Here is a 57,671-nt window from a genome sequence, read left to right on the forward strand (position 1 = left end):
GTTCACGAACTCCCCGCCCCCCACTTTCAACTAAAACCTGTCACAAGACATGTAGCGAAGTATTAGCGCTGAAAATCAGCCGCCTGCTCACCGCTGAATGCCCGCACAATAGTCCGAGTGAATCGGTCATTCATCTGCGGGACCTGATCCCCCGGTACGAACATCGCTTGGGTGTTCTCACCATCTGCGGGGAAGGGATCTCCGCTGAGCCATTCACACGCAAAGGCTACGTCCAGGTAAGTCGTCTGATCGCCATTTTCATAGGTAACCGGGCCAACGACTTCAACGCTCAGCAAGCGCATGGCTCGTACCTGACATGCAGTCTCTTCGAGGATTTCTCGGCACGCGGCCTGAGCCGGCTCTTCACCCGGATCGATAATTCCCGTCACCGGTGTCCACGCGTGATTATCGGCGCGTTGAACAACAAGTACCTCAACCGAGGAGGGGTCGATGGGAGAGCACCAATTAATCGCGGCTCCATCACGGCCTCGTAAGACGACAGCGGTGCAACCTGAAAGCCACAGCATGGAATGCCCCACGTGCCGACGTAATTCCAGAACAAAATCCGGTGTTGCCATGAGTTACTCCTTAGCTCACAGTGTCCAGATAAATGGAACCAAGAAAATTTTGACGATGATCGCGAAGGCGAACAATGTCGCGTAAGCGGCCTCGATACGCTCATCAGCAACACGAGCATCTGCCGCTTGCAATACCGCCGGCTGCCCCAAGAAACCTGCAACAGCCCCCGCGGTTCGCGGCGCAGACAATCCCAGATATCGGCCGGCAATCGCCTGAGCGGCGCAGCACACCGCTACGATGATCGTCGCTAGTATCGCAGCCTTCCAGCCCTCCGGACGCAGCAAAAGATCAACAAGTGCGGGCCCCGCATTTAAGCCCAAAGCAGCCAGGAACAGCATCAGTCCTACGGAGCGAATCGTGATATTCGCTGAGGCGGGAAGCGTCCACACCAGAGGTCCGGTTCGGCGGAGTGCCCCCAGCAGCATTCCGACAATCAGAGGTCCGGCCGCAGATCCCAGCTGGAAGGTTGCCCCACCAAACATTGGGAAGGGGATCGCCCCCAAGGCCATACCCAGAACCATGCCGATACCGAAGGCCATTCCATCAACTTCACTGACCCGACGCTCCGAGTCACCCAAGAAGCTCTGGACGTTATCAAGCTCCTCCTGCGGAACAACGACTGCCGCATGATCACCCAGATTGAGCTTGAGATCATCACGTGCCAACAGGTCAAGATCACCACGACGGACTCGGGTAATGGTCGCACCGAAACGAGTCGCTAGATTGAGCTCAACAATTGCTCGTCCCGCGACGTCAGGACTCGACACAACAATTCGTTCAAAAGCAACATCGGAGCGGTCATCAGCCAAGTGATCGGAAACCTGCGTTCCCAACTGCTCAACGACCTCGGCAATAGCAGAGGTTCCACCGACTAGAACAACAAGATCGCCGGCGCGAAGTTCTTCACCGGGAATCAAGACACGAGTGTGACCTTCGCGTTGAAGGTAGGACATACGTACGCGTCCTTCGCGCCAAGCGAGAATCTTTCGCGTCAAGATCGGACGGTCCACCCGAACAGTAACGGCGTCGAGGCCAGCGCCCGCGAGCGATGGAGTGTCCTTCTCCCCCAGCCACTTTCGCGTCACCGTCATGGTGACAACAACGATTCCGACAATCACACCGATGGGGTAACCAAAGGCATAGCCAACTGCTGCCTGAGGATCGCCACTGACTCGCGTCGCTGCGTCTAGCGCCGGCGCAGCGGTCAGCGCACCTGTGTAGAGCCCGGTTACGAGGCCTTTGCCCAGTCCCAGGAAATGTCCTCCGATCGTGGCGACGACCGCACCGACAACACAGATGATTGTGGCCGACCCCAAAAGCGAGGTCTGTTTGCGAAGGTCGGAGAAGAAGGTGGAACCGGCCGCGATACCAACCGTGTAGACGAAGAATGCTAGACCGATCTGTTGGATGATCGCGGTCCCCTGACCGGCTTGGGGTGAATAAGCAGAGACAAGTAGGCCCACAAACAGTGCACCGGCTGCACCGAAACGCAGCGGCCCAAAGCGGATCGCGCCTAGAAAAGCACCCAGTCCGACAACCAGGAAAATCGTCAAAAGATGGTTCTGTGCGAGGAATTGGGCCATAGGTCTAAGGGTAGTGGCCAAATGGCTAAAAAAGGGACGCAAGATGGGCGTGGAGTGTGAATACACCCACGCATCCAATCGCATTGCACCCAGAATTCTTACAGATACCGTCCAGCATGTTACCGTTCAATAAAAGGACAAATACGGAAGGATCCCTCCATGACAAATCCCCAAGCGGGTTGGTACAGCGATCCCTCAAATCCCTCACAATTGCGGTGGTGGGATGGGACGCAGTGGACGAATAACACTCAGGCAGCACAGGGTGCCGCACAGGCATCAGCTCCCCAGCGTCCAGTAACGACAACCTCATCCTCGTACAGTGCTGTTCCCCAAAGTCCTCTTGCAGCAAATAGCGGCTCTGCTCAGGCGCACTACCAGGCACAACAGGGTGGTTATCCCCCCGCTCAGGGAGGAATTCCAGGCACATATCCAAGCCAGCAACCCGTGCAAGGTGCGCCTCTCGCCGCGGGAGGGTTCCCCCCACGTCCTGCAAGTTACACGGGCACTCCGGCGACGGCATCAACCATCCCCGGCTCTCCCCTGGCTCCCGCAAAGCCGAAGAAGCCTAAGGCTCCGAAGAAACCCCGCAATAAGCAAAAGACTTGGGCCATTATCTTCACTGTGCTGAGCGTTCTTTTCATCGTTCTTGGCTTCCTTTTCCTTGGCGCAGCATCACGTAATAATGCGCGAGCCAACACGGTCAATGTAGAACTTCAGCCAGCACGTCAGTCCATCAGCGAATTGCAAAAGCAAGTCGATACGTTGAATAAGCAGCTCGGGGAGGCAGGCAAGTGAGCACGAACGGACCCCAGATTCCGAATCAGGGACAGGCAGCAAACGCAACCCAAGCTCAAGCCGCGACAGAGGCAAGCCATGCTGAAGCAGCACAGCAGAAGGCAGCTGCGCCCAAGACCGCTTCATCGAAGCGCTTATTCCTGATTACTTCGATTATCTGCGCTGTGTCATTGGTCTTTGCGCTGGTGACTTTCACGCAGAATATGGTCGCTCTGAACAGGTACCACTCGTTGGAGAATGAATCTGCGCAGTTGGAACAGCAGGCGCAGACCCTTCAGGAACAGCTCGACGAGGCACAGACGAAGCTCGCAGAGAAGCAGGTGAAACCCTGGTGCGATTCGGTGAACGCTGACTCAACAGGCACTCGAGAGAAGATTGACCAGCTTCTTAAGCAGCTCAAGATGATCGATCCCAGCGAGAAGACAGTCCGCAACGTCTGCGGCGATAAGTACTCGGCGCTGACCGCCTCTCTGGATTACTCACGCGTGAGCGCACGCACCGAAAACGGGACGATCAAGTGCGAAACGGATGGCAACCACGTTCGTCTCAGCGGCACGATCGATCAATTCAAGGGACCTGAATTTGCTCAAAAGACAAAGACGAAGGCCGATCTCACTTTGACGATCACCTACACCCTCGAGGGCACAACAGATACTGCAACCAGCATTGTCAAGGTCCCCGATGTCACTCCGGGTGGTTCGAAAGACTGGAAGAGTGAGGCAGACCTTCCCGGTCGGGCACTGACCTGTCGAGTCACAAACCTGCAGTGGTGGCCAAGCGATCTCAAGTAGAACGCTTGATGCTTCGGCAGCTATAGCTTGAGGGGGTACGCACTGTGGCGTACCCCCTCAACACGTATTTCAGCTATTTGCGAGTGTTACCTCAGCTATGTGCAAGTGCCTGACGGACCAAGGGGATCAGCTTTTCACGCGAAGGATCCACGGCCTCGGCAAGGAACTGCTCACGGTCGGTACCTTCGAGCCCCTGAGCGACTGGTTCTTCGCTGTCCTTGGGAACTGAGAATCCAAAGACGATCACATCAACGATCTTTCGAATGGGCATCTGATTGGCTTCGGCGGAGTCATTCACGCTACCTAGAGCCTCGAGGTAGAAGATCGAGAGGATCTCTCCCATGATGTTGGTGGGCAATAGTGCGCGCCGCCCCATGCGTTCCAAAGCGGATTCGAGCATCTGGGTCACAAAATCAGCAAGCTGGTTGCGCTGATTTCCAGGAATTCCATCTGCATCGGGGTGACGCATTTGGTACAGGCGATATTCCATCAGGAGGATATACGCCGTGCGCCCCTGCGCGGAAAGACTGTCGAGGGTATCAACAATGCGTTCTAGGGTGAGCGGCCCTTCGATTGAATCAAAGGCCTGCGTCATTTCTGTTAATAGCCGCGTTGAGTATGCAATAAATGCATCTTCCAACAGCTCATCCATATTCGAATAATTCGAATAGAAAGCACCGCGGGTGAATCCGGCACAGGCCACGACCTCGTCGATCTTGGTCCCTGCGAAACCTCGCTCCACCAGAATTTCAATGGCGGCGTCAACCAGGCGTGAACGCGTATTCGCACGCGCCCTGCTTTCGCCTTCTGCACGCTTCTTAACCACAGCCACCTCCGCGGTATATCTAACTACGTCGAAAAGTCTAACGAGATTTTCCTGCTGTCACACGCGGAAAATAAGGGATTTTCACGCTTTAAGACCCAAATCTGAAGCTGCGAAAGTCGCAGCGCCACCACGGGGGCATATCATGTGTTTCAGGGCATAATTTTTTGGCATTTTATACGTTTTTGTATCGGAGTTTTCTATGGGTCAGTCAATTGCATTCCTGCCTTTGAATTCGGGAGCCTCTATTCCTCAATTTGGCTTTGGGACCTACAAACTGACCGGTCAAGACGCATATGACGGCGTTCGTGATGCGCTCGAGTTGGGATACCGACATATCGATACAGCACAGATGTACGGGAACGAGGCCGAGGTTGGCCGCGCCTTGGCCGACACTTCTCTCGCACGCGAGGAGATCTTCGTCACTTCTAAGCTGAATAACCCCAATCACGAGCCTGATATTGCCCGCGAGAGCCTTCAGCGCTCATTGGAGGACTTGCAGCTGGACTACTTGGACCTGTTCTTGATCCACTGGCCGCTTCCGATGTTCTACGGGGGCGACATCATGCCGACTTGGCGCGCAATGGAAAGCTTTGTGGATGAGGGCCTGGTGCGCTCTATCGGAGTCTCTAATTTCGAGGCCCATCACCTTGCCCCGATTCTTGAGCAGGGGCGCATCATGCCCGCTGTTAACCAAATCGAATCCCATCCCTACTTCACAAACCGCGAGCTTCACCGTTTTAACGCTGAGCATGGAATTATTACCGAGGCCTGGGCTCCCCTGGCTCGAGGAGCTGTCCTGAGCGAACCAAGCATCATCGAGATTGCCCGCGAGGTCGGCGCACGCGAATCTCAGGTAGTTTTGCGTTGGGCACTTCAACGGGGAGACGTTGTCTTCCCCAAGGCCTCGTCACATGAACGCCGAGCAGAAAACCTTGATGTTTCGGGCTTTGAGCTGACTGCGGAGCAGATAGCTCGAATCGATGCATTGGACCGTGGAGAAGCGGGACGCACCGGTAAGCACCCAGATGTCATGGACCGGATGTAAAACTTTCGCTTCAGGCGCAACTTATATCGTTTTTCGATGTGAGACAGGGCCGTATTTTGTGGGTACCGCTGGGCTATCGTGAAGCTATGACACATGCATCTTCGACCGATCTTGATCGCGTTCTTGCTTCTCTTGATCCCACGCCCAGCGGTACTTACGCATTCTCTTTGGTTAACGAAATCCCCCAGAATGTCGACATTTTTGCGCTGATCCGCGACGAGGATTCCTACACTGTGGTTGTCGAGGAAGAAGCCGCGCGCGAAGCAGGAATCAACCCCGATGAGCTGTACACACGAATTGACCTGGGTTCTTCGACCGAGCTGGCCGCGATCGGAATCACGGCATCTATCGCTCAGATCCTTGCTGCGCGTTCAATTACTGCGAATTTCATTGCCAGCCGCCGCCACGATCACCTCTTTGTTCAGCCTGATCGCGCTCAGGAGGCAACGGCTCTTCTTGAAGATCTGGGAAGGCGCGCAAAGGGCTGGCTTCCCGCCTGAAATTTTCCTGTTCATCAGACGCGGAAAGGCGTTCGGAATAAAGTAGAAGCATGGCTGTACTACCTACGGGAAGCGATGAGGCAATCCTCCGTCTAGCCGACGGCACGGTGAAACAGCGAAATCTTCTGACCGGAACTGAAGTGTGGACAGTTCCCGGTCGAGCTCATCGTCCCCTGACTCGTCCCGGTTCCACGCCACCCCTGATCGATCATGATGCTGATGGGCATCATTGCGCATTCTGCTCGGCGCGCTATCTTGAGACTCCGCCAGAGAAAGCCCGCGTGATCCGCACACACGCAGGGGAATGGGAAACTCTCCACGGCCTCGGCGCTGAGGAACTTGGAGATACCGTTGCAGAATTTCGGCGGATTCCCAACCTTTTCGAGATCGTTTCGTATAACTATTGGCACCTCAATCACGACCATGTTCCTTCCGAGGCCGAGCGGCGCAGGATGGCGGAGTACCTTGCCTCGCCCCAGGGTTACGACCACGTGATGCACGTGGTGCGCGCACGCTTCATGGCCTCCGGCGGGAGCGAAGAAGAGTTCGCCGCTCTTTCGGATTCTGAGAAGCTCAGTCAGGCAAATGGTTTCTTTTCGGGCGGGCATGATCTGATCGTTGGTCGTCGGCACTATGTTGATGGGGCGAAGGATACGTCCCAGTTGGCATCGGCCGGGACGCTGACTCCCGAGGAACACTTCCAGTACATGTCGATGACTGTGCGGGCGATGCGGGACCTGTACGACTTGGATCCAGCCGTGAAGTATGTTGTGGCTTTCCAGAACTGGCTTAAGCCCGCGGGCGCGTCTTTTGATCACCTGCATAAGCAGCTTGTGGCGATTGATGAGTTCTCGACTCAGACGCATGACGAGATTGAGCGCGTACGGACCTATCCGGGAATCTATGACGAGCTCTTGAAGATCGCGGCGACGCGTGGGCTAATTTTGGCGCAAAACGATCATGCTGTGGCGATGGCTGGGTTTGGGCATCGCTATCCCTCCTTGGCGATTTGGCCACTTCACGCGCCGGCTGAACCCTGGGAGTACTCCCCTGAGCAATTACGAGGCATCAGCGACCTTGTGCACGCAATGCACGCGGCGACGGGCGCGGAGGTGCCGTGTAACGAGGAGTGGTACTACCGGCCCCCGAGTTCATCAATTCCTATGCGCATGAGGATTTTGATCAAGTGGAGGATCTCCACAATCGCCGGTTTTGAGGGCGGGACAAGGATTTACCTCAATACGATCGATCCATGGTCCGTGCACCAGCGGATGCTGGAACGCCTGGTTGTTATGCGGGATGAATGTTCGATCGCGCCGATGAAGCTGGGCGAAGAATGCAAGGTCACGCCGCTGCTGCTGAGGTGAGGGTTTTAGGCGGATTGCCGTCGTTCGTTTGTTGTTTGCGCGCGGTCAAGATGATCGCTTTCCCGGTTTATCGGGCATAGTAAAGGCGAGAGACCCGAGGCCTGCCCGGGGTAACTGGTGGGCTGGCTGGCTTCCCTCGCCTTATACAAATGTTGGGCCTTCGGCCCCCGCGTTGAACCGTGCTGTTATTTCAAGCCTGGCGGAGGGTACCAACCCGACAGGTCAAGCGTAACAGGGATTTATCAGGAAAGCCAGGCTTGGCTTGCGCTGCATGCACACCAAGAAACCGCGTGGAAATTGTTTGGGCGGCAAGTAGCAGTGAGACAACATTGATTTGTAGCCCCGCGCGTGCGGGGAAAATGAAGAGAGGGAATTAGGCGTGCTGCCTGTCGTACAGGCAGTCCTCCCAGTACTCCCGGATCAGTTCTTCGTTGTACCCCCTTACAAGGCCGTCGATTAGTTTTTCCGGGATGTCTACTCCGTAAATAGTGAGGTCTCCGATGATTTTCATCGTGAGCGATTCGTCCTCGGCTATTTCAAGAAGGAACTTACTCTTCTCATCTTCGAGAACGGGAATAGGAAGGATACTGTCTGCATATTTGATGAGGTCTTCGACCGTATACATTGCCTCAGTCATGATCACTCCCTCACTCAACTGGTGTCAATTTACCATTTGATGCGCGAAGTACACCTACGCCTCCAATGGGATGTGTAGTAATTGTTGCGCCCTTTGTCGCGTGTTTGCCTCTCACGCTTATCTGCGCACTCCATTAACTGTGCTGTATGCGTAAATTCGGCACCCTTGTTGCGTAATCCTAAGAGACGTCGGATTGGTAATTGTTAGAAACGCGGCCCTGATAATGTCGGTGTTGCTCCAGGTTCTTGGGAAGGCGATTTGTCCTGGCCTCATTTCGCGTTCTGCTTGCCTGTATGAGTGTCCGCCCGTGCGCTTCCCATTTGCCTTTGTTGTCCCGTAAAGAATGTGATCAATCACTGCCTGCGTTGGGCTCATCCCCGCGTGTGCGGGGAAAACAAGAAGCGACACAAGTGCCACGTGTGCTCAGAGAATTCGCCCAAGATGACATTGCGGCTAGTGCATCTCGCGCCATCACAACCTCCTGCATTCGAAATACAGTCGATCCTGCTCAACGATTCAGCATCACTGCGATTCATTGAACATCAGGCCCTTCAACCTGACAGAAGCCAGGATAAAGACCGGTACCTTCATTTGCGTCCAGTTTGGAGAAAGAAAACGAAGGAGTTTTTCAGAGGGTTTCAGACACTACCTCACGCTTTATCACGCGCTTCAACCAGACCTACTTGACTGGCCGGCTGAAAGTAGCCGAAACATCCTGACGTTGACCCAATCCAAAAGAATCGAATGATCTTCGGGTTATAGGACAAAACGTGTTGGTCGGGGGTTAGTCCCAGGTGTTGTGGTAGGGGGTGGGGTGGTGGAGTTCGTTGAAGCAGATTGCGTCGCCCCAGCCGGGGATGGTTCCGGTGGGTTTGTGTGGCTTGTTGCCAGGCATTTTCGAGGGCGCGTCGGTGGGCATGGTGGCCAGGATTATCGCTGCCGGTTCAGGGTGAGCAGAGTGGGTGTAGCACCACCAAAACACGGCTTTCATGCGTCGGGTCAGGCGCAAGCCTCTCCGTGGCTGCTTCCAGGTCCTCCGCGCACAAGAGTTGTTGTCCAAGAGCGTATAAGCCTCGCGAGGCCTCCAGTTTGGGGCACGTCGTGGTGGCTTGGCGAATACGGCAATCGGTGCGTCATGGGGTGACAAAAAACGGCGGGGATCACCTCCACCTTGCCACTAATCTCGTGCGTTTTGATGGGCCGCATACCAAGGTACGGCGCAATTATCAGAAGGCTCAAGCTACCGCTAATATGCTTGAGTACAAGTACGGGTTGGAGATTCTTGATTCGCGCGGGCATGGTCGTGACAGTAACGGTATTCAACCGACTGAGCAAGCTCGCGCGTTGCGTGGAAGGAAAAACTTAACTGACCGTGAAGCGTCGGAATTTCGCGTGCGAGCAGCGCTTGTTGTTGCAACGGCCGAAGCAGAGTTTTTGCGAGAGTTGCGTGGACAAGATGTTATCTTCCGTCCCCGTTACGCGCGTGGCGATACCAACGTCGTGGTGGGAGATTCGGTCGCGTTACGCCCCAGACCTGGCAGTCAACCGCACTGGTATGGTGGGTCGAGTCTTGCTTACGATTTGACGTTACCTCACATGAGGCAGAACTGGTTTGACTATTCTCATACTCGCCGTGAGGCGCTGGAATTGTGGCACCATGCCGAACGCGCTACTCGTCCTGATCGCCCAAAGCATGGTGGCGATTACGATCGAGCGATTGCTGATTTGACGGTTGAGACAATTGAACGGTCGCGTGCGCTTCCCCCTGGAGACAGAGTTGGTTTAGCGAATATCGCAAGCGATCTTGCAGGCGTGCATGCTGCGCTTGCGCTTGATGTGGGGAACACCTATCCCCGTATCGCTGCGACCGTTCGCGCGTTTGGGCGTCTTGCTCAACTCAAAGATGCCCCTCATCAGCATCGGGTTTCATCGCTGGCAGTTCGTAATGGTGTGCGTGCTATGCGCGCAAGTCGTTCGTTCGGTAAGCACAATCGTGGTGTAGCTATTGCTGCCTCCATGATTGAGATTTCTATGGCGCTAAGCGAAGCTGTCCGCCACCAAAAGCAACGTGATACTGCGTTGCGTATCATTGGCGAAGTTTCGAATCTGCAGAGCGCGTGGGATCTGCAAGACCTGAGTGCTGCCGATGAGTTTCGTATGTATTATGTATATTGCTGAACGTCGCTCGCAGGCGACGGAGGGTCGTTCACAGACAAATGTTGCAGTCTTGGAGCGCCCTGCTGTTTCAGAAACTGATGCGCCCATTGACACTGTCACACCGAGCCGCGGACTGATGACGTGAGTACTAATGGGGATTCAAGAAGCATGAGGAGGCAAGAATTCTTAGCCAACAATCGCTTCTTGAATGTGCTTAGAAGTAAAGGTAAGAGGGAAGGTACGACCACTCCCCCGCCGGTGGCTACACGTCCTCGTCCCCGCTCGCAACCTCCTCACGGGCGCGCGAGATAAGGAGTCGGGAAGTTGCGTGTGTTCTCAACATTAGATTGCGGAGTGAGTTTTGAAGGATGGCGGAGACTTACATGACTGAGCCACTGATTCAGGGGATTGACCTATTTTGCGGAGCTGGTGGGCTCTCCCTTGGGCTTCAACAAGCTGGTATCAACATCGTTTTAGGGATTGATAATAATCCGGCGTGCAAGTGGGCGTATGAACATAACATTCACGCTCCTTTCCTTGAAGCGTCCGTTCGGGATGTTGAGGCGAAGGATCTCAATAAGGTGTGGGCGGATGCGCCTTACCGGTTGCTCGCAGGTTGTGCGCCATGTCAGCCGTTTTCTCAGCAGCGACGTGGCAGGGACACCAGTGAGGAAGAGGCGTGGGATCTGCTTGATGAGTTTGGCCGTTTGGTTCGTCAGACTCGACCCGAATTTGTCACGATGGAAAATGTTGCGCCGTTGCGTTTTCAGCCTGTTTTTGAGCGTTTCCTTTCGACGCTACGTGAGTGTGGGTATTGGGTGGATTACACGGTGTTGAAAGGTGAAAAGCATGGTCTTGCTCAAACACGTCGTCGTCTTGTGCTCGTAGCTTCTGCTCTTGGTTCGATTGAGATTCCCGAGGACAGTGGCGTTGTGGCTCCTAGTGTGAATGATGTTCTGCGCGGACTACCTACTCTTGTCGCTGGACAGGCAGATCCGCATGATCGTTTGCATTATGCTCGGGCTTTGTCTCCGATCAATCTCGCACGTATTCGTGCATCTGTTCCTGGGGGAACATGGCGGGACTGGCCTGAAGAGTTGCGTGCACCATGCCATCGCAAGGCGAGCGGAGCATCATTTCAATCGTTTTACGGAGTAATAGATGGGACGAAGCTAGGACCAACGATCACCACTGAGTTTTATAACTACGGCTCAGGACGTTTCGGGCATCCGTCACAGCCACGCACGCTCACTCCACGCGAGGCTGCGCTCTTGCAGGGGTTTCCTCGTGACTTTGAGTTCATTGCTCCATGGGAGAAGCCGAGGCTGACACGTTTAGGAAAACTCATTGGCAATGCAGTTCCCCCACCATTCGGTAAGCACGTTGGAACGCTTATAATGAGTTGTGCCATCAACGATGAGGTAGCCGAACACTAAAGGATTCATATGAGCACTCCAAACACCAGTTTCTCGTTTGAAATTTCGTTGACGGTACTCAATCACCTCGGACGTCAGCTGTATCGCAATTTCATCACTATTCTTGGTGAAGCTATCTCCAACGCTTGGGATGCTGACGCTGAACACGTTGAGATCACGTACGACCGTAAGTCACAATCAATGTTGATTGTTGATGACGGTGAAGGCATGGATGCTACCGACCTGCAGCATCATTTCTTACGAATCGGTTATTCCAAACGTAAAGACCGCAAGTCGACCCGTTCTGAACGGCTTAAAAGAGCTTTTATTGGAGCGAAAGGCATCGGCAAGCTGGCATTGTTGTCGTGCGCCGATATGGTAAGCGTTGCGTCGCTCAAAAACGGGTCATCAGTGGTTGGCTGTCTGATCGATAACTCCGTTCTCGACGTTCAAATCACGAATGACGGTAATCCTCATGATGTGCAGCTTAGCGCACCCGCTCAGCAAGCACTTGATGCATTGAGCACGAAACAACATGGGACTGCGCTCTATCTCGAAAACGTTCGAGTACAAAACAACACGTGTGACACACTTCGTCGGCTCATCGCCCTTTTCTTCACTCACACGATCCGTGATGAGAGTTTTGAAATTCGGTTCAATGACGATCCAATCACTGTCGAAGATCTTACAGACCTTGCAGAACATACTCAATTTATATGGGTACAAGACACACCCGATGACCCTTATCTTGCGTTGTGTCCGTCAGCAACACGAATGTCGAAGATTGAGTTTGCTCCAGGAGTTCACGGTTTTATCGCGTCTGTTCACAAGCCATCACATCGACAAATTCGAGGCACGGGGGAGCACCTAACAGTGGATCTGTACGTGAACGGGCGTTTACGTGAAAAAGATATTCTGCGTCGTTGCCCCGATGCTCGTCTTTTCACGCAGTACCTCTATGGGCAGATCCATTTTGATGAACTTGACGCCACAATTGATGCAGATCCTTTTACGTCGTCACGAGAAGGCGTCGTTGATGGGAACGAGCAGTTTGACACAATGCTTGGCGGGCTCACAAAAGCTCTTGGCACGATTGCCTCACAATGGGATTCGTGGAGACGTGAATCGAAGCAGACAGGTGATGCTGAAAATGAGAGTATCCGTCCTGTCGAACGCGCATCTGAAGATCTCGCTCATGCAGTTGAAGATAAGATCGCTAGGTGGATTGATCACATTTCGCGCGCCGTAAACGATCCTCAGATCGCCACAATCGGTAAGAAATGGCTTAACGAGGCTGGTCAAGGAAGCACGCAAGCGAGTATCCAGTATCAGTTTCTGTTCACGCTTGAAAATCTCGCTCGCACCGCAATCCGAGAACGCCACCTCCCTTTAACAAGGGGAGCGCGCAAGGAGGTGGAGCATGGGAAACGCTCAGAGGAGCAATTGTTTGCCAATGACAAGGCAAAGCCGAGTTTTCGCAGACAGACTGATGATCCCGCCTACATAGGTATTCGATATCTCCTATCTTCATTGAACAGCTACTTTGATGATCCTGATCTGACGGTGATCCCCGATTCCTACAAGATTGACGAGAAAGAGCTTCGAGTCATCGCATATTTGCGTAACATCATCATGCACACCTCTGGGCTCAACGACGCAGGTGAACGCGAGTTCTATCGTCTCCTGCCTCTTCTTCTCGAGAAGGCGTTGTCAATCTTCAATGACGATGAGGTAGCCCATGACTCCCCTCTTGACTCATAGCCGATCATGATATTCACGTGTTCATATGAAAGTCTTGGCGCAGTTCTTCATAGTAGGGCTGGTATGGTAGGTGGTCTTTGTCGGAGGTGCGTACTTCGTGGCGGTCAATACAGCGTTTGAATGTGCCCTCGGGGCTGAAGAGTTCGCGCATCATCGGGTCAGCGATATTGACGAACCATGTGGCTAGGCCACTCATTGTGTCATCTTGGCGGGCTGCTTCCCATGATCGCCATAGAATCTGGATGCGGGTCAGGGCTTCGGGGTGGTCAAACCAGCGTTCGCACCAGAGCGTGGTTGATCGGCCTAGGTCACGCCTGTATAGGTAGGACAGGTAGTCCTCGAACCAGGTAGGCGCATCAGGGTAGAGCAGTTCGGGGGCAGCCGCGTCTGTTTCTTTGTGTTCATTTTCTTCTTCAAGGTCATCGTTCATGAGAGGCTCCCAAGGGTTTTATCGGCTACGTCCGGTGGACTGGGTGCGCGGGCGAGGCCTTGGCGTAGCCGATACCGTAGTCTTTTTACCCAAGAGAGCGCGCAGGCCTTTGAGGGCTGAGGTGGGGAATGATTCTTTCGTGATACGCACAGATGTTTGCGTCTGAGCCGTCCCAACGTAGTGTGCTTGCGCTTGGGCTTCACGGGTGGTGGTGTAGCTGACTTGTGCTCGCGCGTCGTCAACATCGCCGGTCGCGTCCTGAGCAGCAGTGGTGGCCATATCGGCGCGCGTGCGCATTGCGTCCTTTTCTTCTTGGCTGGCAAGTCCTAGTGAGGCTTCCTGGTCGGTGTGTTCGCTCTGGTGGCGAGCGAGGGTTTCTTCATCGCGCGCTGCTGATTCGAGGTGAAGCATCTGGTCAAGCCTGGCGTTGGCGTCGTTGGTTTCACGCTGGGCGCGGGCGAGCTGGGCGCGCGTTTCTTCGAGGGTGCGGGCAGATTCAATGACATGGCTCAGGGTTTCTTTGACTTCGCTGGGGAGCGTCGAGTTGTTGAGGCGTTCTACGAGCTTTGCTCTCTCGGTTTCGTCCGTCACGATACTGAGGTTGCCTGTCAGCTGTCGGGTAAGAGTGTTTTTGAATAGTAACTTTCCCGCGCGACAAAGCCGAAAAGTCACCCTTCCAGCAAGACGTGGTGTCCTATAACCCTAACCCCAGATTCCTTGCACCCAGCACCGAACTAACCTGCCGAACAAAAAAACTTGTGGCCCCAACATCAGTTGGGGCCACAAGCCTAAACGCGGTAGCGCAGGGATTTGAACCCTGGGTGGCTGTTACACCACACAGCATTTCGAGTGCTGCACCTTCGGCCGCTCGGACACGCTACCTCGGCACTCCACAATAGCGGATCTGGCAGGATGGGGCAATTCCACGCCAACATAGACGAAGCGACCTAGACTGACCACATGGCAAAACGGCGTATCGATCCAGCAGAAGGCCACAGCGCTCTCCTCACGTGGTACCGCGCCCCAGAAAGCGCTTCGCGACAAACACTCTTCACCGCAGTGCGCTACACGCTTGAAGAAATTGCCGAACTTCACCCCGGTCGCGCCGTCGAACTCCGCGTTCCCCCGGCCGGTGCCACGCAAATCCTCCCGGGTACAACTCACCGCCGAGGGACTCCCCCGGCGGTGATTGAAATGTCGCCAGAAACATGGCTCAAACTGGCATGCGGAATACTGGATTGGAATGACGCGCTCTCGCGCGGGGACCTTCAGGCCTCGGGACAGCGCACCGATCTTTCCACGTATCTTCCGCTATTTTCTAATTTGCGATAGCCGGCTGATCAAGATCCGACAGGATCTGCGATGCGGCTTCAACCGGCGCAAACCACTTATTCGTCTTGTTCACCACGCCGCGCTGGGCGATCGCTGCGATAGCTGCAGAAACCGCGGCAAAAGCGACCACGGAAACCAAGGATGCCGTGCCATCATCATCTTGAGGTGCAGCCTGTCCCGTCACAGCCTTCCACCCCAGCTCCGCGGCCTTTCCGGCCACGAAACCGACGGCCATCGACAGCCCTGCGGTAATGAGTTTCTGGCTAAGACTGCTTCCCATGATGACTCCTTGCGTCAGATAGCATCGAACACTCGATACTGACATTTTGCCCTATCACCGCAGGAATATCTCTCCTTCCATGCACTATTGCTTAGACTGGTACGGTGCGAAAGACCAAGACCGCCTCCCCGTCCACCCAACGCTCAGAGCATCTGCGCCGCCTCAGCATCATGCTTCTTGGCACATTAGCCCTCAGCGCGTGTTCCCCCTCCATCCCACAGGGAGCACAGTGGACGGATGATCCCTTCCGCACAGACTCAACGTCTTCGGCTCAGGGGACCACGGCCTCGGCAACAAAGAACCGCGCAATCGCAGGCAATACTGACGGAATTCCACGAGGAAGCGGAACCCTACGCATCGCTTACGCGCCGGGTTGGCAGCTTCCCGCTGACTACGTCTCTGCGTTCGAAGCTGCCAGCGGATACACCGTTGAGCAAACCGAGTACACTCCAAATTCTTCGCAAAATGCCGACGTTATCTTTGGCGTCGATTCAAAACAAGCCGCGGCTTTGGGGACAGCAATCTCCATCGGCAATGACCCGGTATGCGCGTGGGCCGATCGCTCATGGTTCTCCGCAAATAGCAAGGCACTCCCCTCTTCGCTCAAGGACCTTTCCTCTGCAAACTTCGCTCCCCTGACCGCGATCCCTTCCCAAGATTCCGAGGCCGGGGCCGCTTTTGCCGCAAAGGCCAGCTCACTCCTCGGCGAGGACTACGAGGACTGGAAAGGAAACCTGAACGACGCGCACTCGATCGCTCCCTCCGCAGCGGAGGCCCTGGGACAGTGGAGCGCTACCCTTGCGGATGATCACCTTTCACTCATCTCGGGTGCCACCAGCACGCAGGGATCCCACCAGCGTCCGATCCTGATCTGGGATGCGCGCTTGGCGGTTGCTGCAGCCTCCAATACCGGCACCGAAAGCCGCGCTGAGGCTATCCCCGGGACGTGCGTGGATTCAACCATCTCAGTGGCAGTCCCACAGTCTTCTTCAAATTCCGAAGCCGTTCGCTCCTTCCAAGCATTCCTCGAATCCCAGCTGGGGAAGAATGCCGCGGCCTATGCGGGACTTGCCTATAACGATGGAGTGCCCGAGGACTCGCAAGCCGCGTGGTTTATGAAGCCGGTGAAGTAGGTAGGACGCCTGCAACCTTTGCTTTCGCCTGAAGCCGTTCTTTCTTACGGTCTCTGACCCATTGGTGGCAGGCGCGCGCAGAAAGAGCCAAGAGGGCAAGCACTCCCAAAGACGAACGGATCAGCGTCATTAAGACGATGTGAGTCGCACCCGAACTGGCAATATCTGCAGCGCCGAAAATAATGTCGGCGCTCAGAGCTGTCAAAAGGATAATTCGGGCACGAGGGTGTCCATTCCACGTCATAACAGCAGTAATGATTTCCATGACAAGAAGCATCAAAGTCACAAGGGCGACAATCAGCCTCAGCGTCAAAATGTAGATTTGCGCATTGGCAGCATCATCAATGCCGATGACATTAAGTGCAATGTACTTCCACGGATTTTGAAGGATTAGATAGGTCTGGAACAGCTCGGTTGCAAACATGAGGGCAACCAGGACCATACCGACGACCAGTTGGACTGGGCGCTGGCGATCTGCTTGAGAATCGACATCATGAGCATCTGCCATTTCATGCGCATCATCATCGTTGGGCTCAACGTCGTGAACGTCCAGTAGATACAGATCGCCATCGGTGATGACTCGGTCGCCACCGCCATTTTTGTCGTGGTATGAACTGAAGAAATCGGGAAGAATCTCAAGCTCTGCCGCAGGGTTAGCAAAGAGGACGTCATCAACAATGAAGTTGCGCTCGATGTCGATATCAGCATCGATCTTATGGGTGATTTGGAAGGTCAAAAGGCTCAATCCGACAGCGCGATCAAAGGTTCCCGCTGCAAGCCATTCGACGCGACGACCGCCTGGAAGAACCCAGCCATCAGGCGTCCGCCAAAAACGCACGTGATGGCGTTCTGAAGAACGACCGGGAACGCCTTTTTGGTAGGCAAAGTCCTGCTTACGTCCAAAGAGCACAAGGTTTGAAACTGGCGCAGCATCGTAGCTTTTACGACTGACGAAGGCGCGTATTACTCGAAGAACGGTGTGGGGCGTAATCGGGTCAGCACGTACCCATCCAGCTTCAGTCATGGCAGCGTGAATATCGATCTCACTGCCGACAAGAGCGAGGTTTACTGGGTCGCCAAGGAGACCATCAGCAGTCCTCGTTCGACCGATGAAATAGTCGGGAACATAGAGCCACGTGAGCAACTGATGGATTCTGGGGAGTGCGAGGTATGCGGTAACGGCCCAGCAGATCAGGAACCATGCGATAGCGGTGGGTTTGAGCTTGATTGACCCCGCCAAGAAAACGTAGGCGAGCCACAGTGTTGCCACACCGGAGAAGATAAAGAACAGGGCATCGACAACATCATCGAAACCCCAGTCACGATCCTGTGTAAACGAGAGTTTGTCAGATGCACGCTGGTAAACAGGGGCTTTCTGGGGACGCGGACGCGAATGAATGGAGGCGTTATCGCCTTCATAGTTCGACTCAATGGCCGATACGCGATTCTCGCTCATGTCCCTTCCTCATGCGTAGACGTGTAGCCACAAGCCTAGTCTGAGAAGGCTCATCCTTCCGCTTTTCTGAGAATATTCATTTTCATCTTTTGCACCTCAACACCGCAGGCTTTTCGAGCTCACATCATCGGCATAAGACTCGAAGAAAAGAGATTGAGGGCGCCCGGAAAGAGACTCAACAGGCGCCCTCGTGGAGACGCAGAATGTCAGGGGGTGTTTTACGTCTCCGTTCCTCACGTTAGCGCCGGCAAGAAACCATTCGGAGGTTTTTACTTCTGTGTTTTTCTGGGAAATTTCGTTTGAATGAGAAGGTTTTGAACGCAAATGACAACCTTGTCTACCCCAATAAAACAGGGTGATGCGATTTACATGAACCAGAAGTGTCAGCACCGGAGGCGCACCAAAAAAAACACCCTCCAGCCTTAAAAAGGACTTTAGTCCCGGTTTTGGCTGGAGGGTTGTTTAACTCAGCAAACTCAACGCTCAGGCGTGCGCACGAATGTAGTCCGCAAATGCCTCAATAGCCGACTTCACAAATCCCTGAGTTGCCGCATCAATAAAGCGACCATCTTCACCGATATCCTCATGCGACATCTTCACGAAAACCTCGGGCTGCGTCATCAACAAGGGGTTGAAGAACCCAAGAGTCTGACGGGTTGCGATCTGCCCAGCAGCAGCACCAACCGCTCCCATGGATGCACCCACGACATAAACAGGCTTACCACCGATGGGGTTGGATCCCCACGGACGACCAAACCAGTCGATAGCATTCTTCAGACCACCGGGAATCGAGCGATCATACTCAGGAGTTGCAATCAGAACCGCGTCGGCGTCTTCAAGGATCTTCTTGAAGTCAGTGGCGATCTGCGGGTAGTTCGCATCGTAATCAGGGCTGTACAGCGGCAGCTTCGAGAAATCAGCCTCAACAAATTCCAGATCAGCCGGAGCATCGGCAATCATCGCACCAACCAGCTTGCGGTTAATGGAGTTCGAGGACAGCGAACCAATGATGTAAGCGACCTTGTACGTCATGGGATAAGCCTTTCATCTAGGAGCCGCTTTCAAGCAGCACTGCAGATATAAACGCCACCTAGATTCCGGTTTATTCCGACCTAAGTCCTAGATCACAGAAGATTTACCAGGCGCCAGTACCACCGGTTCCACGTTTGCGATCTTTGTTTTGGCGCTCCTCGCGATCGGTTTGCTCCTGACGCTTTTGCATCTCTTCACGCTTCGCGCGTTGCTCTTTGGTCTCTCCCTGATAAGGATCCTTGGACTTGTCTTGGTCCTGTTTATCCTTATCCTGATTCTGCTGATCCTGGTTTTGTTTGTCTTTATCCTTGTTGTCTTGGTTTTGCTTATCTTTGTCTTGGTTTTGCTTGTCCTTATCCTGATTCTGTTTGTCCTTGTCCTTGTCCTGATTTTCCTGCTTCTGAGCCTGCTGCTGCTTTTGCTGAGCACGATCATGAGCCTTGTCAGCATCGGCGCCACCGCCGCCGCCCTGCTGATTCTGGTTCTGCTGATTCTGCGTCGAGGCCGCGGACTGACACGGGGCCACAACCTCTCCCATTTCTTTATAAATTTCAGCAGCGCGCGCACGATCCGTACTCATCGCCGCATCACCCTGCTTTTCCAGAGCAAGCGCCAAATTCATTCTGACGGTGCATTCATAGGAGTAGGTCTCAATTCGACCATCCTCGATCTGCTTCGCCTTCGGAACCCGGTCCCAAGCAATGCGCAACTCAGCGACGGCCTCGTCAGGATGATCAAGCTTCACATGCTGCGTCCCCGCGTTGTAATGCGCAACCCAGCTGGCAGGGCCAAGATCTCCCCAATAAATCTGCCGTGAATAGGATTTCAGTGCACCCTCGTTATTCCCCGCGCGCGCACTGCGACCCGTATTCCATGCCCACAGCGGCAGGACGGTCATATAAATTCCGACAGCTAGCGCAACCACAACAATGGGGAGAGACCACCACAGAGGGCGCAATAGTTTCCCGTTGCGTCGCGGTTTCTCCGCCCCGTTCCTCTTTGCCGAGGCCGGGGTCGCGCTGGGGCCACCATCTCCCGTTTGGGCGTCAGTGGCGGCCTCGCCGTCTACAGGAGGCTGATAGAAAGCAGTAGGACGCTGTTCCTTATCGCTGCGGCGCTTAAATCGCACGGGTCCTCCTCAGCGCGTGGATACGACCCGCAAAAATAGCGGCCTCCCAAGCTAATAGCACAGTCAAAACAAGGGCGGATGGCCACAAAATATAGCGCGAGGTTTGGATCGTATCGTTTGCGTCGGCAACATTTCGCGCATTCTGAACCGAGGATGAAGCTGCTGAGCTAATGGCGGAATCATTGGGTGACCGAACCATATCGATACCAAGTTTTTGAGCGATCTCGTTCAGCTTCTTGACATCAATCTTCGAAATTGCGTCGGGGTTTCCGGGCTGGGAAAAATCCTTGATGTATTCGGGATTCGAGCCATCATTCTGCTTCCCCAGAGCGGCAACCTTCATCTTCCCGCCCTCTTCGGTTCCATAGCCAATCACCAAGCCTCCCGTCAGGAGGGGCTTGATCTTGTCCCACTGCTGAGAGTCGCCTCCACCAGCGCTTCTCCAAGCAGAATTGTTCGAGGTCTCACCATCGGTGAATACGAAAAGCACGCGGGTATTTTCAGGATGCTTATTTGCTGCTTCCTGCATTTCTTCCGCAATGTATTGTGCGGGGCGGTCCGGGGACGAACCGCGCGAAGAAGAACTCACTTCCTGGGTCAGTGTCGAAACGAAGGAGCGAACTGCACCAAGGTCAGAGGTCAGGGGAAGCTCGGTATCGGCCTCGGAATCCCACGTAATAATGCGATAACGAGCACCGGGAGCAGCTTGAAGAATCTGCTCAACATCGTGGCTCACACCTTGAAGGCGAGTTTTTCCACCTTCCCAATCCTCAGCGGCCATCGAACCCGTGCGGTCAATCGCAAGCCAGACCTCGACATTGGTCGTCACTTTCTGCGCTTCACCAGGAACTGAGGGACCAATCAGGATCGAGAGCAGAGCGCAGGTGATAGCGCCTCTGCGCACCAGATCCGATGTTCTAAAAGGGCGATGACGCCGGGCACTCCACCAGGAGAAGAAAGCGCACGCTGCAATGATCACAATGATGATTGCAACCGACATAAGGGGTCGGAAGGAGAGCGACAATATTCCTCCTGCGGATCGGATCAAACACTGGCAAGTATAGTGCCCATCTCAAATTCATCCTCTAGGGGGATCTATTTGACACCTGAAGTGCCCCACGACTAAATTCATTTCTGTATCATGGTGTCCTGATACACACCACAAAATTTAATTGAGGCAAGATGAAAACCCTCCGAAACATTGCCGCCGGTTCACTCGGACTGGCGCTCGTTTTTTCCTCTCTCACCGCCATGGATGCTCAGGCCGTTGAACGCGTTCCCGGGCAAATCAATGGTGACCGCAGCTCCGGCTGCGTCGTTGACTGGACCGCACGTGCCATGCTCGATCAGAACATGGAGAATATCCCGGTCGGACTCCGCAAGGGCCCTTACTCCACTTCTGGCTTCATGGAGAGCGTCCACCCCGACTACGGCAGCAAGGCGGTTCTTGAAAATCATCACTGGTTCAACCCGGTGAGCGATGTCCAGTACTGGCGCATCCCGATCGGTGCCGAGTTCGGGATCCTTCCCGGCGCAACACTGACTGTGGATCTTCCCGACGACATGACCAATGTCCGTCTGATTAGCGACCTGAGCACTGAGGTTAAGAACACCACAGTTGATCAGTTCATGGAGCGTCAGACCTTCGGTGCACTGGCACGCAAGCTCGATTGGGATATTGTCCCCAATGCAACCCAGACCGATGCAGCACGTAATATCTGGACGCTGACCTTCCCGAATGGTCTGCCGGAAGGCCACGCTGCGGTCGTTGAATTCGTCGGAACCGGTGACCGTACGAAGCACTACGAGGCAACCTCTCACTTCCGCGGCCTGCGCGAAACCGACGAGAAGGGCAACGCATGCCTGACGACTCCTGAGCCTGAACTCACTGTTGGACAGTGCCAAGCCGGAGTCGTTGGACGCACGACTTTCTCGCCCTACTCGAAGGATATTGACCTTCGCGAAAAGTTCTCCGATCGCTGGCAGGGAACCGGCGCTCTCTGGGGCGAGGCCGGAGCTGACGGCTGGGATCCTTCACGCCAGTACTCTGATGCCGCCGGTGCGACGCGTCGTATGCGCTTCTACGCTGCAACCAAGCGCGAGCTGAACAATGCAACGATGACCGTGAGCGCTCCCCAGGGTGCAACCTTTGACGAGGCCTCGATCGCCTCTGCATTGACCCCCGGTGGCGGCGCTCTGGTCGCCAATGGCTTCTCGCAGTCGGTAACGGGAATTTCCAAGCCGACCGTGAGCGCGGACAAGAAGACCCTCACCTTCACGATCGCAAAGATGCCGGAAAACTCCTCTCTGAGCGTTGAGGTTACCGCAGTGCTGACCGGCGAAAAGGCATTCGATACCCCAACGTCGAAGCCCATGGTCTTCTTCCACACTCTGGTTGGTTCTATCCCCGGATGCGAAGTTTCGCCGACTCCGACCACCCCGGCAACTGAGCCCACTCCCGACAAGCCTCAGGAGCCCAACAAGCCTGAAAATCCCAAGGCTGAAAACCCGAAGAAGGCAGGCCCTCTGGCACACACCGGTGCCACGAGCGGAATGGTTCTGGGCGCAGCAGGAATGACCTTGATTGCTGGTCTTCTTGCAGCTAAGCGTCGCAAGGCCTAAGCGCTTCAAGCAATAAATCATTGTGGGGCCGCAGCTGATGCTGCGGCCCCACAAATGTATTCACGAGCAATCGAGTCAGAATCAAAGAGCGCCGTCTAGACCCCTACTACGTTTAGACCTCTACTAAAGGACCCCGCTCCGGCTCTTTCTTAAGCCTCAGAGCTTAGCAAAACCAACAAGCCCAAGGAAGGCCACGATGGCAACTGCCAGCCAGGCCACGGGCTTATTGACGCGGTCAGTAACCGTGACGCGAGCGTCGCCCTCAACCTCGCGCTTCTGCTGGGCCTCGATATTTTGAACAATCGAATCCACTGTGCCGGAGCTCGACATCGTATAGAACTCGCCACCGGTGGACTCAACCTGGTTCTTCATATCTTCGCCCTCAGTGGTCAGCGTCGAACCTGGGTAGAGGCCGATGACCTCGACCTTCTGGCGCTTCGCGAAGTCAATCGCTTCCTTGAGGGAATACAAGCCTTCACCATTGACTTCATTATCCGAGGCCAAAATAACCGTCCGCGAGCGCTCTTGATCCGTGTGATCAAAGCCAAGCACGCAGGATGCTAGACCATCACCGATAAGGGACGCTGCCTGCTCATCAGGGTCATCAGTTCCCTCAAGATAGCGGGCAAGATCATTGGTGATGCGATATCCGTTCGAGGTCTTCGAAATGACGCCATTCCTCAGTAGTGAACTCAAGGTCTCGAGGTTCTCGTTCACCATCGTGTAATCATCAGTGAGCGGGAACTTCCGAACCGAACGAGCGCTCCACAGGTACAAAGACACTCGCTCGCCGTTGAAGTGCTCAACAAGGCTCTTGAAGGCATCACCGATTTCGCTGTCATATTCCAGCATCGAGCCTGATGCATCCAGGCATAGAACGATATCTCGCGAGGCCAGGCGACGGTCATCAACTCGACGGTCAACGGGGTTTGCAGCCACGACGGAAAGCGACACGGCAGCGGCACAAAAAACAGCGAGCAAGCCCGCAACCGCCATACGCGTACGGCGCATCAGCGCACGGTAACGCGGTAGGTCACGTACATAACCGGTATTGGCAACCCAGCCTCGACGTTCTCTTGCATGAAGGCGCAGACCGACACGCCACCAGCCAAACGCTGCAGCGACGGCAATAACACCCAGGACGACGGCGATGAGGTACCCATACCTCATTTCTTCACCACCTCCCGCGCGTAATCCATGACGAATGCGGGATCGAAATGAGTCTCTTCACCATTGGCCTCCGAGTCTGCTTTAAAGCTGTCCTCACAGGCGGAAAGAGCATCCGCAAGATCAGGCCACGTGGGAATGAGCTTTCGAATCTCAGACACGGTTGCAGTCTCAAGATCACGACCGGTGCGTTCAGTGCCCAGCGCACGCAAGATGCCCGCGACTGCCAAGTGCACCCCGCGCTCATCCAAGTCGCCCGTGTTCAAGCGGCCCTCGACCTCGTCAATGAAGCCCAGGTAGCGCTGACGACGCTTCTCATCCAAGGGAATAAGCGCGATCTGATTCTGTTCCTGCAAGCGGTTCGAGCGCAGCCAGCGAATCAGCCACACTCCTACCCACACCAGGACAAGAGCCAGAAGTAAGACTCCAATAATCCACATCCAGTTCGGGTAGTTGAGAACCTCGCGCAATTCACCGGACACGACTTTCCCTTTCCAACGCGGAGAGAAGAGTGCGAACGACCTGATCGCTGGACGAAACACTCACGCGGGTAATCCCAGGGATCTCAAGGAATTGACGCACCGCGGTGCGGCTCTGGTCGGCGCGCGCGGCGGCCTCGGCGGCAATCTGGCTATCCCCCAAAAGGAAATCCGGAAGCGGGCCGGCGTCAACATCCACGATTCGGGTGCCCGCGGGGAGCTGCGTCGGATCCGCGTCTGCGACCTGCATGATGAGCAAGCGGTGGTGGACGCTTAGGCGCTTGAGCAGTTCCCGTGCACGAGGCGTGGGCTGGGGGTGCGTTTCATCCGTGACCAAAACGATGAGCGAACGACGGTAGGTCGCTGCCTGTACTCGCGCAAGAAGGGTTTCAAGATCCGAAGAGGGCGAGCGCAGGTCGATGTCTTCCTCGAGGCGTCGCAAAATCAGTTCGATATGCGCATTTCCCGATCGGGCGGGCATATGCCGCATACGCCCTTGGCAGCCCGATACTAAACCGACTTGGTCACCTCGACTAGAGGCAAGCCATGCGACAACTTGGCAAATCGTCAGCGCGACCGCTTCTTTACTTTCGCCCGAAGGGGCAAGCGCACTCATCGAGCGTCCGGTATCAACAACCAGCATGACCTGAACGTTTGCACTGGCTTCAAATCGCTTAACGATGGGCTTTCCAGCACGAGCGGTTGCTGCCCAGTCGATATCTTTCACATCATCGCCGGGCTTATATTCGGCCATGTCCATAAATTCCCAGCCCTGTCCGGCACGCGCAGAATAGTGCTGACCCTCCATCAAAGAGAGCAGCTTACGCAAGATCGGAAGCTGAGTTCGACCGCCCAGCGCACGCAGCTGTGCGTTATTTGCGTGCGCTTTTTGGTGTTGGTCGACATCGCCGAGGGTCTGAGACGCGCTCTCAACGACCCCCTTCTTCAGGATTGGGCTCACGGTACCGCTACCGCGTTGAAGACGGCATCGATCAAGCCATCAACTGAGATCTCGTCGGCCATCGCGTCGAAGGTGCGAATGATGCGGTGGCGAAGAATCGCGTGACGAAGCTTCTTAATATCGTCGGGCATCACGTAGTTGCGACCGGCCATTAGTGCCACGGCCTGGCTCACGCGCATGAGGGCGATACCGCCACGAGGCGAAGCGCCCACGCGCACGTGCTGCGAGAAACCGGGAAGCGGGTTGGGCCCCATTCCTCGAGTGGTATTAATGATGTCGACGATGTAAGCCTTCAAAGTATCGTGGAGGAAGACACGCCTGGTCATCTGCTGAAGGAAAGTCAGATCCTCGAGGGAGATGGGCTCCGCATCAATGGGCTTCTCCATAGTCCCTGCTTCGATGCGGTTAAGGACCTCAAGCTCTTCCAGGGGCTTTGGGTAGGTGATGATTTCCTTCATCAAGAAGCGGTCCATCTGCGCTTCGGGAAGAACGTAGGTTCCTTCTTCTTCGATGGGGTTCTGAGTCGCCATCACCATGAAGGGCTTGGGCAGTGGATAGACAATTCCACCAATGGTGGTCTGCCCTTCCTGCATGGCCTCGAGCATGGCAGATTGGGTCTTTGCCGATGAACGGTTGATTTCATCCAGAAGCACGATATTGGCGTGGACGGGACCCAGCTCCGTTGTCATCTCATTTTCGGCCTGGTTCCAGATACGCGTACCGACAATATCGTTCGGCATCAGGTCTGGAGTGCACTGGATGCGGTGGAATGAACCCGAAATTGCCTGCGCAATAGTTTGAGCGGCCGTCGTCTTTGCCAAACCGGGGACAGACTCCATCAGGATGTGCCCTTGAGCCAACAGGCCAACAATCAGGGTTTCGCGAAGGTTTTCTTGGCCGACAACGCGCTCTGAGAAGATCTTCTGGATACGGTCCAGGAGCTCTTTGCTGCGTTTGAGCTCATCATCGGTGAGATAAGTGGACATTCAGGAAACTCCTGGCTCATTGAATAATTACGAATATCTTACTGTTTTTTAGAGGTGTATTCAGGCCCGTTAGTCAGCCGCCTTCCCCAATCACTGAGTGCTACTGGGAGTGGGCAGGGTAATTGGAGGCACAGAAAAACTGGGTATGGTCACCGAAATAGTCGGAATATGTGTCACTGTTGGGGTATTCGAACTCTTGATCGTCGTGTGCGCACATGCGCGAATAATTCCGAAAACCAGCATGAAAATGACCGCAAGAATCCATCCCGTACGCTTCTTTTTTCGCGCGACAGCCTGCGATTCATACCCGTAGGCCTCCGTGGAAAGAGTATTGTCGGCAGGAGTTCCACCGGGATTACGCCAGGCCTCCTCCATTTCCGGAGCATTTTTGCGCCACAGACTTACAGTGTCCAAGTGCGTGATGTAGTCGGGCAGAGGCTTGACAGTGCCCTGTTCAATCCCCCGGGGACCGTATTGGTTAAAGCTATCAACCAGTTCAATTTCCTGATCGAAAAGCGAATCAATAGTCAGAGTTGGAACGTTTTCTTGAAGATACCCAAGCAATGAGTCAAAGATGACCAGCGACTCCGGGCTGATAAAAGCTTTGGGATAGAGCGGCAAGAAGGTCCCATCCTGATCAATAAGGATGTAGGCCTTCCCCGTACGAAGAAGTACCGCAATGTTTGCAATGGCAATTTCAACACGACGGGTCACTAAGGTCGGATCACCCTCCCGTAATGGATCGAACCACTGCGCGACCAGCCTGTCACTGGAGACCATGAGGTGATGAGGCAGAATCATCGAGTATCCGCTGAGGTTTTCAGGAACGCTCGACAGAAGGTCTGTCCCCTCTGTTGAGGGATACGGAATCGATGGGGCCGGCTCGGGATACCCCTTATAGAGCGGGAAGTGGTCGTAGGTGGACTTCGGTGCGGTAAGAAGCGGATAACGCTGGAGCAGCTGAGGCGATGCCACATCGTATGCGATGTGGGCGCTCGCAATTGCTCGGTCGATGATGTCGCGGACCTCTGCTGGGGTCGGCACACTGGTGTCATTGATCCGGTGCAAGTGCTGCGAAACATCAAGATTCTCATCATCTGCAACGCGCTCGATAATTTTCGAAAGATCGACTGTTAGCTTGCGCCCCGGTTTAAAGAATTGATCAAGGAAACGACGCGCATCCCAGTACATGTCCATCTCTTTGAAACGGATCATTCCAATGAGTTCTGGAGCAATTGAGTAAGCAGCGCTTGATACTTTGATGTCCGAGTAACGCGAATTCATCGCTCTGAGAACATTTGTAGCGTCAATGGCTATTGCCCAACGTGCCGCAAGGCCTGCGCGCGTCATTGGGACGGCAAAAGAGAATAGATAATTTGTTCCCCCCTGCCACTGACTACCCGGCTGATACTGGTCACGCGGCGTAGCGGTATTTACTGCTAGAAGGTCATCCAGGTCCAAAGAATCTGGCGCACGATCAAAACCCAGTCCCAAGAAGTCAGGCTCTGTCGTCACAAAAACACAGGGGTAGCGCGCTTCAAAAGGCGAGATCCGGCGCGCAAGTTCGCAAGCCGCAGGAAAGTACTTCTCGGCCTCGAAAGTAACGGTATCTGGACGAAAAATAGCGAGCAGGGCCTCGGAAATACCTGCACGATTGGCAATTTCGGATGCCCACATATCAGAGGCACCTGCATGTCCCGCGGAGGGAAGTATTCCCTCCGGGTTTTCGAAGCAAACCGGCAAGCGCAACCACGCTTGGCGGACGATTTCGCGCGGCCCATGTACGCGGATATCAATTTCAGACAGGTAGCTTGCTAATTCAACCTGCGCGGAAGCAAACTGACCGGGCGCATATTCAACTGGACGTTTGAGCTCGGTGCCAATGGACTCCATAAGCACATGAAGGGCACCGATTTCTTCAGGAGCGACATTGAATGTTCCGTAGGCCAGTGTCAAACACATCCACAGATCATCCGGATTGCCCGATGATGGCTCGAGTACTGCCCACTCGTATCCGTTAACAGTCGTCCATCGTTTAACAGCCAATTCGCCTCCCCATGTGGGTGCCAAAAATGCGCACGTATCTTCTACTCTAAAACATCACGGAAAGACAAACATAGGCGGGCGGCCCCACTGTGGGGAACCGCCCGCCTATTAAGTGTGCTAGCTAGAAGCTATCAGGCCTGCTTTGCAGCAGCGATGCGTGCACGGAACTTCGCGAGCTGCTCGGTGATAGCTGCGGGGAGCTTGTCACCGAACTGCGAGAAGTATTCCTCGGTGTCGTCCATTTCGGCTGCCCATGCGTCGGGGCAAATCTCGAAGAGCTTTGCCCACTTGGCTTCGTCGATGTCCAGACCTTCAAGGTTGAAGTCCTCGAAGTGCGGGTAGCGACCGGTGACGCCGTCGATTGCCTCGACCTCGCCAGCTGCGCGGCGAACGATCCAGTCCAGAACGCGGGAGTTGTCGCCGTATCCGGGCCACATGAAGTTGCCGTCTTCGTCCTTGCGGAACCAGTTGACCTGGTAGACCTTGGGGAAGTTCTCGCCCAGCTTGTCCTGCATCTCGAGCCAGTGGCCCCAGTAGTCGGCCATGTTGTAGCCGCAGAAGGGCAGCATGGCGAAGGGGTCGTGGCGCAGCGAACCGGCCTTAACGTCGGTTGCAGCAGCGGTGACCTCAGAGGCCACGGAAGCGCCGATGAACACGCCGTGTGCAGGCTCGTACTGCTCAGCAACCAGCGGGACGTTGGTCGCGCGGCGGCCACCGAAGAGGATTGCGTCAACCGGAACACCCTCGGGTGCTTCCCAGTCGGGGCAGATGATCGGGCACTGCGAGGCGGGAACGGTGAAGCGGCTGTTCGGGTGAGCAGCCTTCTCGCCGGACTCGGGGGTCCAGTCGTTACCGTGCCAGTCGATCAGGTGGGCCGGAACCTCACCGTCGATGCCTTCCCACCACACGTCACCATCGTCGGTCAGTGCAACGTTGGTGAAGATGGAGTTGGCCTTTGCGGTCTCCATTGCCATGGGGTTGGTCTTGTAGGAGGTTCCCGGTGCAACACCGAAGAAGCCTGCCTCGGGGTTGATGGCGCGCAGGCGGCCATCGGTTCCCGGACGCATCCATGCAATGTCGTCACCCACGGTCTCGACCTTGTAGCCGGGGATGGTGGGCTGGAGCATGGCAAGGTTGGTCTTGCCACATGCGCTGGGGAATGCTGCGGTCACGTGGTACTGCTTGCCGGTGGACTCGCGGGTCAGGCGCAGGACGAGCATGTGCTCTGCCATCCAGCCATCGCGCTTTGCCATGGTCGAAGCGATACGCAGTGCGAAGCACTTCTTGCCCAGCAGCGCGTTGCCGCCGTAACCGGAACCGAAAGACCAGATTTCGTTGGTCTCGGGGAAGTGGGTGATGTACTTCTCGTCGTTGCAGGGCCAGGTGGAATCTTCCTGACCGGGCTCCAGAGGAGCACCGACGGAGTGAACGGCGGGAACCCACACGCGGCCCTCGTTGATGAGGTCCATTGCCTTTGCACCCATGCGGGTCATGATGCGCATGGAGACAACAACGTAAGGAGAGTCGGTGATCTCAACACCGAGCTGGGAGATGGGGCCACCCAGAGGACCCATGGAGAAGGGAACCACGTACATGGTGCGGCCCTTCATGGCACCCGTGAACTTCTCGTGCAGGGTTGCCTTCATTTCCTTGGGGTCTGCCCAGTGGTTGGTCGGACCTGCGTCCTCTTCCTTCTCACAGCAGATGAAGGTACGCGATTCAACACGCGCAACATCGGAGGGCTTCGAGCGAGCGAGGAAGCAGTTCGGGCGCTTCTCTTCGTTCAGCTTGGTGAGCATGCCACTCTCGACCATTTCAGAGGTCAGGCGATCCCACTCTTCCTGGGAGCCATCAGCGAACTCCACGCGATCAGGGGTGGTCAGTGCTGCAATCTCAGCAACCCACTTGATGACATCTTCGGGAGCGTTCGCCGGAGCGGCTGCGCGCACATCCTGTTCAGTCACGGACATTTTGCCTCCTGAGGCACTCGGTGATTCTGGGACGTGGTCACGCCCCGATCTACGTTCTTAATCATCCTCTACCCCACCGGTATTTGCGCGGGCGCAAAGTCCCTCTTTCCATTTGAATCAGACAATTCCGTCAACTGTGACCACGTTTCCTTGCAGTTTCCCGCAATATCTCAGCCATTCATGCGAGTGTGGCAATAGACACATTCTTCAACAGGAGATTCACCCTAAAGTGAACTTGAATATCCAGTGTGTAATGGATGACGATTGCCTTGAGGCAGTCTCAACACAATCGGAGGGACATTATGGGGATCCGGAGCAGAACGCAGGGCCCAAACTTCTTCGAATTCTTCACCCAGCAAGCGAGCAAGCTTGTCGAGGGAGTCGAAATTCTTTCGCATATCTACGCCGCTTCCCCCGAAGAGCGAATCGCACTTCGTGACCAGCTTCATGGCGTCGAACACCAGGGCGACGAACTCAACCACGAAATCTTCCAACGGATTAACTCATCCTTCATCACTCCTTTCGACCGCGAAGACCTTCAGTCCCTTGCATCCCACTTGGATGACTGCATGGACTTCATTGACGAGGCCGGCGACATGCTGGTCGTCTACGGCATCGCAGGTATCCCCGAACAGATTGCACACCTGCTTGACGAGCAGATCGCAGTCATCGTTCATTGCGCAGAGCTGACGGCTAAGAACATCCCGGCGCTCAAGTCCCCCGTGGACCTGCGCGATTACTGGATCGAGATCAACCGCCTCGAAAATGAGGGTGACTTGGCGTACCGCCGCACTCTCACGGCACTTTTCGACTCCGGTCTTGACCCCATCACGGTCATCAAGCTCAAGGACGTCATTCAGAGCCTTGAGTCATGCGCGGACGCTTTCGAAGATCTAGCCAATGTCATCGAAGCCCTTGCACTAAAGGAATCCTGAGCCGTGGATCTTAACCTGATCCTGGTGTGCGTCGTCATTGCCGTTGCGCTCTTCTTCAGCTACACCAACGGCTTCCATGACGCTGCGAACGCGATTGCAACCTCTGTTTCCACCAAGGCATGGACTCCCCGCGCGGCACTCGTGATGGCCGCAGGAATGAATGTCCTGGGCGCCATGATGGGAACTGCGGTTGCAAAGACCATCGGCGAGGGGATTATTTCGATCTCCCCATATGCTGAATCTGCCCAGGTAGAAATGCAGCAAAAGGGTCTGGTCATCATCCTTGCAGCGCTCCTCGGTGCCTGCATATGGAACCTCATCACGTGGTGGTTTGGGCTTCCTTCATCTTCTTCGCACGCATTGATTGGCGGTATGGTCGGTGCAGGCTTGATGAGCGGCACCGCCGTCTATTGGTGGGGAATCGTCAAGTCGGTCATCATCCCGATGTTCGCCTCCCCCATCATCGGCTTCTTTGTCGGCTACATCGTCATGCGCATCGTGCTTTTCCTGCTTCGCAACGCGCAATACCACCACACCATGCGTCGTTTCCGCGCTGCGCAGCGCTTTTCTTCAGCCGCGATGGCCCTTGGCCACGGCATCCAAGATGCACAGAAGACCATGGGCATCATTGTCATGGCCCTTCTGGCAGGTGGCTACGGCGAGACCCACCATATCTACGATCCCATTACCGGCGATATGACCGTCCCGATGTGGGTCAAGATCTCAGGAGCTCTTGCAATCTCCCTGGGCACCATGGCTGGTGGTGGCCGAATCATGCGAACCATCGGCCGTAAGATCATCGACCTTGATCCCGCCCGCGGTTTCGTTTCCGAGGCCGTGTCATCCTCGATCCTCTACCTGTGCTCCTACGTCGTCCACGCTCCGATCTCGACAACACAGGTTGTTTCGACGTCGATCATGGGCGTTGGGTGCACGAAACGTTTCTCAGCAGTGCGTTGGGGCGTTGCGGGATCGATCGTGACCGCCTGGTTCTTGACCCTACCGGCAGCTGCCGCAGTTTCTGCGGTTGTCTATTGGGTTTGCGCACTGATCGTTGGAGTCTGAGGCCCCAATTCAGTGAAAGCATCATTCATTCGCACCTGCTGCGGTGTGCTTGCCCTTTTCTTTGGTGCAAGCACACTCAGCGGGTGCGGTTTTTCTTCTGTCATGCGGCTTTCTGTCGGAGCCTGCGTTCAGATTCCAACCTCAACCAGCGCGTACTCTTTGGAAACTGTTTCCTGCTCGAGCCCTCACCAGGCTGAGGTTTTTGCCCTCCCCACTGTGGGGGGATCAGAGTTCCCCGAGGCCGCGCAACTTGAGTCGGAAGCGCGGCGCGCGTGCGAAAAAGACTTCACGCCCTACGTAGGAAGCAGTGCCGAAGACTCGGCCCTTGACCTCATTTGGATGACGCCCAGCCGAGAGTCATGGGAGCGGGGCGACCGGCAGATTGTGTGTCTTGCCGCTGCGAACGGCGATCAAACCCTTCGCGGTTCTGTTCGCGATTCGGCGTACTAGCAGCAGCTAGCAGCTATTCTGCAACCCTGGGTGCGTGACGTTCAATGTCAACCACACGCACCCAGTCCCCTTCGGGAAGAGTATGCAGAATAACCATCTCAGATGCAGAAAGCTCCCTGGCGTCAAGCGGGAAATTCATCCGCACTCCGGAGGGCGTGAATTGACGGAAGACATCAAAAAGCCCCGGAAGCATCGTGCGTGGCGCGCAGAGAACTCGCGGTTCACGATCTGCCAAAAGCGCACGCACAAAGGCCTCGTCAGAGGAAGAATTCGCACCATCGCGTGAGGGAAGAGTATCGATTGATACTCCCGCGAGCGCAGCCCAAGGCCCCAGCGTCTGCCGAGTCCGCGCGGAAGAAGTCGCCATCGCTCGACGAACCCCGTATGCAGACAGCAGGTCTACCAGTTCAAGTGCCTCGCGGACCCCGGTACGCGACAGAGGACGCGCGTCGTCATCGCCCTCCCAATGCTGGGCTGGAAGTGCACGCGCATGGGGCAACATAGCCAAAGGAGTCGTCACAAGCTCGCCACTTCGGCCTCGCATGAGAAGTTCATTGAGGAGACGACGATCCCCGCGACGAGTAAGAAGATCGTGGGCACGCGAAGGAGACATCCACCGCGCCTGGTCAATTTCTCGCGTAGGAGCGCGGTGGACCGGCTTGCGTAGATGGATGAGGCCACGATCAGAATGGGGATCTTCTCCCATGAGGGTTCCCACCCAGTAGCGGACCTCCTTGGTCTGCCCTGAGCCAAGGCGGTAGCGCTGAGTGGTTAGAGGGGCGCCGAGGCTGATGACGTGACCGGTTTCTTCCTCGACCTCACGCACAGCTGCAACGGGAATGGTCTCTCGTCCCTCAATCTTGCCTTTCGGCCACGACCAATCGTGATACTGGGGGCGATGGACTAGCAGAACTTCGATCTCAGCCTCATCAAGCACATCTCCCGGAAGGACCTGACGACCCGGGTGGCGTAAGCGCCATACAAGGGCGCCGCCTGCGCGAATAAGGCGCATCGGGGGCATGGGCTGAGGGCTGGGTGTCACGTTATTAACCCTAACCTAGAGTGGGCGTGGGTGCGGGCTTGAAACCCGGACCCACGCTCTTCTCAGATTGCTGTTTTAGTAGGCGACGGTGAAACGCTGTCCCGTGTGAGTGGGCGTTTCAATCTCGTCGACAAAAGCCTGGGCAAAGTCTGCTCCAGAAATATCGGAAACCCCATTCTCGTCAGTGAGCAGGACATCACCACCAAGACGGAAATGCCCGGTATGGGTTCCGGGATTGTCTGACCCGAAATTACCAGCGGGAGAAACAAAGAACCACTGAAGATCATCACTGCGCGAGCGCAAATCTTCGAGGACTGCGGCAAGTTGGCCGGCCTCGGAACGGAATTCCTCAGGGAAGTCCGGGAGCGAAGCAAGGGTACGTCCCCCCCCCCTCTTCAACACGCAACGATCCGGCGCCACCGACGATCCCCAAGCGAACTCCAGCCTTCTGAGCAAGGTCCGCAACTTGCGAGTAGAGGAAGCGAAGAGAGCCGTCCAAGTCACCTCGAGGCGAAAGTGCACCAATGACGACATCCGCACCATCGACAACACTGCGGAGGACATCCTCATCAAGAAGGTCACCGTGGTTGTAGGTCACGCCTTCGATTGGCTCCGAGGGACGCGAACGCGACCAGGAAACGACGTGGAAGCCACGAGAAATAGAAGTCAGTCCAACTCCCCGATGCGCGCTCGGGAGGCAGCACGTTCGAGCTCTTGAGCAGTCATAACCAGCGCCCGCGCGCGCATCGTCACTCCGTATGCCAAGGCATCGTGCGGATCATCGATCCATTGTCTTCCCACTCTGGGATCTCCCGCAGCAACAATGCGCATCGCATGTGCAAGCTCAGTGAAGATGTCTTCCAGATCATCATCACGTTTTTCTCCGGACAGAAGTGCATCCGCGTCATGGATAACATCTTCCAAAGGACGCGCATGAATGGGCTCTTCGAGTCCTGGGACCTGCTCCGCATGCAATCCCAAGATGTACAGATCAGCAACCGTGAGCGGGTCACGGTGGAACCACTCTCTGAACAAGTACACGCGCCACAGCGCACCTGGAAGAGTGAAATCGGGGCTTAGCGACCACAGCTCGGCAACTAAAGGAACTCCACCGGTGGAAAGCAGCTCGCGAAGGCGACGCAAGGCCTCGGCATCAAAATCTTCATCTCCCACACCCAACAGTGCCCAAGCAGTTGAGTGGGCAAGAACAGAAGAATCCGCAACATCTGGCGCACCAACAATTGCCTCTGTTTGCGCGTAGTCCAAAATCGCCGGACGTCTTGGGATGCGTTGCGGTTCGCCCATTTGCTCTCCTACCAGTAAGATGGTGGGGTTGGTCCACCCGATGGGCCACACAGCGGGGTTACCCGCGGGCCTATAGCTCAATGGTAGAGCAGCGGACTTTTAATCCGTGGGTTGGGGGTTCGAGTCCCCCTGGGCCTACTTCTTTTGTGCTTTTCTAGTTTTCTGTTTCTTCTGTGCCCTGAACACTTTTGACATCGGGATGCGCACGCCCCGCCATCGAGGCAATCCCCACGGCAATTGAAATGCACACCAAACCGACCAATTGCCACAGGCTAGGAATCTGACGCAAAAGCACTGCACCGATCAGAGCCGAGGTCGCGGGAAGAAGTGCCGTAAACAAGGCAAAAGTCGCCGCAGAAACCCGCTTCATCGCCATGGCTTCAAGGCTGTATGGGAAAACTGTCGACAAGAATGCCAAGGCAATGACCGCGACTAAAACCTTTCGATCACTGAATGCGGCCATCGCACCTGGGGCCAGAATTGGCGCAGAGATCAAGGCGCTGAACGCACAACCCAGCGAAAGGTTGGTCATCGCGGAGCTCGAAGACGCAGCTTTTTGTCCAAGGAGGATATATCCCGCCCATGAGGCCGCGGCCCCCATGTCCCAGGCCAATCCCGGAAGTGTTTGCGGATCGCTCAAATCCAGGCCTAGACCACCAATGGCGCAGACCCCACAAAGTGCAAAAAATGCGGCAACTCGCGGCGCCCAGCCACGGCCTCGGAACACCGCAACCGCCACGGGGCCAAGAAATTCCAGGGATACTGTCGCTCCCAAAGGAATGCGGGAAATGGCCTCGTAAAAGCACGAATTCATGCAGACCAAGGCAATGCCGAAGAAGAGAGCGCCCTTCAGGGTCGCGCGATCAAGGCCTCGCCACGGGCGCACCCACGCGCACAGGACCAAACCGCCAACAAATCCCCTCCACCAGGCGACCGAGGCCGGTTCAACGACAGAGAAGGCGAAAACTGCGACGGCAGCCCCGCTGTATTGAATGAGAGCCGAGGTAACGATCAATACCTGTGCGGGAATGCGGTTTGCTATTCCCGCTAATGATCGGCTGCTCACGATCCTCCTCCAATTAGTTCACGTACTTCTTCGGCAAGGATCTCACCTTCCTTCGAGGAATCCTTTGAAGCAATTCCAACAGCGACCGAAATGAGAACAAGCCCCAGAATCTGCCACAGTGTGGGAATCTGCCAGAGGATGATCACACCCATTAGCAGCGACGAGGCCGGAGAAAGCGCAGTAAAAAGCGAAAAGTCTGCCGCCGAAATCCTATGCATGGCAAGGGCTTCAAAGGAGCAAGGAATGATGGTGGATAGGACCGCAACAAGCACGACAATCCCAAGCAACCATGGTTGAGTGAGCGCAGGTAAGGCTGGCTGAGCCATGAAAGGTGAAAGTATCAGCCCACTGAGCGCACAACCGACCGCAACATTGGTAATTCCCGAGCGTTTCGATGCCACACGCTGCCCCAAAAGGATGTAGACCGCCCACGCGACAGCACTCAAGCCCGCCCATTTCAGCCCGGGAATAAAACCTGGATCATTGGTGTCGAGGCCAAGCCCGCCAATAGCAACGACCCCCACCAAGGCAAGGAAAGCAGCAAGGCGCGGAAGCCAGCCTCGGCCACGAATCACTGCGACGGCAACAGGTCCGATGAACTCCATTGAGACGGCTGGACCTAGGGGCAAATATGCGATCGATTCAAAGAACGTGATGTTCATGGTGATCAACGCCAAGCCGAAGCAAGCGGACTCAACAAGATCCTTCGCGCTCAGGCCAACACGCCAGGGGCGTCGCCAGGCACACAAGATCATCCCTGCGATGAAAACACGCATCCATGCCACAGCACCGGGCTGGACAGACCCAAAAATCAGGACTGCAACAGCCGCACCGCTATACGCACTAAGCGCAGCACCAACAATCAGAAGAGGCGCGGGAACACGTGAAAGAAGCGCACGAAGATGGGAGAGCACTCCCCCACTATGCCACAGGGTCAGGGACAAATTGTAGGCAGACGGAATTCATGCAAAAACGATTTCCCGTTGGCTGATTCGGTGCGTCATCAAAAATGTGCCCTAGATGAGAATCACAGCTTGCACAGCGCACCTCGATGCGGCGCATACCGTGGGAAATATCCTCGAAATAGTTCACTGCACCGGGCAGCGCTTCATAGAAACTCGGCCACCCGCAATGCGATTCAAACTTCGTTGACGAGGGGAAAAGCTGAGCGCCACACGCCGCGCACAGATAGGTACCCGAGCGGTGTTCATCCAGCAGCTCACCTGTCCAAGGCGCCTCAGTCCCAGCTTGACGAAGAACCAAGTACTGCTGGGGAGTGAGGCGATCACGCCACTCATCGTCACTGTAATTCACGCTGGGGGCCGCCTGCTGCGCCTGCGCAAGGTGTTCGAGCTGCGTTGCACGATCACGGGTTCGAATGATCTTCATGTTATTTTCCTCGATTCAGTCTTGTTGAACATCGCTGCGCTGCGGACGCACTGCATCCTCGGGCACTCGAGGTCCACTGTTCAAACGAGTTGTTTCTTCTTCATGGCGTTTCGCCGTTGCTTCGCGTTCTGCTAGGACTTCGTCACCGGGACCGGCGTAAATCTGATTACGTTCGTCGGCGTCGGGTGACCCAGAGAAGAGGCGCTCCCCACGAACGACAGTCGCATCCAGATGGGCTTGAGCGGCCTGTACTTGCGGGGCTGAGGCCTGCGCATTGTCACTGTCCACCTGAGCCTGAGGCAAAAGCGCGGTTGGTCCCCCACCGAGGTGGTTCTTGCCTAGACGCGCATTGGCCTGGGCAACCTTTTCCGCTAGTTGCTCGGCGACCAAAGAATGCAGCATTGTCTGCGAAAAAACCTGGGTCTGCGCGTCACTGGCCGAGGCCACAGCAGTGACCTTCCCCGTATCAGCGAGCTCGCGCTGACGCTGAGCCATTGCCCTCCTTCGTGCACGCTTCGCTTTTTGCCGGGCTGCCAGCAGGCGGACAGAATGGACTGCATCATCCAGGGGACCCGAATCGGCATCTTCTGCCTTGCCCTGGGAAGAAACCGACGAGGCCTGAGCGGGCTTTCCTGGCGCTGATACCGGGTGCGAGTTGGGGGCACCCGTCGTATCGGCGGCAATACCTGACAGTTCCTTCGCAAGACGGGCGACGGCCTCGCGAGAGGTATCCTGCGTAACCGTCTCAACCTCCAAGGGCTGGACACGCGTATGCGGACGGATCGCAGGATCCTCATCAACAACCCACCGAATCATGTTTTCACGTAGATAGCAGCGCAGATCCCACAGCGCTCCGGAGTCCTTCGCAGAGACAACAATGCGAACAGTCATTGTCGTTTCATCCGAGTCAGCAACCTGAACGGCCCACGAACGGCCATCCCACAAGTCAGTTGCAAGAAGGAGCTGTTGAACGTGACTACGGATCAGAGTTAAAGGCGCAGTCCAGTCGAGCTTGAGCTCGACATTACCCAGCTTGGTCGTAGCGCGACGCGTCCAGTTTTCGAAGGTGTTGGACGTGAAGTAGGTCGAAGGAACGATGAGCCGGCGTTCGTCTGGAAGTCGAACAACAACGTAAGAAAGAGTGATTTCTTCAACCTTGCCCGAAACATTGTCCTTACCGACGACAACCACATCGCCGACGCGAATCGCATCCGTGAAGGCCAATTGGATACCGGCAAAAACATTTCCCAAGGTCTGCTGGGCTGCAAGACCGGCGATCACCGAAACGACACCTGCAGAGGCCAGAACGGTTGTCATTGCCTGACGCGCGGCATCAAAAGTGAAGAGGGCTGCGCAAACACCAAGAAGGATGACCAGAGCCTGTAGCAGACGACGGATGACCTGCGCTTGAGTTTCAAACTTACGGGAAACGCCTCCGTCTTTTTCCTGGCGGATTCGTGCCGCATCTTCGAAGATCCACGCACTGTTGTAAACCATCCAAGTCATCGTCAAAATGCCAATAATGAGCAGAACATGGGAGATGAAGCCCACCATTCCGCCATTGGACCAATCTGACAGAGTGGTATTGACCAGCATGAATTGCAGGCCAGCCCACGCGCCCCAAGCCATCGCAGTGATGTAGTACGAGGTCCGGACACGTTTGGTAATCGCCGCAAAATAGCGCGAGCGACGGGCAATTGGACGCGTCAAAAGGACGATCACCAGCGCCACAACGAAGGCGATAACCAAACCAACTGCGGCGCCGAAGATCAGTGATGCCAAGTCCAGTGCATTTTGAACAGCATCTTGTGCAACCCCCGTTGGCGAAGGCGAGGGTGTCGGATCGTCAGCACTGAAAATCATAAAACCGTCCTTGAATCACTCATTCGGTACTCCCTCAAGCCTAGGCGCGATCATTGAGAATCGCCTGAGGCTTGAATCGATAGACACCATTGCAAATCCCAGAATATCAAGGAAAAGTAGCTATGTGACGGTCATCACTGCCATTCTTTTTGCTTTAAGGCCCTGCTTCTGCCTAATATTCTCTTCGTCCTCGGACGCCAGACCGGTGGCCGACAGTGGCCCCCATCGTCTAGAGGCCTAGGACACCGCCCTTTCACGGCGGCGACACGGGTTCGAATCCCGTTGGGGGTACTTCTTCGAAGTCGCTCGTGTCGACAGTGAAGAAAAATTCAATAGGCTTCACCTATTGTGAGGCCCCGTAGCGCAGTTGGTTAGCGCGCCGCCCTGTCACGGCGGAGGTCGCGGGTTCAAGTCCCGTCGGGGTCGCAAGACCAGGCCAGTAGGTTTCGGTCCTGGCTCTGTAGCTCAGTTGGTAGAGCGTTCGACTGAAAATCGAAAGGTCACCGGATCGACGCCGGTCGGAGCCACCAGATAAAACCCTCGCATCGCGAGGGTTTTGTTGTATCTACTGCGACCAGAATCACACTTCCTCCCCCATGCTCCACAACTCTGAGCACAAACCTTTCTTGACCTGCAACAACACTTGCCAGAAAACACTTTTTGGCAACTTGGTCAACCATGGCGAGGCACCAAAAAAGCTGCCTTAGAACTTTTAGACCATCCCAGATATTTGTGAATTCATCCCTGAACTGACTAGCATTTAGATATCCCACACAAATCAATCAGGAGATTTTCAGGTGTCGATACGCGTTCAAACTCTCACAAGATCAGCGATTTCGGGGCTTTCAATGCTCCTCGCATGTTTCCTCGCATTGGCCTATTTCATCGTTTCTCAAGGCGCCTCACAGGCTGCAACCGTCAATGACATCGTCAAGGATGTCAAGCTCTCTGGAGTCAGCTCCTCGACGAAGCTCGGCGTTGGCACCATGATGCAGGTTGACTTCACCATCGATGGAACGGGGAAGGCTATCCGCCAGGGAGACACTTTCACCATCCAAGCGCCCCCGGAGCTCAACACCTTCGCTTCAACCGGCACGCAACTTCAATTCGACATGATTGCCCCTGATGGTCAGGTCGCTGTCAATTGCTCTGCTCCCGCACCTGAACCCGGAGCGGTCATCACCTGTACCTTCACAGACTACGCAAACTCCCACCAGAACATCACCGGTTCAGGTTGGGCAAAGATGAGCGCAGCTGCAAAGACTACTGCTGGCGCAGTGTCCTTCTTGATTGATGGCAAGGCTGTTTCTGTTCAGCTCCCCGGTGACGGAACCGGAATTGGCGACACCAATATCGGAAAAACCACCAAACACAACAAGGGCGGAACAGTCGACTCCGATGATCCTTCGTTGATTAACTGGTCGATTAACGTCGTGGAGTCAGGAATCTCGGTCGACACCATCACTGTTGACGATACCTTCACGAATGACAATGGTGGCTACACCTTGGCCAACGAGCCCTCAATGTTAGTGTGGGCTAACGGAGACGACTTCCCCTTGGGAGATTCCACAACGGTATCGAATGGCGATGCTCTGAACGGCGGCACCTTCACCGTCACAAAGAAGGCCGACGGCAGCGGTTTCACCGCAACTTGGCCGAAGGGCAACGGAAACGCAATCTATTCGATCTCCTATGACACCAAGATCAAGAACTCGGCAATGGTCGGTAAGTCTGCAACCTTTACTAACAACGCCTCTGTCAACGCCGTTGCATTGGTCGGAAAAGCGGTAATCACAGCCGATGGTGGCGGTTCAACCGACGACAATCCCTCATTGCCTCGCCCCACACCAACGACAACGACTCCGGAACCTACCCCGAGTACGACAACACCGGAGCCAACCCCAAGCACAACCACTCCCGAGCCGACCCCTACCACAACGACTCCGGAACCAACCCCCACGACGACTGAGGCCACCCCGGAGCCTACTCCCAGCACGACGACTCCCGAGCCGACCCCAACGACAACAACACCGGAGCCAACCCCAAGCACAACCACTCCGGAACCAACACCGACGACTACTGAGCCAACTCCGGAGGTCTCAACAACAACTCCTCAGCCTGCGGCCTCGACAAGTAGCACGACTCCTCCGGTAAGCCCCGAGACAAGCAACCCTCCGCTTCCGCCGGCACCACAGCAGAATGTGCCCCCCGCGGCTCCTTCACCCAAGGAAGCGAATCGTTCCCTTGCTTCGACTGGCACCGATGCGACTCTTGCCGCAGCTGCTGCACTGAGTGCGGCAATTGGCGGCGGGCTGCTTGTAGCCCGCACTCGTCGCGAACAGGATTGAGACAAAGAGTCAATCAGGTTTGTGCATGAAGCCCCGACATAGGGACACAAGGGCACAGCCCTGATCGGCCGATACGCAATCGACTCAATACACAACAGGGTGGGGGCCAGACGCTGCGCGTCTGGCCCCCACCCTGTTATAACCGCATCTAGCGGTGGTGATTAGTCTTCGCGGGTCGTAACCTCAATGATCTGAACTTCAGCGGAATCTGGGATATCAGCCGCGCGAGGAGCAGATTTTCCAGAAGCACTAGTCGAAGGCTCATCAACCACGGTGCTGTCAACAACGCGCACACCCGGTCGCGGGGCCCCATAGCGCGAAGGAGCGTCTTGCCCCATGCCGCGACGCATCGCGCGACGGACAAAGAAAATGAAGGCAGCTGAAATCAGTGCAACACCGATGACAACGATCAGAATCAGGTTGCCCAGTAGCGTAAGAAGTCCACCAATCATGCATTCACCCTACACTGGGCACAATGGTCGTGAGAGAATAGAGCCCTCAGCTCTAAACGAACATGTCACTGAAGACGCATCGCCTTCGCCTGTGCATGTTCCACTCGGTGTCGGCAGGAAGAGGCGGTTATATATGGGAAAACGAGCCGAAACCCAGGACCGTCTCCTCGCAGCAACTCGACACATCATCATCACCGAAGGCATTGAAGCTACATCACTTGAGCACATCTGCGCAGTTGCAGGTTTTACCCGCGGCGCCTTCTACTCAAATTTTTCCTCTAAAGACTCACTGCTGGGAATCTTGGCCGAAGGCGAATACGCCGACCTGATCCAACGCCTGCGTGAACGCGTCCTTTTGTGGGAGAACGCCCAAACCCCCGCTTCCCAGGGAGGTGAGGGGGATCGTCACCTCCTCATGGAAAACCTGCTCTACGAAGCCTTGGACGCAATCCATATTGACGAAGGGCTCTACATCCTCCACTCCGAGATGCTCATGCGCTCAATCCGCGACCCCGAGTGGGGTATGCGACTGCTGGACCTCAATCGTGAATTTGCAGATCAACTCGGTTCGGTTCTGCAGACAATCCTGACGGCCGCTGGCCGCGAACTTACGGTTCCCATTGGTGCGCTTACCCAAAGTGTCATCGGTGTCGTCATGCGCGCTGCAGGCCTTGCGGGTTGGCGTCAATCCATTCGCGAGTACCGGAGTAAGCAGAGTACTGCTACAAACTCCGGCTACCCAGCGCCAGCTCCTCACGAAGATCACCCCCCGCTCCCACCTGCCCACACAGCCTCACAGGCCAGCCCGGCAACCCGATCAATTCTCGAAGTCGTCCTGGTCCTGCTCTACGCCTGCTCGCGCGAAATCGACTGAAAATACACATCGGTATCGCTCTCAAAGCGTTTTCAAAGGAAACTTCAAGAGTCGCAGAATTACGCCGAAAACTCATAGCATCTCATCTGCGTTCCGGGCGCATCCCTCACAATATGCACCCCTGTATTTGTCCGCTCATGCGGCGAATTGAACGATGGGTGTAATGCAGATTGATCAAGAAGCACCCGTCCTTCACTGCGACGAAGTTGACTCAACGAACACTCACCTTGCCCACATCGTGCTCGGCGAGGGGTCAACTGCGCCTTCGGGGATAGCGCTGTGGGCAAGCCGCCAGAACAAGGGTCGCGGACGCGATGGACGCGTCTGGCTCTCTTCCGATGAAGCGCTGACTTTCTCTCTCATGGTTGAGGCCTCGGAAAGCGAATTGGAATGGCTGACCGCGCTGGCCGGGGTCGCACTCCTGCGCACGATCCGCAGCACAGGGCTCGACGCAGCAGCAGGCGGTGAGGACACACTTTCACTCAAGTGGCCAAACGATCTGCTCATCAACGGACGTAAAGCCGCTGGAATTCTCTGCGAACACCTCGACACAAGCGATGAGACCCACCGCGTGATCGTTGGCATCGGGTTAAACATCGGCGCACTACCGCTTGAAGTTCGTGACTTCGCCGCAAGCTTTGACACCTCAATGAGCAGCGACGAACGCGAATTATTCATCCGCGAACTGCGCATAAACCTCCAACGGCTCTTCACGCTACCCGGCGCACCCGAATCCTGGCGCGAGGAGTACAGCTCATACATGCGCATCTTCGGCACGCAATGTCCACTGCACCTTCCCGGGGGCATTCGCTTCACCGCGACTCCGATCAGCATCGATGAGCACGCGCACCTGATCTGCCGCTCCACGGAAGGCGAAATTCTCACCGTCACTACGGGGGAAATTTCCCCCACCCCACTAGTGGAAGGACACCTGTCATGACGATTGCCCTTTCTCCCGTTCTGGTTGCGAACCGAGGTGAAATTGCGGTTCGCGTCATTCGTACCCTTCGCGAAATGGGTTTGGATTCCGTCGCTGTCTACGCTGAGGCCGATCGGGATACCTTGGCCTGCGAGCTCGCAACCTCCGCCTACAGCCTGGGTGGGAAGAGCGCTGCTGAGACCTACCTGAATCCGGAAGCGATTCTCGAGGCCGCCGCAAAGTCGGGCGCACGAGCAATCCACCCCGGATACGGCTTCCTTTCCGAGAACGCCGATTTCGCCTCGCGCGTCGCAGAAGCCGGCTTGGTGTGGATTGGTCCTTCCGCCGAGGCCATTGAGGCCTTGGGGGACAAAATTCGAGCACGCGAACTGGCTGATTCGTGCCAGGTCCCAACGATCACCGGTCGTTCCTTGGAAGGAAGCAGCGTCGAGGATGCACTTGAGCTGGCACAGTCCATTGGCTACCCAGTCCTGATCAAGCGTGCCGATGGCGGCGGTGGGCGCGGAATCACTCGCATGAATTCCGACTCAGATATTCGTGATTTCTACACGAACCTGATCGATCCTTCGACATTGACCCTGTGCTTCATGGAGAAATTTATTTCTCACGGTCGTCACGTCGAAACCCAATGCGCCCGCGATTCTTTCGGAACTTTCGCAGTCGTTTCGACGCGAGATTGCTCGGTCCAGCGTCGCAACCAGAAGGTTGTTGAAGAAGCTCCTGCTCCTTTCATCTCCGAAGAACTCCACGCAGCACTTGAGGAGTACTCCCGCGCACTCTTTGACGCGGTCCAGTATGTGGGTGTCGGCACCTGCGAGTTCTTGGTAGAAGATGGCAAGGCTTATTTCCTGGAGGTCAACCCTCGCCTGCAGGTCGAACACACAGTTTCTGAAGAGGTCACCGGAATCGATCTGGTTCGCGAACAGATCCGAATTGCTCAAGGTCTTCCACTGAGCGAGATCCCCTCTACTCGCGGTCATGCGATCGAAGTGCGAGTCACCAGTGAGGATCCCGCTCAGGAACTCATGCCCGCAACCGGTCGTTTGAGCGCAATCCAGTGGCCCGGCGGCCCCGGGGTCCGTGTCGATTCCTTCATCCGTCCCGGTGAAGAAATCGGAACCGACTTCGACTCTCTCATTGCAAAAATCACCGTTCATGCGCCGACGCGCATTCAAGCAATTATTCGCCTCCAGCGGGCGCTGGATGAATTTCGCGTCGAGGGTCTGCCAACCTCCGCTCCCCTACTCGCTCATATCCTGGCAACTCCCGAATTTCGAAGCGAACAAAGCGACAGCTTGGGTGTCTACACCCAGTGGTTGGAACGCGAAGGAGTTCTCGAAGAGGTTGCACGCGAGCTCTCGGCTGCGGGCGGCACACAATCACGTGAGGCCTCGGAAGAAGGAAACGAAGCGCACGCACTGCGCTCCTTCGTCATTGAAATTGACGGAAAGCGCACAACGCTGAGCCTTCCAGCGGAACTATTGGCCGCAGCCGGGGGCGAATCGGGGGGCCGCGCACTCCGGCCTCGTCAGCCACTGCGACGCTCACTGCGCCCGCGCACTGGGGCAAACGACGAGGGCCCGAACGTCACCTCCCCCATCCAAGCAACCGTCATCCGCATCGCCGTCGAAGAAGGCCAAGAGGTCGAAGAGGGCGAACTGGTTGCAGTCATTGAGTCCATGAAGATGGAAAAGGCCCTAAACGCGGGTTGCTCGGGAACGATCTCGGCGATTCACGTCTGCGCGGGCGACACCGTCAAAGCAGGAGACGTCTTGGTGAGCATTAAGGAGGAAGCATGACCCCATCGAGCGCCAAGCGAATCGACGAGGCCGAAGAGCACGAAGCCATCAGCCGCCGAAACTTCTACGATCGCACGCACAGCATCTTGGAAGCGGCAGAAGAAAAAGCACGTCAGGCGCAGCATGCTCGCGGACGTCAAACCGCCCGCGAGCGCTTGGACTACCTGCTTGACGAAGGCTCCTTCAGCGAGCTCAACCGCTACGCCGGCGGCGACATCGAAGCCGGCGAGCTCGGTTCTGCCGTCATCACGGGTATCGGCACGCTGGATGGTCGCCCAGTCGCCGTTTATGCACAGGACTTCTCTATCCGCGGCGGCACACTGGGCAAGGTGGAAGGCGATAAGATCCTTCTCCTCATGGATCGCGCCCTCTCCATGCGAATTCCAATCATTGCGCTTTTGGATTCGGGCGGCGCTCGCATCCAAGAAGGCGTCACCGCGCTTGCACAATACGGTCGAATTTTCCGAAAGACCACCGAAGCCTCGGGAGTCGTCCCTCAGATTTCGGTCATCTTGGGTCCCTGCGCGGGTGGTGCGGTCTACGGGCCGGCGCTCACCGACTTCATCATCATGACGAAGAACTCCTCGTACATGTTTGTTACCGGTCCCTCTGTTGTGAAGGCTGCGACCGGCGAGGAAATCTCCTCTGAAGACCTGGGTGGTGGCGACCTGCATAACTCGGTGTCGGGCGTTGCGCACTTCCTTGCCGAAGATGAGAATGAGGCCCTGGATTACGCACGTACTCTGCTGTCCTACCTGCCGCAGAACTGCGATAAGAGGCCTCCGCGCTACCTCTTCGAAAACGATGGCACCGAAGAACGCGCACACGAGGTCGCATCCCTGGTTCCGGAATCCCCCAAGCAGGACTACGACATGGTCGAGGTCATTGAAGCGCTTGTCGATCACGGGGAATTCCTAGAGGTTCAGCCCCTGTTCTCTCCTTCCATCGTTGTTGGCTTCGCCTGCTTTGAAGGACGGCCGGTTGGAATTGTTGCCAACCAGCCCAGCATCGATGCAGGAACTCTGGATGTGAACGCCTCTGAAAAGGCCGCACGTTTTGTTCAATTCCTTGATGCCTTCGGGATCCCGATTATCACCCTTGTTGACGTCCCTGGATATCGTCCCGGTTCTGAACAGGAACGAGCGGGAATCATTCGCCGTGGCGCCAAATTGATCACCGCCTATGCGACCGCAACCGTCCCCATGATCACCGTTATTTTGCGCAAGGCATTTGGCGGCGCCTACATCGTCATGGGCTCGAAGTCGCTGGGCGCAGATGTGAACTTCTCATGGCCGGCTTCTCAAATTGCCGTGATGGGCTCTGAAGGGGCGGTGGACATCGTCTTCCGTCGCCAGCTTGCCGCGGCCGGGAAGGAAGGGCGCGATATTGCCCAGCAGCGAGCGCACTACCAGGAAATGTATGAGCGCCAGGCGATGAACCCGAATCTTTCTCTGAAAAACGGAGAGCTCGATGCTCTGATCGAGCCTTCAACAACCCGCCAGAACATTTGCCAAGCCCTATCGGTCCTCCATCTGAAGGACCGCACCGTAACGACCCCACGCGTCCACGATAACGCCCCTATGTGATGAGGAAAGTAGATTAATCATGACCGCATTTTTTGCCGAAATCCCCACTCCCTACGCACTCACCTTTGCGGGACAGGGGTCCGCGTGGCGCCCTGCTCTTTCGACCTCTCTGTCTTTCCCCCCTCACGCCGCGCTGCTGCGCAAGCACTACCAGGCGATGCGTGAGCTTCTTGCTCCCGTTGCCGGTGAGCTTCTCACCAGCGCCCCCGGTTCATTGGAACGCCTGAACGCTCTTCTGGACGGCAACACTCAGGACCTTCCTCTGGACCGTTCTGCCTCCGTCTCTGTCCCCGGTATTACCTTGGCTCAGCTGGCTGCTCTGGCAGATCTTGATGCAACCCAGTTGGATGTCCACACGACTTCTCCCCTGCTGCTCGGTCATTCCCAGGGCATCTTGGGCGCCGAGGTTGCCCGCGCGTGGATCACCCGCGATGACCAGCGCCTCACTCACGTCCTGGCCCTCGCAGTGCTCATCGGCGCCGCTGCACAATCAGTCAGCATCCGTTTGGGCGCGACAAACTTGGGCGAAGCAACCCCGATGCTTTCCGTTCGCGGTCTGCCGGCCTCGATGATTACCGAGGCCGTTGAGGGTTCTCCCGTTTCTCTGGCCGTTGTCAACGGCCCGCGTTCCGTTGTTCTTTCCGGTCGCCCGGGCGATCTTGAAGCCTGCCGCCGTCAGCTTGAGGCTCAGGTTGTAGCCGCGAACCGCGCGCTGGAAGAGCACCTGACCGGTGGTACTCCTCTTGAGGCAATCGTCGAGTTCCTGCCTGTTTCTGCCCCCTTCCATTCGCCTCTGTTGGAGGAAGCAGTCGCGCAGGTGGTTTCGTGGGCACGGAGCTTGGCGGCAGCCGGTCACGGAATTGATGACGCCGAGGCCGAGCGCGTTGCCCGCGCAATCCTCGTTGAGCGCGATGACTGGTCGGCAGCGATTTCCGCAGCCCTCGGCCAAGGCGTGAAGACCTTCGTTGATCTTGGGCCGTCGAATATGCTCACTCGCCTGACCCAGGACCTCCTGGATGGAACCGGCGCACAGATCGTGGATGCCTCGACTGCATCGCGCCGCACCGAACTGGATGAAGAAGGCTCGTCAATCGAAGCGCCCGCAGACTGGTCACAGTTTGCTCCCAAGGTTGTTGCACTTCCCGACGGACGTCGCGTGGTTTCCACTGCATTCACCCGCTTGACGGGACGCTCTCCCATCATCCTTCCGGGTATGACTCCCACGACCGTCGGGCCTCGTATTGTTGCCGCGGCCGCAAATGCTGGTCACTGGGCGGAAATGGCCGGTGGCGGCCAGTACTCCGAAGAGGTCTTCACCGAGCACCGTCTTGAGCTTCAAAAGCTCCTTGAACCCGGCCGTACCGCGGGGTTCAACACGATGTTCTTTGATCGTTTCATGTGGAACCTGCAATTTGGCGTCAACCGCATTGTTCCCAAGGCCCGCCGCGCAGGTGCTCCCATCGACGCGGTAACCATCGCCGCCGGTATCCCCGAATTGGACGAGGCCCGCGAGTTGATCGCGCAGCTGCGCGCCGATGGCTTCGAATACCTGTGCCTGAAGCCCGGAACCGTCGAGCAGATCGAACAGGTCGTTCGTATCGCACAGGCGAACCCGGATCAGACCCTGATTATTCAGGTGGAAGACGGCCACTCTGGCGGCCACCACTCGTGGGAAAACCTCGACGATCTGCTTCTGGCTACCTACGCGCAAATCCGTCGCACTCCCAACCTCGTTCTTGCTGTTGGTGGCGGTATTGGTTCGGCTGCGGACGCTGCTCGCTACATCACCGGACAGTGGTCCGTGGATCTGGGTTCGGCACCGATGCCCGTCGATGCTGTTCTGGTGGGTACGGCCTCGATGGCAACCCTGGAAGCCGAAACTTCTCCTCAGGTGAAGCAACTGCTCAAGGACACCCCCGGTGTTGGCGGTGATGGCTGGGTCGGTACCGGCCAGGTCCGCGGTGGTATGACCTCCGGTTTGTCCCACCTGAACGCGGACATGCATGAGATTGAGAACTCCTCTGCTCGCGCTTCCCGCCTGATTCACGAGGTCGGTTCCGACCAGGAGTCCATCGACGCACACCGCGATGAACTCATCGAGGCCATGAACAAGACGGCAAAGCCGTACTTCGGTGAGCTCTCTGAGATGACCTACGCCGATTGGGCGCGCCGCGTCATTGACCTGTCCTACCCCTGGGCCGATTGGACGTGGACGGATCGCGCTCTGGATCTCTTCCACCGTATTGAGTCCCGCCTGAACCCGGCCGACCACGGCGATATCCCCACGCTTTTTGAAAGCCGCGATGATCTTGAAGACGGCCAGGCAGCTTTGGCCCGCCTGCTCGAGGCCTACCCTCAGGCCGAGACCACCCGCGTGATTCCCGCCGATGTCGCATGGTTCCCGGTCCTGTGCCGCAAGCACCACAAGCCCATGCCTTTCGTTCCCGTTCTGGACGGCGATCTTGCTCGCTGGTGGGGAACCGACACGCTGTGGCAGTCCCAAGACGCGCGTTTTGATGCAGACGCAGTCCGCATCATCCCCGGTCCCCGTTCGGTCGCCGGAATTGATCGCGTTGATGAGCCCATCGGTGAGATGTTTGCCCGTTTCGAGCAGGCAGTCGTCGATGCTGTCTCCACAGACGACGCGCGCGTTCCCCAGGTCTGGTCTCGTTTCCACGATCTGGCTGACGCGGCCTCGTTCCTGCGGGAAATCTCCCACATCCAGTGGGCGGGCAACCTGGTCGACAACCCGGCCTACACCTCGGTTGAGGCCACGGAAATCCTTCACGATGAGGGCGGCTACTCGATTCGCATCCACTGCGATTCGATGTGGGATGAGACCCCGAATAGCTCTCACCACTCAGTTGAGTACATCGACATCCCCGTTCTTCTCTCCAGCGCATGCATGACCGGCGCTTACCCGGTTGTTGACATGTCGCGACTGTCCATGACCGCTTACGATCTGCTTGCCGGCGCCGCTGGTGTGGGCACGACAACCGTGAATGGCGACCACATCGAGAAGATGCCCGCTGTCATCCCCGGCGAAGGTTTTGGCACGGTTCGCGACTCCTTCACTTTCACCGAGAACCTGGGCTACGCTCACGGAGCAGTGACCGGTGGTGCGCTGTCAACACAGCTCGCCTCGGGAGTGCCCGATGCGTTGGTCGGCCCCTGCTGGCCCGCGATTTACGCCGCACTGGGCTCGGCAATGTACCAGGGAGTGCCTGTCATTGAAGGTCTGGTCAACGCCGTTCACCTCGATCACTCGATCTTCTTCGATGCCCCGCTTCCCGCTTTTGGAACCCGCGTCGAGGTCGTGGGACGCTGCGCCGAGCTTGCTGAGTCTTCGGCCGGTCGCGTGGTGCGCGTCGAACTTGAGTTGAGTGCTGAAGGTACCGTTTTTGCCCGCTTGGTTGAGCGTTTCGCTATCCGAGGCCGCATTGCTTCGACCCAGCCGCCCGCTCCGGCACCCGAGGTCGCAGATTCCTACACGGATACACCGCGTTCCTTCCTGCGTCACGTACGCGTTCAGGCTCCCGAAAACATGACGGCCTTCGCCATTGTTTCCGGAGACTTCAACCCCATTCACACCTCCTACGCTGCTGCACGCCTTTCCGGCCTTTCAGCTCCGCTGGTTCACGGAATGTGGTTGTCCGCGACCGTTCAGCATCTGCTGTGCGCTCACTCAACTCAGCCGGTTGACAGCCCTGATCGACTGGGGGTCATTCGTTCCGTTGACATGCCCGAGGTCGAGATTGAAGCATGGTCCTACCGCATGTTCGGCATGGTTCAGCTCTCGGACATCGTCGATATCACCATTGAGCGCGTGGGTCGTATCGGTGGCGAATTGGTCCTTGAAGCTACATGCCGCATTGGCGATGAGGTCGTCTCCATCGCGCGTGCACTCACTCGCGCACCCCGCACCGCTTATGTCTACCCCGGTCAGGGTATCCAGCGAAAGATGATGGGCTTGGAGCACATGAGCTCAACCGCTCGCGAGGTGTGGGCACAAGCCGATGCTCATACTCGCAAGGCACTGGGCTTCTCCATCGAGGCCATTGTTCGCACAAACCCGACCGAACTTCGCGTCGGTAACGAGGTCTTCCGCCACCCCAAGGGCGTCCTCAACCTCACGCAATTCACCCAGGTCGCTCTGGCCACTTTGGCCTACGCCCAGACCGAGGAACTCCGCACGGAAAACGCCCTTGTAGATCACTCCTTCTACGCGGGACACTCTTTGGGCGAATACACCGCCCTCTCCGCCTACGCACGGATCTTCCCCCTCGAGCAGGTTCTGGAAATCGTGTTCCAGCGCGGTTCAGCCATGCACCACTTGGTCGAACGCGACGCACAGGGTCGATCGAACTACGCAATGGGAGCTCTTCGCCCCAACCAATTCGGTATGGGCGACGCAGAGGTCCGCGACTACGTGGCCTCGATCGCTGAAAAGTCCGGCGAATTCTTGGAGATTGTCAACTACAACCTGGCTGGTTCTCAGTACTCGGTTGCTGGAACAGTCGCCGGCCTGAAGGCCTTGGAAGAGGACACCGCACAGCGTGCCCGCGAACACGGTGGTCGCCGAGCGCTCATCATGATCCCCGGAATCGATGTTCCCTTCCACTCCTCACGCCTGCGCGCTGGTGTCCCGGCCTTCCGCGACAAGCTCGATTCTCTGCTTCCCCAGGACATTAACCTTGAGGTTCTCGAAGGACGCTACATCCCGAACTTGGTTGCTCGTCCCTTCGAGCTCACTCAAGATTTTGCTGAGTCGATCCTTGACGTTGTCCCGTCTGAGGCAACTCAAAAGATCGTCGACAATTGGGATGAATCGATTGCTCATCCGCAGGCCACCGCACGTACCCTGCTCATCGAGCTTCTCTCGTGGCAGTTTGCTTCGCCGGTTCGATGGATTGAGACTCAGGATCTGCTCTTCAGCGCTCCCCCGCAGGGCTTGGGCGTTGAGCGCGTGATTGAGATCGGTTTGGCATCCTCGCCGACCCTGGCAAACATGGCTTCGCGGACGCTTTCACAGCCTAAGTTCGCGCAGACAAATATCGATGTGCTGAACGTCGAGCGTGACGCCGCACGCACCCGTAACGAGGACGCGGTCGCTCAGCCCGAACGTGCACAATCCGACGCGTCGGCACCCAGCGACGAGGCCACTCCCGCTGCACCCGAAAGCAACGCCTCGGCAGTGGAAGCCCCCTCGGCAAGCGCTCCTGCGGCCGAAGCACCTTCTGCCACCCCGGCGCCAGCCCCCGCGGCTGCGGCAAGCGGAACCATGCCGGAACTCCCGCTCTCGGCCTCGGATGCTATCCGCGTTCTTCTCGCCTTCTCGAACAAGCTCCTCCCCGAGCAGATCGATGCCTCTGACACGGTCGAAACCCTGACAAATGGCGTGTCGTCAAAGCGCAACCAGCTGCTCATGGACATGGCCGCTGAGCTCTCGCTCTCGACCATCGAAGGCGCGGCCGAAGCATCGATGGGCGATCTCTTCGCGACCATCGACACTCTGGTTCCCAGCTACACGCCTTTTGGTCCGGTCCTCAGCGACGCAATCAACTCCAAGTTGCGCAAGATCTTCGGTTCGGCCGGTCTTCCCGCAAGCTTCACAACCGGTTACGTCAAGGACAATTGGGGCCTGAGCGAACAGTGGGCCGCACGCGTGAATGCAGAAATCCTGCTGGGCACCCGTGAAGGCGACTCGATTCGTGGCGGTAGCCTCTCGACTCTGCCCGGCTCGGTTTCCTCCGCGAAGGATGCCTCGGCGCTCATCGATCAGGCTCTGTCTTTGATCGCAGCACGCGAGGGCTTGACTCTCTCGCGTCCAAGCTCCGGTGGTGGCGCCGGCGGCGAGGTCGTTGATTCTGCGGCTTTGCGCGACCTGGAAGATCGCATTTTGGGTGAGCGCGGCATCTTGGCCAACCAAGCACGCGACATTCTCAAGGTTTTGGGTATCTCTACTGCCCCCGCTGCAGTAGAGAGCGAAGATTCCTCCGCTCTGATCGCGGCTGTCGAGGCCGAACTTGGGGCAAATTGGGAAGCCTCCGTGCGCCCCGCCTTTGATGAAGGCCGTGCGGTCCTCCTTGACGATCGCTGGGCAACTGCTCGCGAAGACCTCGCCCGCATCTTTGCAGGTGCGACTTCCGCTGAAAGCCTTGCGCCTGAACGCCTACGCGGCGCGGGACAATCACTGAGCGAACTGGCAAAGTGGTACAGCGCCAACACCTCGGATGCAGGTCTCAAGGACTACTTCGCCCGCGTCGCCCAGGCTGCTCTTGAGGCACCTGAAGGCCGCTTCGCCGGAGATGTCGCTCTTGTGACCGGCGCTGCTCCCCACTCGATCGCGGCTGCAGTCGTAGGCGAGCTTCTTGCCGGTGGCGCAACCGTCATCATGACCTCCTCGCGAGTCAACGATGCACGACTGGCATTCGCCAAGGAGCTGTACCGCACACACGCCGCAATCGACGCAACCCTGTGGATCGTCCCCGCAAACATGGCATCCTTCCGCGATGTTGACGCACTGATCTCCTGGGTTGGTAGCGAACAGACCGAGACCCACGGAGCAACGACCGAAGTCGTCAAGCCCGCGCTTCTTCCCGATCTTTTCGTTCCCTTCGCAGCGCCTCGCGTTTCTGGGACCGTTGGTTCGGATCCTCAGGGTGCTCTTGCTCAAGAACGCCTGCTTCTGTGGAGCGTCGAACGCGCAATCCACCTGCTGTCCGGCTTGGGTGCAGACACGGCTCCCAACCACCGCACGCACATCTTGCTTCCCGGTTCGCCGAACCGCGGAATCTTCGGCGGTGACGGTGCATACGGCGAAGCAAAGGCAGCCTTCGACGCGATTGCGACCAAGTGGGAGCACGAGTCCGGTTGGCCGACACGCACGAGCATCGCTCACCCGCTGATCGGTTGGGTTCAGGGAACCTCCCTCATGGGTGGGAACGACATCCTAGTTCCCGCGGCTGAGGCGGCAGGCGTACACGTCTACACGACCGAAGAAATCGCCGGCGAACTCGCCCACCTCCTCACCCCTGAGGTCCGCGAGCAGGCTGCGCAGGCTCCTGTTCACGCTGACCTGACCGGCGGCTTGGCCGAGGCGGGACTTGACCTTCCCGCGCTGGCTCGCCAAGCACGCGAGCAGGCGACGGCCTCGGCACAGGAAGCTCAGGCGGAGAAGCAAGCAACCCTGCGGGCATTGCCCAACCCGGTTGTTCCTTCGCTGGCTGCACCAATCGCGTGGGCAACTCCTCGCGCGCAACTGCGCGATCAGATCGTCATTGTCGGCACCGGTGAAATTGGCACCTGGGGTTCGGGACGTACCCGCGAAGAGGCCGAATTCGGTCAGGACTTTGATCTGACCGCTGCCGGCGTCCTCGAGATGGCCTGGATGATGAAGCTCATCAACTGGTCTGATAGCCCGCAGCCCGGCTGGTACGACGCTTCTGGAGCACCGGTTGACGAGGCCGAAATCTACGATCGTTTCCGCGATGAAGTTGTTGCCCGATCGGGTATCCGTCGCTTCAACGACGATTCAAACATGATCGATTGCGGTTCGAATGACGTTCGCACGGTCTTCTTGACCAGCGAGCAGACCTTCACCGTGGACACCAAGGCTGAAGCCGAAGACTACGTCTTGGCAGATCCTTCGCACACGACGATCTGGGAAGAAAACGGTACGTGGCATGTCACCAAGTCCGCTGGTTCCCCCGTCCAAGTCCCCGCACGTGCAACTCTGACTCGTACGGTCGGCGGCCAGATCCCTGAAGACTTCGATCCGGCTCAGTGGGGAATTCCCGCTTCCATGGTCGAGGCCCTGGACCGCATCGCTGTGTGGAACTTGGTCACCGCAGTGGATGCCTTCATCACTTCGGGCTTCTCCCCCGCTGAGCTCCTGCAGGCCGTCCACCCCGCGGACGTGTCCTCGACACAGGGCACGGGTATCGGTGGCATGGAGTCCCTGCGCCACGTCTTCCTCTCGCGCTTCCTAGGTGAAGATCGCCCGCAGGACATCCTTCAAGAGGCCCTGCCCAATGTTGTGGCCGCACACACCATGCAGTCCTTCATTGGCGGCTACGGCCAGATGATCCACTCGGTGGGTGCCTGCGCAACTGCCGCGGTTTCCATCGAGGAAGCTGTCGATAAGATTCGTCTGGGCAAGTCTGACTTCGTTGTCGCCGGCGGTATCGACGATATTTCAGTCGAATCGCTCACCGGTTTCGGCAACATGAACGCGACCGCCGAGTCCGCCGCGCTTGAAGCACGTGGAATTACCCCGCGTCACTTCTCTCGCGCCGGAGACCGTCGTCGTGCAGGCTTCCTCGAGGCCGCTGGTGGCGGCACCCTGCTGGTCACCCGCGGCGATATCGCAGCGGATCTGGGCCTGCCGGTCCAAGCGGTTATCGCCTTCGCACGTTCCTTCGCAGACGGTGCGCACACCTCGATCCCTGCCCCCGGCCTCGGCGCCCTGGCGGCAGCACGCGGTGGTCGCAATTCCGCGCTGGCCCGCGCCCTTGAGGACCTCGGTCTGAGTGCGGACGATATCGCGGTTGTCTCCAAGCACGACACCTCAACTCGCGCGAATGACCCGAACGAGGCCGAGCTTCACTCGCGCCTATCGGCGGCACTCGGACGTTCAGCGGGTAACCCGCTGTATGTCGTGTCGCAGAAGACCCTGACCGGTCACGCAAAGGGTGGCGCTGCGCTCTTCCAGGCGGCAGGTTTGATCGATATCTTCCGTCGCCAGGAACTGCCCGCAAACCGCGCGCTGGATTGCTTGGATCCGGAAATGGCTCAGTGGATGCCGCTTCTGTGGCTGCGTCAGCCGCTGGACATGTCCGCTTCCCCCATCCGCGCCGGTGTCCTGACCTCGCTGGGCTTTGGCCACATCGCCGCGATGGTCGTCCTTGTTCACCCCGCTGCCTTTGAGGCTGCGTTGCGTGCCGAGCGCGGCGAGGCCGCTCTGGCTCAGTGGCGTGAACGCGCCCAGAAGCGCTTGGAAGAGGGACGTCGTCACCTGGAGCAGGGAATGATCGGACACGCGGAGCTCTTCGTTCCCATTGAGGGGCGTCGCCTTCCGGCAACCGACACTCACGAGGCCGAGGTTGCCCTGCTCCTGGATCCTTCCGCTCGCTTGGGTGCAGATGGCACCTACGCATCGGCGGCTTCGGATTCACAGGAAGCTCAGAACTGAGAACCGGCATGAAACCGGCAGCTATCGGTGTCGACCTGGTCGATGTTGCTTCTTTCGGGGAGCAACTCGGCCAGGAAGGCTCGGTATTTCATCAAGTCTTCACTGCTCGGGAGTGGAATGCAGCAGCGCGTTTCACTCCCGAACAGGGGGCATCCGCCTGCGAAGCTTCTGAGGCCCTTTCGCCTTCCCGCGCGGCTTCCGGACTATCGATGCGTTCGATTCAGTCCCTTGCAGCTCGCTGGGCAGCGAAGGAAGCCTTCATCAAGGCTTGGTCCTCGCTGTACTACGGTCACGAGGATCCACTTGAGCGAGACCAGGTTGATTGGGCCGAAATCGAAGTAGTGAATGACCGCTGGGGGCGCCCATCACTGCGCTTCCACGGAGCAATTGCCGACGCGCTTAAGCAAACAGAAGGCGAGATTTCAGCTTCACTCACATGGCTTGTTTCTTTATCCCACGACGGTAACTACGCGATCGCATGGATTCATGCGTACCCATCCGAATCACACTCTTCAAAGGATTTCTCATGACGACACCACTGGCTTCTTCGACTTTCTCACCGGTACTCGCTGACCATTTTGGTAACGCATCGCTTCGTCGAGATGCTCTTGCCGTTCTTGCTGGCGCGGGACTCGTAGGCATCCTGGCACAGGTCGCCATTCCTATGTGGCCTGTGCCCATCACCGGTCAAACTCTTGGTGTTCTGCTGGTCGGCGCTATTCTGGGCGCACGTCGTGGGGCTCTCTCACTGCTTTCTTATCTGGTACTTGGCCTTGCTGGAGTGCCATGGTTCTCCTCCGCAAGTGGCGGTATTGCAGCACTTGCAAAACCGTCTTTTGGTTTCATCATTGGCTTCATTCCGGCTGCATGGTTGATCGGAAAGCT

At 56.7% G+C, this 57,671-nt stretch carries 49 protein-coding genes and 5 tRNA genes (1 of these 54 running past the window's edge); 26 read left to right on the top strand and 28 right to left on the bottom strand.

The genetic code is table 11. From position 1 onward, the window contains the following. Nucleotides 1-62 precede the first annotated feature (62 nt). The gene (locus ADG72_RS03465) at nucleotides 63-578 is read right to left on the bottom strand and encodes an NUDIX hydrolase (protein WP_048712280.1); all 516 of its coding nucleotides are present in this window, start codon (nucleotides 576-578) and stop codon (nucleotides 63-65) included. A 15-nt stretch (nucleotides 579-593) separates the two neighbouring features. Next, nucleotides 594-2,162, bottom strand: coding sequence for an aspartate:alanine exchanger family transporter (locus ADG72_RS03470; RefSeq protein ID WP_048712282.1), 1,569 nt, complete (start codon nucleotides 2,160-2,162; stop codon nucleotides 594-596). Between the two features lie 159 nt (nucleotides 2,163-2,321). Between ADG72_RS03470 and ADG72_RS03475 the strand changes: the two genes are divergently transcribed. Further along, complete coding sequence (locus ADG72_RS03475; protein ID WP_048712284.1) at nucleotides 2,322-2,957, top strand: DUF2510 domain-containing protein; 636 nt, start codon at nucleotides 2,322-2,324, stop codon at nucleotides 2,955-2,957. Next, nucleotides 2,954-3,748 (top strand): hypothetical protein, encoded by a 795-nt coding sequence (locus tag ADG72_RS03480; protein WP_048712286.1) that lies wholly within the window; start codon nucleotides 2,954-2,956, stop codon nucleotides 3,746-3,748. The genes ADG72_RS03475 and ADG72_RS03480 overlap by 4 nt, the downstream gene beginning before the upstream one ends. 91 nt (nucleotides 3,749-3,839) lie before the next feature. Here the strand turns inward: ADG72_RS03480 and ADG72_RS03485 are convergent, their stop codons facing one another. After that, complete coding sequence (locus tag ADG72_RS03485) at nucleotides 3,840-4,574, bottom strand: TetR/AcrR family transcriptional regulator (RefSeq protein ID WP_048712287.1); 735 nt, start codon at nucleotides 4,572-4,574, stop codon at nucleotides 3,840-3,842. Between the two features lie 199 nt (nucleotides 4,575-4,773). Between ADG72_RS03485 and ADG72_RS03490 the strand changes: the two genes are divergently transcribed. The 3 genes from ADG72_RS03490 to ADG72_RS03500 all read left to right on the top strand — a co-directional run bounded on the left by ADG72_RS03490 (nucleotide 4,774) and on the right by ADG72_RS03500 (nucleotide 7,486). Beyond that, on the top strand, nucleotides 4,774-5,619 hold the full coding sequence (locus tag ADG72_RS03490; RefSeq protein WP_048712289.1) for an aldo/keto reductase: 846 nt from the start codon (nucleotides 4,774-4,776) through the stop codon (nucleotides 5,617-5,619). 86 nt (nucleotides 5,620-5,705) lie between these two features. Further along, nucleotides 5,706-6,119 carry an ACT domain-containing protein gene (locus ADG72_RS03495; protein ID WP_048712291.1) on the top strand — a complete coding sequence of 138 codons (414 nt, stop codon included), beginning with the start codon at nucleotides 5,706-5,708 and terminating at the stop codon, nucleotides 6,117-6,119. Nucleotides 6,120-6,169: 50 nt separating this feature from the next. Further along, the gene (locus ADG72_RS03500; protein ID WP_048712292.1) at nucleotides 6,170-7,486 is read left to right on the top strand and encodes a DUF4921 family protein; all 1,317 of its coding nucleotides are present in this window, start codon (nucleotides 6,170-6,172) and stop codon (nucleotides 7,484-7,486) included. A 373-nt stretch (nucleotides 7,487-7,859) separates the two neighbouring features. On the opposite strand, the gene ADG72_RS03505 is transcribed toward ADG72_RS03500, so the two are convergent. After that, complete coding sequence (locus tag ADG72_RS03505; protein WP_048712294.1) at nucleotides 7,860-8,123, bottom strand: hypothetical protein; 264 nt, start codon at nucleotides 8,121-8,123, stop codon at nucleotides 7,860-7,862. A gap of 784 nt (nucleotides 8,124-8,907) precedes the next feature. After that, nucleotides 8,908-9,042, bottom strand: coding sequence for a hypothetical protein (locus tag ADG72_RS08865; RefSeq protein ID WP_275043133.1), 135 nt, complete (start codon nucleotides 9,040-9,042; stop codon nucleotides 8,908-8,910). 182 nt (nucleotides 9,043-9,224) lie between these two features. Here ADG72_RS08865 and ADG72_RS03515 point away from each other — a divergent pair, with 182 nt between their 5' ends. The 3 genes from ADG72_RS03515 (at nucleotide 9,225) to ADG72_RS03525 (ending at nucleotide 13,456) form a co-directional block, all read left to right on the top strand. Then, a complete protein-coding gene (locus ADG72_RS03515) occupies nucleotides 9,225-10,301 on the top strand; it encodes a hypothetical protein (RefSeq protein ID WP_157857679.1) in 1,077 nt (358 codons plus the stop codon). 362 nt (nucleotides 10,302-10,663) lie between these two features. Then, nucleotides 10,664-11,716, top strand: a complete 1,053-nt coding sequence (locus ADG72_RS03520; protein ID WP_192831725.1) for a DNA cytosine methyltransferase — start codon at nucleotides 10,664-10,666, stop codon at nucleotides 11,714-11,716. 9 nt (nucleotides 11,717-11,725) lie between these two features. After that, on the top strand, nucleotides 11,726-13,456 hold the full coding sequence (locus ADG72_RS03525; RefSeq protein WP_048712299.1) for an ATP-binding protein: 1,731 nt from the start codon (nucleotides 11,726-11,728) through the stop codon (nucleotides 13,454-13,456). 13 nt (nucleotides 13,457-13,469) lie between these two features. Here the strand turns inward: ADG72_RS03525 and ADG72_RS03530 are convergent, their stop codons facing one another. The 3 genes from ADG72_RS03530 to ADG72_RS08655 all read right to left on the bottom strand — a co-directional run bounded on the left by ADG72_RS03530 (nucleotide 13,470) and on the right by ADG72_RS08655 (nucleotide 14,768). Next, nucleotides 13,470-13,886: a DUF4913 domain-containing protein gene (locus ADG72_RS03530; protein WP_048712301.1), complete on the bottom strand. Its 417-nt coding sequence runs from the start codon at nucleotides 13,884-13,886 to the stop codon at nucleotides 13,470-13,472. A gap of 18 nt (nucleotides 13,887-13,904) precedes the next feature. Further along, the gene (locus ADG72_RS03535; protein WP_048712302.1) at nucleotides 13,905-14,477 is read right to left on the bottom strand and encodes a hypothetical protein; all 573 of its coding nucleotides are present in this window, start codon (nucleotides 14,475-14,477) and stop codon (nucleotides 13,905-13,907) included. 204 nt (nucleotides 14,478-14,681) lie between these two features. Then, nucleotides 14,682-14,768 (bottom strand) — tRNA-Ser (locus ADG72_RS08655). 78 nt (nucleotides 14,769-14,846) lie between these two features. Here ADG72_RS08655 and ADG72_RS03540 point away from each other — a divergent pair. Next, entirely contained in the window at nucleotides 14,847-15,218 is a 372-nt protein-coding gene (locus ADG72_RS03540; protein ID WP_048712304.1) for a sterol carrier family protein, read from the top strand. Here the strand turns inward: ADG72_RS03540 and ADG72_RS03545 are convergent. Beyond that, complete coding sequence (locus ADG72_RS03545) at nucleotides 15,205-15,498, bottom strand: DUF4235 domain-containing protein (protein ID WP_048712305.1); 294 nt, start codon at nucleotides 15,496-15,498, stop codon at nucleotides 15,205-15,207. The genes ADG72_RS03540 and ADG72_RS03545 overlap by 14 nt on opposite strands. A gap of 104 nt (nucleotides 15,499-15,602) precedes the next feature. Here ADG72_RS03545 and ADG72_RS03550 point away from each other — a divergent pair, with 104 nt between their 5' ends. Next, on the top strand, nucleotides 15,603-16,631 hold the full coding sequence (locus tag ADG72_RS03550; RefSeq protein ID WP_048712307.1) for a hypothetical protein: 1,029 nt from the start codon (nucleotides 15,603-15,605) through the stop codon (nucleotides 16,629-16,631). Here the strand turns inward: ADG72_RS03550 and ADG72_RS03555 are convergent. From ADG72_RS03555 to ADG72_RS03570, 4 genes are all read right to left on the bottom strand, one after another. Beyond that, nucleotides 16,612-18,087 carry an LssY C-terminal domain-containing protein gene (locus ADG72_RS03555; protein WP_048712308.1) on the bottom strand — a complete coding sequence of 492 codons (1,476 nt, stop codon included), beginning with the start codon at nucleotides 18,085-18,087 and terminating at the stop codon, nucleotides 16,612-16,614. The genes ADG72_RS03550 and ADG72_RS03555 overlap by 20 nt on opposite strands. Nucleotides 18,088-18,570: 483 nt before the next feature. Continuing rightward, complete coding sequence (locus tag ADG72_RS03560; RefSeq protein WP_048712309.1) at nucleotides 18,571-19,119, bottom strand: NADPH-dependent FMN reductase; 549 nt, start codon at nucleotides 19,117-19,119, stop codon at nucleotides 18,571-18,573. A 103-nt stretch (nucleotides 19,120-19,222) separates the two neighbouring features. Next, nucleotides 19,223-20,248 (bottom strand): hypothetical protein, encoded by a 1,026-nt coding sequence (locus ADG72_RS03565; protein WP_048712311.1) that lies wholly within the window; start codon nucleotides 20,246-20,248, stop codon nucleotides 19,223-19,225. Then, nucleotides 20,238-21,272 (bottom strand): vWA domain-containing protein, encoded by a 1,035-nt coding sequence (locus ADG72_RS03570; RefSeq protein WP_239667643.1) that lies wholly within the window; start codon nucleotides 21,270-21,272, stop codon nucleotides 20,238-20,240. The genes ADG72_RS03565 and ADG72_RS03570 overlap by 11 nt, the downstream gene beginning before the upstream one ends. Before the next feature lie 158 nt (nucleotides 21,273-21,430). Between ADG72_RS03570 and ADG72_RS03575 the strand changes: the two genes are divergently transcribed. Continuing rightward, on the top strand, nucleotides 21,431-22,870 hold the full coding sequence (locus tag ADG72_RS03575; protein ID WP_048712314.1) for a hypothetical protein: 1,440 nt from the start codon (nucleotides 21,431-21,433) through the stop codon (nucleotides 22,868-22,870). Between the two features lie 156 nt (nucleotides 22,871-23,026). Here the strand turns inward: ADG72_RS03575 and ADG72_RS03580 are convergent, their stop codons facing one another. The 6 genes from ADG72_RS03580 to ADG72_RS03605 all read right to left on the bottom strand — a co-directional run bounded on the left by ADG72_RS03580 (nucleotide 23,027) and on the right by ADG72_RS03605 (nucleotide 30,479). After that, entirely contained in the window at nucleotides 23,027-24,040 is a 1,014-nt protein-coding gene (locus tag ADG72_RS03580; protein ID WP_048712316.1) for a vWA domain-containing protein, read from the bottom strand. Further along, nucleotides 24,037-24,519 (bottom strand): hypothetical protein, encoded by a 483-nt coding sequence (locus ADG72_RS03585; RefSeq protein ID WP_048712317.1) that lies wholly within the window; start codon nucleotides 24,517-24,519, stop codon nucleotides 24,037-24,039. The genes ADG72_RS03580 and ADG72_RS03585 overlap by 4 nt, the downstream gene beginning before the upstream one ends. Continuing rightward, complete coding sequence (locus ADG72_RS03590) at nucleotides 24,509-25,477, bottom strand: DUF58 domain-containing protein (protein ID WP_048712319.1); 969 nt, start codon at nucleotides 25,475-25,477, stop codon at nucleotides 24,509-24,511. Before ADG72_RS03590 ends, ADG72_RS03585 begins: the two co-directional genes overlap by 11 nt. After that, the gene (locus tag ADG72_RS03595) at nucleotides 25,474-26,463 is read right to left on the bottom strand and encodes an AAA family ATPase (protein WP_009408695.1); all 990 of its coding nucleotides are present in this window, start codon (nucleotides 26,461-26,463) and stop codon (nucleotides 25,474-25,476) included. The genes ADG72_RS03590 and ADG72_RS03595 overlap by 4 nt, the downstream gene beginning before the upstream one ends. Nucleotides 26,464-26,553: 90 nt before the next feature. Next, complete coding sequence (locus ADG72_RS03600) at nucleotides 26,554-28,509, bottom strand: hypothetical protein (protein ID WP_239667644.1); 1,956 nt, start codon at nucleotides 28,507-28,509, stop codon at nucleotides 26,554-26,556. Between the two features lie 131 nt (nucleotides 28,510-28,640). Then, entirely contained in the window at nucleotides 28,641-30,479 is a 1,839-nt protein-coding gene (locus tag ADG72_RS03605) for a phosphoenolpyruvate carboxykinase (GTP) (protein ID WP_048712323.1), read from the bottom strand. A gap of 302 nt (nucleotides 30,480-30,781) precedes the next feature. Between ADG72_RS03605 and ADG72_RS03610 the strand changes: the two genes are divergently transcribed. From ADG72_RS03610 to ADG72_RS03620, 3 genes are read left to right on the top strand one after another with little or no spacing between them, the layout of a single operon-like run. Further along, nucleotides 30,782-31,414 (top strand): DUF47 domain-containing protein, encoded by a 633-nt coding sequence (locus tag ADG72_RS03610; protein ID WP_192831726.1) that lies wholly within the window; start codon nucleotides 30,782-30,784, stop codon nucleotides 31,412-31,414. Between the two features lie 3 nt (nucleotides 31,415-31,417). Beyond that, nucleotides 31,418-32,479, top strand: coding sequence for an inorganic phosphate transporter (locus ADG72_RS03615; RefSeq protein ID WP_048712327.1), 1,062 nt, complete (start codon nucleotides 31,418-31,420; stop codon nucleotides 32,477-32,479). Nucleotides 32,480-32,491: 12 nt separating this feature from the next. Continuing rightward, nucleotides 32,492-32,929 carry a septum formation family protein gene (locus ADG72_RS03620; RefSeq protein WP_048712328.1) on the top strand — a complete coding sequence of 146 codons (438 nt, stop codon included), beginning with the start codon at nucleotides 32,492-32,494 and terminating at the stop codon, nucleotides 32,927-32,929. Between the two features lie 13 nt (nucleotides 32,930-32,942). Here the strand turns inward: ADG72_RS03620 and ADG72_RS03625 are convergent, their stop codons facing one another. From ADG72_RS03625 to ADG72_RS03635, 4 genes are all read right to left on the bottom strand, one after another. Then, entirely contained in the window at nucleotides 32,943-33,971 is a 1,029-nt protein-coding gene (locus tag ADG72_RS03625; protein WP_239667645.1) for an NUDIX hydrolase, read from the bottom strand. A 75-nt stretch (nucleotides 33,972-34,046) separates the two neighbouring features. After that, nucleotides 34,047-34,373, bottom strand: a complete 327-nt coding sequence (locus ADG72_RS08735; protein WP_204372711.1) for an NAD(P)-dependent oxidoreductase — start codon at nucleotides 34,371-34,373, stop codon at nucleotides 34,047-34,049. Then, complete coding sequence (locus ADG72_RS08890; RefSeq protein WP_204372715.1) at nucleotides 34,321-34,731, bottom strand: NAD(P)H-binding protein; 411 nt, start codon at nucleotides 34,729-34,731, stop codon at nucleotides 34,321-34,323. Before ADG72_RS08890 ends, ADG72_RS08735 begins: the two co-directional genes overlap by 53 nt. After that, nucleotides 34,638-35,276 (bottom strand): hypothetical protein, encoded by a 639-nt coding sequence (locus tag ADG72_RS03635; protein WP_048712330.1) that lies wholly within the window; start codon nucleotides 35,274-35,276, stop codon nucleotides 34,638-34,640. The genes ADG72_RS08890 and ADG72_RS03635 overlap by 94 nt, the downstream gene beginning before the upstream one ends. 66 nt (nucleotides 35,277-35,342) lie before the next feature. Here ADG72_RS03635 and ADG72_RS03640 point away from each other — a divergent pair. Beyond that, nucleotides 35,343-35,414: transfer RNA gene (locus tag ADG72_RS03640), tRNA-Lys, on the top strand. Nucleotides 35,415-35,430: 16 nt separating this feature from the next. On the opposite strand, the gene ADG72_RS03645 is transcribed toward ADG72_RS03640, so the two are convergent. From ADG72_RS03645 to ADG72_RS03660, 4 genes are read right to left on the bottom strand one after another with little or no spacing between them, the layout of a single operon-like run. Continuing rightward, nucleotides 35,431-36,342, bottom strand: a complete 912-nt coding sequence (locus tag ADG72_RS03645) for an EamA family transporter (protein ID WP_048712332.1) — start codon at nucleotides 36,340-36,342, stop codon at nucleotides 35,431-35,433. Then, nucleotides 36,339-37,256: an EamA family transporter gene (locus tag ADG72_RS03650; protein ID WP_048712334.1), complete on the bottom strand. Its 918-nt coding sequence runs from the start codon at nucleotides 37,254-37,256 to the stop codon at nucleotides 36,339-36,341. The genes ADG72_RS03645 and ADG72_RS03650 overlap by 4 nt, the downstream gene beginning before the upstream one ends. A 7-nt stretch (nucleotides 37,257-37,263) precedes the next feature. Continuing rightward, nucleotides 37,264-37,731, bottom strand: a complete 468-nt coding sequence (msrB, locus tag ADG72_RS03655) for a peptide-methionine (R)-S-oxide reductase MsrB (protein ID WP_048712335.1) — start codon at nucleotides 37,729-37,731, stop codon at nucleotides 37,264-37,266. 15 nt (nucleotides 37,732-37,746) lie between these two features. Next, nucleotides 37,747-39,594 carry a mechanosensitive ion channel family protein gene (locus tag ADG72_RS03660; protein WP_048712337.1) on the bottom strand — a complete coding sequence of 616 codons (1,848 nt, stop codon included), beginning with the start codon at nucleotides 39,592-39,594 and terminating at the stop codon, nucleotides 37,747-37,749. A gap of 218 nt (nucleotides 39,595-39,812) precedes the next feature. Between ADG72_RS03660 and ADG72_RS03665 the strand changes: the two genes are divergently transcribed. The 4 genes from ADG72_RS03665 (at nucleotide 39,813) to ADG72_RS03680 (ending at nucleotide 41,942) form a co-directional block, all read left to right on the top strand. After that, a tRNA-Glu gene (locus tag ADG72_RS03665) sits at nucleotides 39,813-39,885 on the top strand. Between the two features lie 61 nt (nucleotides 39,886-39,946). Then, nucleotides 39,947-40,020: transfer RNA gene (locus ADG72_RS03670), tRNA-Asp, on the top strand. Nucleotides 40,021-40,048: 28 nt separating this feature from the next. Then, nucleotides 40,049-40,124 (top strand) — tRNA-Phe (locus ADG72_RS03675). 267 nt (nucleotides 40,125-40,391) lie between these two features. Further along, nucleotides 40,392-41,942, top strand: coding sequence for an Ig-like domain-containing protein (locus tag ADG72_RS03680; protein WP_239667647.1), 1,551 nt, complete (start codon nucleotides 40,392-40,394; stop codon nucleotides 41,940-41,942). 161 nt (nucleotides 41,943-42,103) lie between these two features. On the opposite strand, the gene ADG72_RS03685 is transcribed toward ADG72_RS03680, so the two are convergent. Next, nucleotides 42,104-42,394 (bottom strand): hypothetical protein, encoded by a 291-nt coding sequence (locus ADG72_RS03685; protein ID WP_048712339.1) that lies wholly within the window; start codon nucleotides 42,392-42,394, stop codon nucleotides 42,104-42,106. Nucleotides 42,395-42,527: 133 nt separating this feature from the next. Between ADG72_RS03685 and ADG72_RS03690 the strand changes: the two genes are divergently transcribed. The 7 genes from ADG72_RS03690 to ADG72_RS03720 all read left to right on the top strand — a co-directional run. Further along, nucleotides 42,528-43,268, top strand: a complete 741-nt coding sequence (locus ADG72_RS03690; protein ID WP_048712341.1) for a TetR/AcrR family transcriptional regulator — start codon at nucleotides 42,528-42,530, stop codon at nucleotides 43,266-43,268. A gap of 163 nt (nucleotides 43,269-43,431) precedes the next feature. Continuing rightward, entirely contained in the window at nucleotides 43,432-44,208 is a 777-nt protein-coding gene (locus ADG72_RS03695; RefSeq protein WP_239667648.1) for a biotin--[acetyl-CoA-carboxylase] ligase, read from the top strand. Next, nucleotides 44,205-46,007 carry a biotin carboxylase N-terminal domain-containing protein gene (locus ADG72_RS03700; protein WP_048712344.1) on the top strand — a complete coding sequence of 601 codons (1,803 nt, stop codon included), beginning with the start codon at nucleotides 44,205-44,207 and terminating at the stop codon, nucleotides 46,005-46,007. Before ADG72_RS03695 ends, ADG72_RS03700 begins: the two co-directional genes overlap by 4 nt. Beyond that, nucleotides 46,004-47,593, top strand: coding sequence for an acyl-CoA carboxylase subunit beta (locus ADG72_RS03705; RefSeq protein WP_048712346.1), 1,590 nt, complete (start codon nucleotides 46,004-46,006; stop codon nucleotides 47,591-47,593). The genes ADG72_RS03700 and ADG72_RS03705 overlap by 4 nt, the downstream gene beginning before the upstream one ends. Nucleotides 47,594-47,612: 19 nt before the next feature. Continuing rightward, nucleotides 47,613-56,786 (top strand): type I polyketide synthase, encoded by a 9,174-nt coding sequence (locus tag ADG72_RS03710; protein WP_048712348.1) that lies wholly within the window; start codon nucleotides 47,613-47,615, stop codon nucleotides 56,784-56,786. Nucleotides 56,787-56,794: 8 nt separating this feature from the next. Beyond that, on the top strand, nucleotides 56,795-57,316 hold the full coding sequence (locus tag ADG72_RS03715) for a holo-ACP synthase (protein ID WP_048712350.1): 522 nt from the start codon (nucleotides 56,795-56,797) through the stop codon (nucleotides 57,314-57,316). Continuing rightward, nucleotides 57,313-57,671 carry the 5' portion of a biotin transporter BioY gene (locus ADG72_RS03720; protein ID WP_048712351.1) on the top strand. It continues 256 nt past the right edge of the window, so only the first 359 of its 615 coding nucleotides appear in the window; its start codon is at nucleotides 57,313-57,315; its stop codon lies off the right edge, out of view. Before ADG72_RS03715 ends, ADG72_RS03720 begins: the two co-directional genes overlap by 4 nt.

The organism is Trueperella pyogenes, from assembly GCF_001070855.1.
In the GTDB taxonomy this organism is placed as follows: domain Bacteria; phylum Actinomycetota; class Actinomycetes; order Actinomycetales; family Actinomycetaceae; genus Pauljensenia; species Pauljensenia pyogenes_A.

Excerpts from the sequence above, each read along its gene's own strand:
- ADG72_RS03465 (WP_048712280.1), bottom strand. The coding sequence starts at position 578 with ATGGCAACACCGGATTTTGTTCTGGAATTACGTCGGCACGTGGGGCAT.
- ADG72_RS03470 (WP_048712282.1), bottom strand. The coding sequence starts at position 2,162 with ATGGCCCAATTCCTCGCACAGAACCATCTTTTGACGATTTTCCTGGTT.
- ADG72_RS03475 (WP_048712284.1), top strand. The coding sequence starts at position 2,322 with ATGACAAATCCCCAAGCGGGTTGGTACAGCGATCCCTCAAATCCCTCA.
- ADG72_RS03490 (WP_048712289.1), top strand. The coding sequence starts at position 4,774 with ATGGGTCAGTCAATTGCATTCCTGCCTTTGAATTCGGGAGCCTCTATT.
- ADG72_RS03495 (WP_048712291.1), top strand. The coding sequence starts at position 5,706 with ATGACACATGCATCTTCGACCGATCTTGATCGCGTTCTTGCTTCTCTT.
- ADG72_RS03500 (WP_048712292.1), top strand. The coding sequence starts at position 6,170 with ATGGCTGTACTACCTACGGGAAGCGATGAGGCAATCCTCCGTCTAGCC.
- ADG72_RS03505 (WP_048712294.1), bottom strand. The coding sequence starts at position 8,123 with ATGACTGAGGCAATGTATACGGTCGAAGACCTCATCAAATATGCAGAC.
- ADG72_RS08865 (WP_275043133.1), bottom strand. The coding sequence starts at position 9,042 with ATGCCCACCGACGCGCCCTCGAAAATGCCTGGCAACAAGCCACACAAA.
- ADG72_RS03520 (WP_192831725.1), top strand. The coding sequence starts at position 10,664 with ATGACTGAGCCACTGATTCAGGGGATTGACCTATTTTGCGGAGCTGGT.
- ADG72_RS03525 (WP_048712299.1), top strand. The coding sequence starts at position 11,726 with ATGAGCACTCCAAACACCAGTTTCTCGTTTGAAATTTCGTTGACGGTA.
- ADG72_RS03530 (WP_048712301.1), bottom strand. The coding sequence starts at position 13,886 with ATGAACGATGACCTTGAAGAAGAAAATGAACACAAAGAAACAGACGCG.
- ADG72_RS03540 (WP_048712304.1), top strand. The coding sequence starts at position 14,847 with ATGGCAAAACGGCGTATCGATCCAGCAGAAGGCCACAGCGCTCTCCTC.
- ADG72_RS03545 (WP_048712305.1), bottom strand. The coding sequence starts at position 15,498 with ATGGGAAGCAGTCTTAGCCAGAAACTCATTACCGCAGGGCTGTCGATG.
- ADG72_RS03555 (WP_048712308.1), bottom strand. The coding sequence starts at position 18,087 with ATGAGCGAGAATCGCGTATCGGCCATTGAGTCGAACTATGAAGGCGAT.
- ADG72_RS03560 (WP_048712309.1), bottom strand. The coding sequence starts at position 19,119 with ATGACGTACAAGGTCGCTTACATCATTGGTTCGCTGTCCTCGAACTCC.
- ADG72_RS03575 (WP_048712314.1), top strand. The coding sequence starts at position 21,431 with ATGAAAACCCTCCGAAACATTGCCGCCGGTTCACTCGGACTGGCGCTC.
- ADG72_RS03580 (WP_048712316.1), bottom strand. The coding sequence starts at position 24,040 with ATGAGGTATGGGTACCTCATCGCCGTCGTCCTGGGTGTTATTGCCGTC.
- ADG72_RS03595 (WP_009408695.1), bottom strand. The coding sequence starts at position 26,463 with ATGTCCACTTATCTCACCGATGATGAGCTCAAACGCAGCAAAGAGCTC.
- ADG72_RS03605 (WP_048712323.1), bottom strand. The coding sequence starts at position 30,479 with ATGTCCGTGACTGAACAGGATGTGCGCGCAGCCGCTCCGGCGAACGCT.
- ADG72_RS03610 (WP_192831726.1), top strand. The coding sequence starts at position 30,782 with ATGGGGATCCGGAGCAGAACGCAGGGCCCAAACTTCTTCGAATTCTTC.
- ADG72_RS03635 (WP_048712330.1), bottom strand. The coding sequence starts at position 35,276 with ATGGGCGAACCGCAACGCATCCCAAGACGTCCGGCGATTTTGGACTAC.
- msrB (WP_048712335.1), bottom strand. The coding sequence starts at position 37,731 with ATGAAGATCATTCGAACCCGTGATCGTGCAACGCAGCTCGAACACCTT.
- ADG72_RS03660 (WP_048712337.1), bottom strand. The coding sequence starts at position 39,594 with ATGATTTTCAGTGCTGACGATCCGACACCCTCGCCTTCGCCAACGGGG.
- ADG72_RS03685 (WP_048712339.1), bottom strand. The coding sequence starts at position 42,394 with ATGATTGGTGGACTTCTTACGCTACTGGGCAACCTGATTCTGATCGTT.
- ADG72_RS03690 (WP_048712341.1), top strand. The coding sequence starts at position 42,528 with ATGGGAAAACGAGCCGAAACCCAGGACCGTCTCCTCGCAGCAACTCGA.
- ADG72_RS03695 (WP_239667648.1), top strand. The coding sequence starts at position 43,432 with ATGCAGATTGATCAAGAAGCACCCGTCCTTCACTGCGACGAAGTTGAC.
- ADG72_RS03700 (WP_048712344.1), top strand. The coding sequence starts at position 44,205 with ATGACGATTGCCCTTTCTCCCGTTCTGGTTGCGAACCGAGGTGAAATT.
- ADG72_RS03705 (WP_048712346.1), top strand. The coding sequence starts at position 46,004 with ATGACCCCATCGAGCGCCAAGCGAATCGACGAGGCCGAAGAGCACGAA.
- ADG72_RS03710 (WP_048712348.1), top strand. The coding sequence starts at position 47,613 with ATGACCGCATTTTTTGCCGAAATCCCCACTCCCTACGCACTCACCTTT.
- ADG72_RS03715 (WP_048712350.1), top strand. The coding sequence starts at position 56,795 with ATGAAACCGGCAGCTATCGGTGTCGACCTGGTCGATGTTGCTTCTTTC.